Raw genomic sequence first — 57,671 nt, 5'->3', positions numbered from 1 at the left:
TCAAAGAACGAAGGAAATGACATACTCCCTACAATTTTTCCACCATTAAATGGAAATCTTCCTAAAGCAATATCTAAAACTGTTTGTCCACCGCGTTCACCTGGAGATGTCGCTAATAATAACATTGGTTTATCTCTCCAAACTTTACCATCAATTCTAGATAACCAATCAAACGCATTCTTAAAAGCTGCTGAATATGCTCCATTATGCTCTGCAAAAGAAATTATAAAACCATTTGCTTCATCTAACAGCTCATTCAATTGAATTGCCCCCTTTGGAAAACCATTTTCAGCTTCAACATCTAAAGAAAATAAAGGCATTTCATAATTATTTAAATCTACATTTATAATTTCTGCACCGTTTATTAGTCCGCCGGTATATTCTGCCAATACTTTGTTTATTGAATTTTTACTTGTACTTGCTCCAATTGTAATAATTTTTTTGTCCATTCTGTTTATTTTTAGATTGCAAATATAATAAAAATATTTTATATTTACCCGGGTATTTATTTTCTAGGTAAATATAAGATGAAAATTAACATTCATTTTGTACTTTAGCAGCTATTAAAATTATAGAAACCAATGGATATCAACTTCAATAAAAATGAAGATTTTAATAAACTTCAATTATCAGAACTTAAAAAAAAGCTATTAAAAGTTTATAAAGGTGGGGGTGATAAAGCGATTGAGAAACATAAATTAAAAGGCAAACTTACAGCTCGTGAACGAATCGAAAATCTGTTAGACAAAAACAGTGATACTTTAGAAATTGGAGCATTCGCCGGTGAAGATATGTATAAAGAGCACGGAGGTTGTCCTTCTGGAGGAGTTGTGGTGAAAATTGGATATATTAAAGGAAAGCAATGCATTGTTGTAGCCAATGATGCAACTGTAAAAGCGGGTGCTTGGTTTCCAATTACAGGAAAGAAGAATTTACGTGCCCAGGAAATTGCAATAGAAAACAAATTACCTATTATTTATTTGGTAGATAGTGCTGGTGTGTATTTACCAATGCAAGATGAAATTTTTCCTGACAAAGAGCATTTTGGACGTATATTTAGAAATAATGCAATTATGAGTAGTATGGGAATTACTCAAATTGCTGCCGTTATGGGAAGCTGTGTTGCAGGAGGCGCTTATTTACCAATTATGAGTGATGAGGCAATGATTGTAGATAAAACTGGAAGTATTTTTTTAGCTGGAAGTTATTTAGTAAAAGCTGCCATTGGTGAAAGCATCGATAATGAAACTTTAGGAGGAGCAACAACACATTGCGAAATAAGCGGAGTTACTGATTATAAAGCCAAAGATGATTATGACGCTTTAAATAAAATAAAAAATATAGTTGATAAAATTGGTGATTTTGATAAAGCAGGTTTTAACCGAGCGATTGCTAAAAATCCTATAGAAAATCCAGAGGGAATTTTTGGAATTTTACCATCATCAAGAAGTGAGCAATATGATATGCACGAAATCATAAAACGTATTGTAGATAATTCTGAAATTGAAGAATATAAAGAAGATTATGGTAAAACAATTATCTGCGGTTACGCCAGAATAGATGGTTGGGCAGTTGGTATTGTTGCTAATCAGCGTAAAGTTGTAAAAAATGCAAAAAAAGAAATGCAATTTGGAGGTGTGATTTATTCAGATTCTGCAGATAAAGCAACCCGATTTATAGCTAATTGCAATCAAAAAAAGATTCCGCTGGTATTTTTACAAGATGTAACTGGATTTATGGTTGGAAGTAAAAGTGAGCACGGTGGAATTATAAAAGACGGTGCTAAAATGGTCAATGCTGTAAGTAATTCAGTGGTACCAAAATTTACAATTATAATTGGTAATTCATATGGAGCCGGAAATTATGCTATGTGTGGAAAGGCCTATGATCCAAGACTAATTGTTGCATGGCCATCTGCTCGCCTAGCAGTTATGGGTGGTGAACAAGCAGCAAAAGTATTATTGCAAATTGAAACAGCTTCATTAAAAAAGAAAGGTGAAAAAATTACTTCAGAAAAAGAGCAAGAAATTTTAGAATCAATTCAACAACGTTATGATGAGCAAACATCTCCTTATTACGCTGCAGCTCGCATTTGGACTGATGCTGTAATTAATCCGTTAGATACTCGAAAATGGATAAGTATGGGAATTGAAGCTGCGAACCAGGCTCCTATTGAAAAGCAATTTAACTTAGGTGTTATTCAAGTATAAAATAATTGTAGAAATAATTACTAATAATTACATTTGCAACACAAAAAATTAATATTTACGTATGGGAAGAGCCTTTGAATTTAGAAAAGCTAGAAAAATGAAACGGTGGTCAGCAATGGCAAAAACTTTTACTAGAATTGGTAAAGATATTGTAATGGCTGTGAAGGAAGGTGGGGCAAATCCTGAAACCAATGCACGCTTAAGAGCTGTAATTCAAAATGCCAAGGCAGCAAATATGCCGAAAGACAATGTTGAAAGAGCCATTAAAAAAGCAAGTGATAAAGATACTGCAGACTATAAAGAAGTATTATTTGAGGGTTATGCCCCACATGGAATTGCTGTGGTTGTAGAAACGGCAACAGATAATAATAATCGCTCAGTTGCTAATGTTAGAGCAGCTTTTAATAAATGTGATGGAAATTTAGGCACATCAGGATCTGTAGTATTTATGTTCGATCATACGTGTAATTTCAGAATTAAATCTGAAGATTTAAAAATTGATTTAGAAGAATTCGAATTAGAACTTATTGACTTTGATGTTGAAGAAGTTTTTGAAGATGAAGATGGAATTCTAATATACGCGCCATTTGAACAATTTGGAGCTATTCAAAAGTATTTAGAAGAAAATAATTTAGAAATTCTTTCTTCTGGATTTGAGCGTATACCTACAACCACTGTAAAGTTAAATGAAGAACAGCAAGCGGATGTTGAAAAATTATTAGAACGTTTAGAGGAAGATGATGATGTTCAAAATGTTTACCATTCTATGGAGCTCTAATTTATGTTTATAGCTGGCAAAAAAACATTCGTTTTAAAAAGTAAAACTTCTAAGGAAGTTATTTGCCCAACTTGTAGTGCTAAAAATTCAACAAAAGTTTCTATTATAGGAGTTTATAAACATTTAATTCAAATTCCTTTTTTATCAGGAGGAAAGTATGGCATATCCAAATGTTTAAACTGTAATCAACACTTTGAACATCAATTAATGCCAGATTCAATTAAATTAGCATATTTTGAATTAAAAGAAACTGTTAAAACACCTATTTGGTTTTATAGTGGATTAATAATTATAAAAACTTTGGTGCTAATTAAAATTTTTAGCAAGTATATGTAATTATTATATTCAAACTTTCAAGTTTACCTCACAAATAATTTCAATTTAGTTTTTGTTATTATAATCATCCTTAAAAACACTTTAGTTTTCATAAAAACATAAAGCACATCGCTTTTAATAACTAATAAATTAACATTTATTTACTTTCAATTATATTAATTTTCAACACATCTAAATTATATGATTTCATCATATATTTACTTAACTTGCAAAACAAATAATTGGTTAACCAATTTAAATCATTTACCCAAATTAAGTAAAAATGAAAAAACAGTTAAAAAATCATATACACTTTTTTTTATTAAGCATACTACTCACAAGTTTTATACTTCCTATTACTGCGCAAGTAGTTCCATCTGATCTAATGAAGAATTGCAATCAATGGAAAATTACATACCCTACTGGAGAAGAAGATAAAACACTTTGTGACGAGCCAAATAACGAATTTTTTTATGTGAATGATACCAATAATGCTATCGTTTTTCGTGCCCCAATAAGAAGTGATAATGGAACAACACCAAACTCGAGTAATATTCGTTCTGAATTAAGAGAACGAGTAGCTGACGGAACTGTTGATATTTACTGGACCACTGAAGGTTCACATATGGTATATGTAAAACAAGCTATTACACATTTACCTATTAATAAACCACATTTAGTAGCCACACAAATACATGGAAATAAAGATGATGGTATTGATGACGCTATGGTAATGAGACTTGAAAACTCACATCTTTTCTTATCATTTAATGGTGGTCAATTAAGAGATGAAATAACTATTAAATCAAACTATAGCCTAGGAACAATTCATGAGGTTATTTTTCTTGTAGTTGATGGGAAACATTATTGTTACTATGCAGAAGATGGAAATCTTTTAAACGCGTATACAAGTGGAGACCCTACTTCCTATTTGATAAAAGCAGATGGTAATGACTTTGTCATGGATTTAAACTACGATCAATCCTATTTTAAAGTTGGTAATTACACTCAAAGTAATGCTGATGAAGAAGGGTCTGATACCGACAATCCAACTAATTATGGTGAAGTTTTAGTCTATGACTTTTATGTGGAACATGATGAAGATAATGTTTCAAGCGTAGAATTATCACCAACTACTATAGACCTTCTAACAAACAACACATATCAATTATCTACTTCCGTAAAACCTACAAACGCCGTTGATGTAGGAGTAAGTTATAGCTCTAGCAATATTAATGTGGCAACTGTAGATACAAACGGACTTGTTACAGCCGTTTCTGAAGGTAGTGCAACAATTACTGTAACAACTAATGATGGAGGATTTACAGATACAACTGAAATAAATGTGGTAGATCTTGCCATTGTTCCTAACCTTGCTTTAAACAAGTCTATAACAGGAACTGGAACAGCGGATGGAGACAATGTAGCAACCAACCTTGTAGATGGTTTAACAACTACAAGATGGTCGGTTTCAGGGTATCCTCAAACAGCAACAATAGATTTAGGTAGTATTTCCAAAATAGACAGAACAGAATTAGTTACGTATTCAGAAAGAGACTATCAATACACTATTGCTGTTTCAAACACCGAAAATGATACCTATACACAAATTGTTGATAGATCTCAAAATACGTCTCCAACTACTGAACAAAATCCAAATATTAATTTATTCTCTGAAATTGAAGCTCGTTTTGTAAAAATTACTGTAACAGGCTCTGAAACTTATACAGGTGACTGGATTAGTTTATCCGAATTAAGAGTTTTCGGTGTTGAAGGAGATATAGACGAAACTGATGGTGATGGTGATGGAATTTTAGACCAAAATGATAATTGTCCAAATACTCCATCAGGTGTTTCTGTCGATGCATTTGGTTGCGAGTTATTGAGCTCTAACAACTTCAATATAGAAATTATTGGTGAAACTTGTCCTGGAGAAAATAATGGACAACTTATAGTTTCTCCAAATGAAACACGAGATTATCAACTTACTTTTAACGGAGAAAATTATGGTTTCTCAACTGAAGGTATAACTATCGAAAATATTGCTACTGGAACATACGAAATTTGTATTGAAGTAGTTGGTGTTACTTCTCCTTATTGCTATGTAATTGAAATAGCTGAAGCAACCGAAATTTCAGGAAAATCGAATATAGAAAACAAACAATTGTATGTTCAAGTTTCCGAAGGCACATTACCTTATCGGGTTTTTGTGAATGGTTCTTTTAAGTTTGAAACTTTTCAAAACGATTTTAATTTTGAAGTAAATCAAGGAGATTTGATTGAAGTAAAAACTAAAAATGAATGTGAAGGTATCTTTTCAAAAGAAATTGAATTCTTTGAACTGGCTTCTATTTACCCAAATCCTTCTCAAGGAATGTTTTCAATACCGGTTTTAACTACCAATAAAAAAGTAGAAATTAGTGTCTATAACAGTACTTCACAGCTAGTACTATCAAACACTTTTAAAGTACAAAACTCAATAGTTCAGCTAGATTTAAGCCACATAAAAAAAGGAGTTTATTTTGTGAAAATTCACTTAGATAAAGAGTATCAATTTAAAATAATAAAAAATTAAAAAATTAAATTAGAGCAAAGAAATTGTAGCTTTTCTATTAATTTTTTGAGTTTCAGTTTCAATAAATTTAGGAAGGAAATAAACTTCTTTAGGGTTTTCAAATTTTGAAAGCGTTTTTAAAAATGCTATTTCTTTTAGTATGTCCTTTTTTATTTCACCTTCAACTATAAGCACTAACTTCTCACCTAATACTGCATCTGGTATTCCGGTGACAAAAAATCGATTAGAGAGTATTTCCGAAATATTCAATTCAATTTGTTCTGGAATTAATTTAATACCTCCTGAATTTATAATTGAATCAAACCTTCCCAACCATTTAAATTGATTTTCAGAGATTAAATCAACTAAATCGTTGGTCACAATTCTTTCTGATGAAATTTTTGGAGCATCAATTACCAAACAACCTCTTGAATCTTTGCTTAATTTTATATTTGGAAGTGTATTGTAATACGTTTCTGAACCAAGTTTTGATTGCGCTCTATTATTTAGCTTTTTAATAGCAATATGAGTCACGGTTTCAGTCATTCCGTAAGTTGCATAAACAGCTGTATCAATATTTTGAATTTTATTGAGTAACTCTTTTGAAACCACTCCACCTCCAACAATTAATTGTTTCACCTTGTAAACTTCAGTCAATGAATTATGCAATTGCAACGGAACCATTGCACAAAAATCATATATATTATTTATTCCTTCTAAAGGATTTGAAACTGCATTAACAATATCTAAGTTCCATCCTAATTCTAAGGCTCTTACCAACATCATCTTTCCGGCAATATAATTAGCAGACATACATAATAGCGCCTTTGTTCCTTCACGTAAATCAAAGAAATCACCAGTAGCTTTAGCACTGTTAACCATATACGCTTTTTGCAATTGAATTAATTTTGGTGTACCTGTAGAACCGGAAGTATTCACTTCTATAAATGAAGATGAATTAAACCATTCTATAAAAAAGTTGTAAACTTCTAAAGATATATTTTTAGAAAATGTAATTATTTCTTCGGTAGAATTAAATGATTCTCCTTGTAATTTAAATGCTTTATGAAATACAGTTTCACTCGTCACGTTTAATTAGCTATAAATTCGTCCTCGTTTAACTCAATAGGTTTATAAATATGCCCAAATAACTTCTCTTTCCAATTACTCCATCCATATTTTTTAGAAAAAATAAATAAAACTAACGGATACAAAATGAATACAGGCACAAACATTTCCCAACCAACTGATGGCTCTGAGGTGTCAATCAGTAATGCATCTGTTTGAAAAACGGTCCAATTTGCTGTAACTAAAACCGCAGCAATAATATTATTAGCCGCATGAAAACCTAAAGCCAACTCTGTTCCTTCATCCATTAAGGTGAAAATTCCTAAAACTAAACCTGTTCCAATATAATATACCATAGTAATCCAGCCTAGTTTTTCAACCTCAGGATTTAAACCATGTAACAAACCAAAAATTACAGATGTTAATAGTAATGCTACGAATGTTTTTTTAAACCAAGTACCAAAACCTTGCATTAAATAACCTCGAAACAATATTTCTTCCATACTCGTTTGAATTGGTAAAAACAAAAATGAAATAATAACTAATAAAAAAAATGGTAGAGGCTTAAAATTCCAAATAAAATCTTCAGGAGACATAAAATATCCCGCAGTAATCATAAGAACACCAATTACAGCCCAAATTAAAAAAGCAAAAAAAACACGATTCCAATCTACCCTATCTCTACTCGTAATTAAGGTTATAATTTTTCGTTTATGAATTTGTTTGATTCCAAAAAAAAGCGATAATAAGCCCGCTAAAAACGTGAATATTACTAATAATAAATATAAATTAGAATCAATTCCTAAAGTTGTAAAATTATCATTTGCAGATGTAATAAACTCACTAGTATCCTTAGCGTAAAAAAATGCAGTTCCAACCAAAGGAATTACACCTAAAAATTGCCACCCAAAAAATAAAATAAATATGGTTACTAAATAAGCCCACCATTCATTTTCTCCTTTATATGCTTGTTGTATAAATTTCATTCTTAAAATAAATTAAAGTTCCAACTTTTATTTTTGTTATAATGTAAATGTCCGTTTTTTACAGCTAACGGGCTCTCAAAATTATTGGTAAATAAGCTTCCAGTTCCTAATCCTTGCGGCATTTTCGAATTTAATTTATATGTCCATTGAGCAATTGCATTCAACCCAATATTACTTTCTAAAGCTGATGTAATCCACCAACCAATATATTGCTCATCTGCTAATTCAATCCATTCTTCGCTCCCATTAAATCCACCAACCAAACTTGGTTTTAAAATAATATACTGAGGATTTATTATGTGTAGCATTTCTTTCTTATTTGTTACATCAAAAACACCAATTAATTCTTCATCTAACGCAATTGGAATTGGAGTTTTAGAACACAATTCTGCCATTTCTTCAATTTGTCCCTGTTTTATTGGTTGTTCAATGGAGTGAATATCAAAATCTGATAATATTTTTAATTTCTCTTGTGCTTCTTTAGGCGAAAATGCACCATTCGCATCAACTCGTAATTCAATTTCTTCTGAAGAAAACTCATTTCTAATACTTTTTAATAACGCTATTTCAGTTTCAAAATCAATAGCTCCAATTTTCATTTTTATCACTGAAAAACCTACGGCCAATTTATCTTTAATTTGTTGCTTCATAAAAGACTCACTTCCCATCCAAATTAAACCATTAATATCAATAGCATCTTTATTTTGCGTAAATTTTGAGGGAAATAATTCAAATAAATTTGAACTTTGTAATGATAACATTGCTTGCTCCAAACCAAACTGTATGGAAGGAAATTCAATCAACTCATTTAATAAAAAATCAACTTTTAAGTGTATATGTTCGCATAACCAATGCAATTTATCTTCATAATCAGGTCTATCATCACTACTTAAACCTTTAAATACAGCGCACTCTCCAATACCAACTTTTTCACTATCAGTTATCTTTAAAAAATACGTTTCTTTTGTGTGTAAAACACCTCTTGAAGTTCCGCTGGCTTGTTTAAAGTTAAGAATGTACTTTTTAAATAGTGCTTTCATTGTTCTATTAAAAATCGAAAGGTACAACTATTTAATTTTTTTTAAATAGCTTATGATATTAAAAAATCTCAGGACCAAAAAGTGATTCTGAGATTTTTTAAAATTAAATATTTTATAATAAAATTCTTATTATTTCTTTGGATGTACGAGCGTCATCTCATCAATTAAATTTTGAGCGCCAGCATATTTGTCAATAATAAATAATACATAACGAATATCAACCATGATACTTCTTACAATATCTGCATCATAATATAAATCACTCATTGTACCTTCCCAAGTTGTGTCGAAAGCTAAACCAATCATATTTCCATAAGCATCAACAACAGGACTTCCAGAATTTCCACCTGTCATATGGTTAGTTGACATAATATTTACAGGCATTTTTCCATTTTCACCATATGGCCCATAATCCTTCGTCTCATATAAATCTTGTAATTTTTGAGGTACATCAAACTCATAATCTCCAGGAACATATTTTTCCATTACCCCTTTTAAATAGGTTTGAGTAGTGTAATAAATACCGTCTTTTGGCTCATATCCTTGCACTAAACCGTAATTTACTCTTAACGTACTATTTGCATCTGGGAAGAAACGTTTGTTTGGAAACACTTCCATAAGCGCTTTCATATACGTTTTTTGAACAGCTCCTAATTGTAAATTTAACTCTTGAAATTTAGGCTCAATTTTAGAATAAAAAATAGTATGCAGTTCTTTCCCAAAAGCATACGCCTTATCTTCATTCAGTTTTTTAATAACCTCTTCAGCTGAACCAGTCATTAGTTCATTTGCACCTGCTAATGATGCTAATTTTGTATTTGCATAAATATCGTTTGCTAAGGCTGTAAAATCTGCACCAACCATATTTGAAGAAATATATTCTTTTGGAGAATTATCAGCATATAATTTAACTAATTTCTCAAAAACAGGTTTATCAACTTCTGCACTATAGTTTTTAAATTTACCTTCTAAACTTCCTAAAACAGCATCTCTTCTTTGATTAAAGGCTTGTTCACCTCCTCTTAAAAAAGCTTGCTCCAATTGAAATGCACTAAACGTAATATTTAATAATTCTACATTTCTGTATGCTACTTCAATCCAATAATCACGTGCTAAAGAAACACCTTCTATTTCTTTATATAATCGTTCAAAATCAGCTAATAATGTTTGGTAACCTACTAAATCTTTTTCTTTTACAATTTTTGAAAATTCTTGTTCCAATGCTCTTTTTTTCTCAATAGCATTAGTTTGATTAATTCCTTGACTTTCACCAATCCACTTTTTCCAATAATTAGCTGTTGAAGCAAATTTAGATGCATATTTAATTTTTATATCTGCATCCTTACGCATATAAGAGTCAACTATTTTTAAAGCGTTATCTCTTATTTCAATTTTTGCAGGATTTAAAACATTCGCAATTTGATCTACACCAACAGCAGGCAAATATTCATTTGTTCTACCCGGAAAACCAAATACCAACGTAAAATCATTTTCTTCTACACCATCTAATGAAATTGGTAAATAATGATTTGGTTTATAAGGTACATTTTCTTTTGAGTAATTTGCGGGTCTGTTGTTTGCATCAGCGTACACTCTAAACATAGAAAAATCTCCAGTATGACGAGGCCACATCCAGTTATCTGTATCAGCTCCAAATTTTCCAATTGCTGATGGTGGAGCACCAACTAAACGCACATCTGTAAAAACTTCTGTTATAAACAATAAATATTGGTTTCCTTTAAAAAACTCTCTAACAGAAGCTTTTTGCCATTCTTCTTTTTGCGCAGCTGCTGTTACTTTATTTATATTTTGACTAATCAATCTCATTTTTGATGCTTCATCCATATCATTAGTAACACCTTTAAATACTTCAGCTGTAACATCGTCTATTCTTTTAATAAACGTTGCTGTTAGGCTTTCATTTATTTTTTCCTCTTCATAACTTTTCGCCCAAAATCCATCTTTTAAATAATCATTTTCAACTGAAGAATGTGATTGAATTACACCGAATCCACAATGATGGTTTGTAAGTAATAAACCATTTGGCGATATCATTTCAGATGTACAACCTCCACCAAAATGAGCAATAGCATCTTTTAAACTTGAATTATTTACAGAATAAATATCTTCAGCGGTCATTTTACTTCCTAACTGCTGCATTTCTTGCTCATTCATTCCTTTTAATAAGGAAGGAATCCACATTCCACCTTGTATATCACGTGTGTCTTGCGCACTTATACTAAGGGTTATAAATGCAATTATTACAAATACATATTGTTTTATAAATTTCATATTATTATTGTTTAATTATATTATTTCTTTTTTGAATGTACTAAAGTCATTTCATTAATTAAATTTTGCGCACCAGCATATTTATCAATTATAAATAGCACATAACGAACATCAACCATAATATTTCTACAAATATCTGGGTCATAATTCATATCACTCATAGTTCCTTCCCAAACTCTGTCAAAATTTAATCCAATTAAATTTCCGTGGGCATCAATTGCAGGACTACCAGAATTACCTCCTGTTGTGTGATTAGTACCAATAAAACATACTGGCATTTTTCCATTATCTCCATATTGACCAAAATCTTTGGCATTGTATAATTCTACTAGTTTCTTAGGAACATCAAATTCATAATCTCCTGGCACAAATTTTTCAATTACACCTTTCAAATAAGTAGTATTTGCATAACGCATTCCATCCTTTGGAGCGTAACCTTTTACTTGTCCGTAAGTTACACGTAACGTACTATTTGCATCTGGAAAAAATCGTTTGTTTGGAAATACTTCCATAAGCGCTTTCATATATTTTTTCTGAACTGCAGCTAACTGTAGATTTAACTCTTGATATTTTGGTTCAAGCTTCGCATAGAAAATTGTATGCAACTCTTTTCCAAACACATAAGCTTTATCTTCGTTTAACTTTTTAATTACTTCATCAGCTGTTCCACTCAATAATTCAGTTGCTCCTTCTAAACTTGTTAATTTAGAGTTTGCATAAATATCGTTTGATAAAGCTTTAAAGTCTACATTCATCATATTTGATGGCATAAACTCTTTTGGAGCTTTTTCAGCATATAGACTTACTAATTTTTCAAATACTGGTTGATCAACTTTTGCACTATAGTTTTTAAATTTCCCTTTAAAACTATTTAGAAGGGATTTTTTTCTACTTTCAAAAGCTTGTTCTCCTCCTCTTAAAAAAGCCTGCTCTAATTGAAATGCACTAAAAGTAATATTCAATAATTCAACATTTCTATAAGCTACTTCAACCCAATAATCACGGGCTAAAGAAACGCTTTCAATTTCTTTGTATAATCGCTCAAAATCTGATAACAATGTTTTGTACCCAACCAAATCTTTCTCTTCAACGATTTTAGAAAACTCCGTTTCTAAGTCACGCTTCTTTTGAATTGCATTTGACTTTTCAATTCCTTGATTTTCACCAATCCACTTTTTCCAATAATTTGCTATTGAGGCGTATTTAGATGCATATTTAATTTTAATCTCAGTATCATTACGCATAAACCCGTCAACAATTTTTAATGCATTTTCTCTCACTTCAATTTTTGCTGGGTTTAAAACATTTACAATTTGATCAACGCCAACAGCTGGTAAATATTCATTTGTTCTTCCTGGGAAACCAAAAACTAAGGTAAAGTCGTTTTCTTCAACACCATCCAATGAAACCGGTAAATGATGTGCTGGTTTATAAGGAACATTATCTTTAGAGTAAGCTGCCGGTTTATTATTTGCATCAGCATAGATTCTAAACATTGAGAAATCGCCTGTATGACGAGGCCACATCCAGTTATCAGTATCCGATCCAAATTTACCTATAGAAGTTGGTGGAGCACCAACTAAACGAACATCTTTAAATTCTTCAGTTACAAAAAGTAAGTACTGATTTCCATTATAGAAAGATTTTACATTGGCATCTTGCCAAGTTTCCTTTTGTGCGGCTTTACTAACTTTTAGAATATTCTGATTAATTAGTTTCATTTTAGCTGCTTCATCCATATCTGGAGTTACACCTTCAAAAACTGCTAAGGTTACATCATCAATTCTTTTAATAAAGGTTACAGAAAAATTTTCATTTGGCAATTCTTCGTCATAACTCATTGCCCAAAAACCATCTTTTAAATAATCGTTTTCAACAGATGAGTGAGATTGAATTACACCGTAACCACAGTGATGATTTGTTAATAACAATCCGTTAGGCGAAATAATTTCTGATGTACATCCACCATTAAAGTGAACAATGGCATCTTTTAAACTTGAATTATTTACCGAGTAAATGTCTTCAGCAGTCATTTTACTTCCCAATAATTGCATTTCATTTTCGTTCATTCCTTTCAATAATGAAGGAATCCACATCCCTCCTTGAATTTCACGAGTATCAACAATAGCGACTTCATTTTCAACAACTTGTGTTGTTTGTTTCACGGTATTACACGAAACGATTAACAGTGCTACTAAAAAATAGAGTTTTATATATTTCATTTGTTTATATTTTATGCACAAATATAACTAACCATTCTCACATGTATAAGTTCAATATTCATTAAAAAAAATAGTATTTTAGCCAAAACTCAAATAATATGGATACAACACCTTTAATTACCCAAGACACAATTGTCTTTGGAATACTTATGTTAACACTTGGATTTGTTTTTTACACATCATCAAGTGAAAATAGTGCTTGGAAAAAATTTTATAAATATATACCAGCTTTATTAATGGCCTATATGATGCCAGCTGTATTTACAACTCTTGGCGTTATTTCACCAGAATGGACAACCGTAAATGATACTGGTGAAATTACTGAACATGGATCGCAAGTATATTACATTGCTAGTAGATATCTGTTACCAGCTGCATTAGTATTGATGACGCTGAGTATAGACTTAAAAGCTGTATTTAATTTAGGACCAAAAGCACTAATTATGTTTTTAACAGGTACCGTAGGTATTATTATTGGAGGTCCGTTAGCGATTCTGTTGGTTTCTATTATATCTCCAGAAACTGTTGGCGGTGCTGGATTTGATGCCGTATGGAGAGGTCTATCTACCTTAGCCGGAAGTTGGATTGGCGGTGGTGCCAACCAAGCAGCAATGTTAGAAATTTACGAATTTAATACTGCCAACTATGCTAGTTATGTTATAGTAGATATTGTAGTTGCAAATATTTGGATGGCTATTTTATTATTAGGAATAGGAAAATCTGAAAAAATTGATAAATGGTTAAAAGCCGATACTTCAGCTATTGAAACTTTAAAAGAAAAGGTATCTAATTATGCCTCCCAAAATGTTAGAAACCCTTCCTTATCAGATTTTATGGTAATACTTTCTATTGGATTCGTAGTTGTAGGAATTTCACATTTAGGTGCCAATGCTATTTCATCTTTTTTAGTTGAAAATGTAGAAGCCGTGGCAGATAAAACTTCGGCAATGTCATCATTTGGATCGCAATTCTTTTGGATGATTACAATCGCAACTTTTCTTGGAATTATACTTTCTTTTACTAGCTTAAAAAAATATGAAGGAGCAGGAGCAAGTAAAATAGGTAGTGTTTTTATTTATATTTTAGTAGCTTCTATAGGTATGAAAATGGATTTGTCAAAAATTTTAGATAATCCAGGATTGCTAGTTGTAGGCCTAATTTGGATGATAATACACGTACTATTATTAATTATTATGGCTAAATTAATAAGAGCTCCATATTTCTTTTTAGCAGTTGGTAGTAAAGCAAATGTTGGTGGAGCTGCCTCTGCACCGGTTGTTGCTGCTGCTTTCCATCCGTCTTTAGCTACTGTTGGAGTATTACTTGCAGTATTTGGTTATGTTGTTGGTACTTACGGAGCTATGCTAACAGCAGAATTAATGCGAATTGTTGCACCACAATTATAGTGAAAAATGAAATTTAAATTAGATATTTGCGTGGTTAAAATTTTAGAAATGAAAAAAATAATTTACTCTTTTATTATTATCAGCCTTTTAATTTCATGTGGAAATGAGAAAAAAGGAACAATGACAGTCCATGGAACTATTAATGGATTGAAAAAAGGAACTGTATATCTTCAAAAATTTAATGATACTTTATTAGTTTCGGTTGATTCGGTCATGTTAAATAATGAAAATAGTTTTACATTAGTTGATAATATTGAAAGCCCTGAAATTTATCTTGTTCAACTTGACAAAAATGAAGATCAAAAAATAACTTTTTTTGGTGAAAAAAAAGAAATAAATATTACCTCTAAACTTGAAAAATTTGCGACATCAGCCAAAATTTCTGGATCTAAAAATCAAGAACTTTTAGAGGAACATAAAGCGATGGTTCAAAAATTTAGTGGAAAACAATTAGATTTGCTTAAAGAGAAATTTGAAGCCCAAAAAGCTGGTGATACTGAACTTCTTGTAAAATTAGAAAATGATGAAAAAAGCCTAATTAGAAGAAAATACTATTTCTCAACAAATTTTGCAATAAATCACGGAGAGTATGAAGTAGCTCCTTATATTGCATTAACTGAGTTATATTATGCAAATATTAAATTGTTAGATACGGTAAACAACTCATTATCCAAGAAAGTAAAAGAATCTAAATATGGATTAGAGCTTAATAAATTTATTAGTGAAATTAAAAAGACTGAAAATTAATTAATTGAATTTTCTATAAAAAAGCAACTCAATAGAGTTGCTTTTTTTATTTTTAATCTTGAATTTGTAACATTTCAAGAACAAAACATACTTATTAAAAGAACGAAACAAAACTTGTGACTAAAGAACTTGAACATAAATTTATTTCTGAATTTCAAGAAAATCAGAACATTATTCACAAAGTGTGTAGAATTTACACAAATAATCAAGAAGCTCATAATGATTTGTTTCAAGAAATCACCATTCAACTTTGGAAAGCATATCCCAAATTTAGAGGTGATTCTAAACTAAGTACTTGGATGTATAGAATTGGGCTAAACACTGCCATTACACTGTATAGAAAATCTAAAAGAACTATAAAAACACAAGATTTTGATACAGTACTACATAGAATTCAATCTACTAGTTATGATGATACAGAAGAGGAACAATTAAAACTAATGTATAAAGCAATTCATCAATTATCAGATATTGATAAAGCATTAATTTTTTTATACTTAGAAGATAAAAATTATAAAGAAATATCTGAAACTATTGGTATTTCAGAAGTGAATGCAAGAGTGAAAATGAACAGAATTAAAACTCGACTTAAAACAATATTAAATCCGTAAACTATGGATGAATTAGATTTACTGAAAAAAGACTGGAAGAAGCAAGATGCTGATTATCCAAAATTATCATATGAAGAAATTTATACGATAGTTCATAAAAAATCGTCTTCTGTTGTAAAGTGGATATTTATAATTTGCATTGCTGAATTAATATTTTGGAATGTAATTAATTTATTAATTCCTGATAGTTATTTTGAAATTTATGAAAAGTTACATTTAAAAACTGTACTATCTATATCATATGTGATTCATTATGCTGTTGTGATTGGTTTTATTTATTTATTTTATAAAAATTACAATTCCATTTGTGTTATAGACAGTACAAACTTATTAATGAAGAAAATTATAAGAACTAGAAGAACTGTTAATTATTACGTTTATTATAACATTATAGCTACTATTATTTTATCTTTCATTATCAATTTTATGATGTTTTCTGATGAAGAACTTTTAATGCAAGTTTTTAATCCTAAAAACTTAGATATTGGAGGTGATAAATTATTTAATATTTTATTGATTAGCCAAGTTATTGGCCTTGTAATAATAATTCTTTTCTTATGGATATATTACCGAATTATTTATGGTATTCTATTAAAAAAATTAAATAAAAACTATAAAGAATTGGCTACTTTAGAATAATAAAAAAAACCGGATTAAATCCGGTTTTTTTTATTACTAAATTCTGTTATCACCATCTATTAAGTCTCCTATTCCACCAAGTATACTACCTTCTCCTCTTGTTTTATTTCCTGTTTTAGGAGCTAATGCTAAAACTCTTCCTGCTAATCGACTAAACGGTAAAGATTGTACGTAAACTGTCCCGGGCCCTTTTAATGTAGCAAAAAACAAACCTTCACCTCCAAACACGGTGTTTTTAATTCCCCCAACAAATTCAATATCATAATTAACATCCTTGGTAAACCCAACAACACAACCAGTATCAACTTTTAAAACTTCACCTGCTTTTAATTCTTTTTTAGACATGTTACCTCCTGCGTGAACAAACGCCATTCCATCTCCTTCTAATTTTTGCATAATAAAACCTTCACCACCAAATAAACCTCTACCCAATTTTTTTGAGAACTCAATTCCTACCGAAACTCCTTTAGCTGCGCATAAAAATGCATCTTTTTGGCAAATAAACTTACCTCCCATTTCACTTAAATCAATTGGAAAAATTTGACCTGGGTATGGAGCTGCAAATGAAACCTTTTTTTTACCGCTTCCAACGTTTGAAAAAACAGTCATAAATAAGCTCTCTCCTGTTAATAATCTTTTCCCTGCTGAAAAGAGTTTCCCTAAAATACCTTCATCTTGGTTAGAACCATCTCCAAAAATAGTTTCCATTTGTATTCCCTCATGCATCATCATAAAACTACCAGATTCGGCAACAACGCCTTCTTGAGGATCTAATTCAATTTCGATAAATTGCATTTCTTCCCCTATTATTTCGTAATCAATTTCGTGTGCATTCATAGTTTAAATTTTTTATTTTTTACCTGTTTTTAATTTTATACTCCATTCAAATTCATAAGCAGAAACCTGTTCTCCATTTTCATTAACACCAATAGATTTCATAAGAATTGTTTGACCTTCTCCCGTTTTAATAGTTCTTTTCAAAGCATCATCAATTAAACTACCATCGTTACAAGTAAAGGTTATTAAACCTACAGCTTTTTTAGTAAATGTCCCGTTGTGGTTTGTTACTAGCATTGAAACGCGTTGACCACTTTCCTTAATTTTTTTTATAACAATGGCTCCTGTTGTAAGTTCTGCAGCCATTGATTGTACCGCAAAATACATGGAATTAAATGGATTCTGATTGATCCACCTATGCTTCACTTTAACCACAGATTTAGTATCATCAAGCTCTTTTAGTTTTACACCGCATAAAAACGCTGATGGCAATTTAAACATCAAAAACTTATTCATATTTTTTACAGTCACCTCCATATAAAATCTTTATTATTTTGAGGTCAAGTTACTCAAAATAAATGAGCGTTAAAAAATGTTTATTTGTTAAATAAATGTTAAATTAAGGTACTATGTGTTGCATACTACTGTTTATTATTTATATATTTGCATAAGAAATTACTATATACTTTTAATTATGATCACACAAAACGATAAAAACTACAGCTCAATTACACACTTAAGCGGTTTTGCGGGGTGGTTTTTCCCCTTTGGAAACATTATCGCTCCATTAGTTCTTTGGACTGCTAAAAAAAATGAAAGCGCTTATATAGATACTCACGGAAAATCTGCTGTGAATTTCCAGCTTAGTTTAATCGTATACGGATTTTTATTAGCAATCTTATTTGTTCCTATAGCAATATTCACTTTAGGACTTGGTATTATTGCAATTATTATAGGAATAATACCTGCAATATTATTAAAAATTGCACTTATTATTTTAGCAAGCATGAAAGCAAATAGTGGCGAATATTATACGTATCCTTTCACTATAGAATTTATTAAATAGCAATATGCTTTTAACTCTTAAATCTTAACTTATGAAGATAGAAAATACAAAAGCTCAAATGCGAAAAGGAGTTTTAGAATACTGTATACTTTCCATTTTACAACATGGAGATGCCTACACATCTGAGATCTTATCGCATTTAAAAGACGCAAAATTATTAGTTGTAGAGGGTACCGTTTATCCTTTACTAACTCGATTAAAAAACGCTGGTCTACTTAGCTATCGCTGGGAAGAATCAACTTCTGGACCACCACGAAAATATTATGCCTTAACAGAAACTGGTAAATTATTTTTAAAAGAATTGAATGGCACTTGGAGTGACCTTGTAGAAGCAGTAAATATAGTAACTACCAAAAAATCAACAAAAAATGAATAAGACAATAAATATTAATTTAGGAGGCATTTTCTTTCACATTGATGAAATAGCTTATCAAAAGCTAAAACTTTATTTAGATGCCATAAGACGATCTTTAAGTGATGATCCACAAGGTAGAGATGAAATATTAAATGATATTGAGCATCGAATTGGTGAATTACTTTCTGAAAGAGTAAAAGACGAACGTCAAGTTGTTAACGAAAATGACATTGATGAAATCACTAAAATTATGGGAAAACCAGAAGATTATTTAGTGGATGAGGAAATATTTGAAGACGAACCATCATACAGACCTAAAAGTTCTTCCAAAAAATTATTTAGAGATGGTGAAGATAAGTTTTTAGGTGGTGTTTCTTCTGGTTTAGCACATTATTTAGGTATCGACTCCTTATGGGTACGCCTAATCTGGATAGTATTAGTTGTTGCAGGATTTGGAACGGGAATTCCAATTTATATTTTACTTTGGATATTAATTCCTGAAGCGACAACAACAGCCGAAAAATTACAAATGAAAGGCGAGCCAGTAAATATTAGTAATATTGAAAAAAAAATTAGAGAAGAATTTCAAGATGTTTCATCTCGCGTAAAGGATGGGGTAAACGATGTTACTAGTAAAGTTAGAAACACTGAATTTCAGAATAAAGCAAAATCGGGTTTACAAGATGTCATTGAAACTTTAACTAAAATTTTTCTTGCAATATTTAATGTATTTGGGAAATTTATTGGAGCGCTACTCATTTTAGTTGCTTCCCTTACTTTAATAGGACTAATTATTGGTGCCTTTTCGTGGGGTGGAATTGAAATATTAGGGTTTGGTGAGGAATTCGTAACGTATCCTCCATTCGTATTCGATTCAATAATGCCTAGTTGGTTAATTATTATATTTGGATTTATTGCAATTGGAATTCCGTTTGTTGTTTTGTTTATGTTAGGTTTAAAAATAATATCAAGCAATGTTAAGTCTTTCAGCACAACTACAAAATTATCATTACTTGGTATTTGGATAATTTCACTACTAGGATTAGGTTTGGCAATAGCAGACTTTGCAACTAGAACAGCATATGATGGTGTACACAACCAAACTGAAGAATTACCATTAATTGCAAGTGATACGCTTAAAGTAAAGATGATTGGGAATGACAATTTATCAACTTATAAAGAATTAAGAAGACGTTATAACTCTGAAACAGTTATTGACAACGATATTCAAAAATTATATTCAACAAGAATAAATGTAGATGTAAAACCTACAGATAATACAATTGGATATGTTAAAATAAGAAAAGAATCAGAAGGAAAAAGTCGTTTAAGTGCTAATAATGATGCAGAATCTATAGAATATCAATTTAACTTAAATGATAAAAATTTAGAATTAAACGGATATTTCTTATCTGACTTTAAACATAAATTTAAAGATCAATTAATTGATGTAACGATTTATTTACCTGTTTATTCATTAATTTATTTAGACAATTCTACTCGTACGTTCTTAGATGATGTAGATAATATTCAAGAAATTCGCGATAGAGATATGCCAAAGCACTATTATAAAATGACAGAGAACGGACTAGAATGTTTAGATTGTGATCCAGATATTTTTGGAGATTCATTTAAAAGAGACAATGAACATTTTAATTTAAACATTGATAGAAATGGTTTGGAGATTAAAGTAAAAGATAACGACGGAGGAGATGCTGAAATTAAATTAGACGAAAACGGCTTAATCATTAAATAGTTACAATTCAAACAATAAATTCAACAACTTGGCCATAATATATTTTAACTAACCAAGTTTAAAAATATATTTGAACAAACAAAAACATTATATTATGAAAACTTTGACAAGGATAACGGCAATACTAGTGCTACTTATTACAACATCGTCTTGCTTTATGGAAAGTATTACGGGAATTAAAGGGAATGGAAATGTAGTTTCAGAAGATAGAAAAATTAGTTCAGATTTTGATGCCATTAAAGTACAACAAGGAATTAGTTTATATCTAACCCAAGGAAATTCAACAGAATTAAATGTAGAAGCTGATGAAAATATCTTAGAATTATTAATTACAGAAGTTAAAAATGGAGAATTAAAAGTATACTTTGAGAAAAATGTATATCGCGCAAAAAAGCGAAATGTGTATGTAACTACAAAAGAAATTTCCAAAATAAGTACGTCGAGCGGGGCTTCAGTAAAATCTGAAAATACCCTACAAACCACTAAATTAGAACTTGATTCAAGTAGCGGAAGCTCAATTAAAATTTATGTAAACGCTACAGATATAACCAGTGAATGTTCGAGCGGAGCAGACATTGATATTTATGGAAAAACAGAAACATTTTCAGCTAACGCTAGTAGCGGAAGTACAATTGATGCTGACGAACTAGAAGCAATAGATGTCCTTGCAAAAGCTAGTAGCGGAGCAAATATAGATGTGCAAGTAAAAGGTAATTTAACGGCCAAAGCTAGTAGCGGTGGAGATATTGATTATGAAGGTGGACCTACAAGTATCAACAAAGACACCTCTTCAGGTGGTAGTGTATCAGGAAGCTAATTCCAATTTATATATTTAAATTGTTAAGCCAGTTCAACTCGTGTGAACTGGCTTTTTTTAAAAGAATATTTATTCATAATAATATCACAATTTTATCAAAAGTATGACAATAGTCAACTAGTTTGAAAACAAGTTGTTTACTTTTACGTTTGATTTAAGAATAAAAGCTAAATTAAAACATAACTAATATGCGTAAAAAAAACAACCCTCACTCATTTCATATTCCTGTGATGGGGCTTGCTTTTACAATAGATAGTCCAATTAAAGTTGCAAAATATGGTATTTCATCAGTTGTTTCAATTGTAGATGATGTGTTAATTGAAAAGATGAATGAATATTATTCTTCAAAATTTGAAATTCCTTTTAAAGCAATTTCAACGAAAGTTGAAGATTATAGGGCGAAGAGAATTACATCGTATCTAAATACGGTTGATACTATTGTAAAACATAAATTTGAAACACTCAAAAAGAGTTTCGAAGAAAAAAGTAGTGAGTTTGAGAAATATATGGACATGCTTCCTGATTTTTCCGAAGTAAAACAAAACTTCTTAGAAACGATTCAAAATAATCATTTAAAAAAAGACATCTCTAATTGGATACAAAATAATTTGATGCCAGGTGCTATTGACGTAAATATTATGACTAAGCTTGACAAGGATAATTATAATAAAAATGAATTATTACCATCTGAATTTAATGATGCCCATGCGGCACTGAGAGGTTTTGCCAATAGTAATTTAGAATCATCTGTTGTGCTTTCTGCGGGTATGAATCCTAGATTATATAGCTATTTTGAGAAATTTAATGATTTCTATCCAGATGAAAATGGTTTTCAAAAAAAGAAAATTATTTTGAAAGTTAGCGATTATAGATCAGCCTTAATTCAAGGTAAATTTTTAGCTAAAAAAGGATTATGGGTTTCTGAATATAGAATTGAATCTGGTTTAAATTGTGGTGGTCATGCGTTTGCTTCTGATGGTTACTTAATGGGACCTATTTTAGAGGAATTTAAAAATCATAAAAACGATTTAATTTCTGATGTCCACAATATATTGATTGCTGCTTTAAACCATAAAGGGAAAAGCATACCAAATGTTCCTTTAGAATTAAAAATTACCGCTCAAGGTGGTGTTGGAACTTCAGAAGAACACGAATTTTTATTAGATAATTATAATATCGATTCTGTAGGATGGGGAACCCCTTTTTTATTAGTCCCTGAAGCTTCAACAGTTGATAAACAAACAATTGATACTTTAAAAGTAGCAAAAGAAAAGGATTTATTTTTAAGTAATATTTCTCCTTTAGGCGTTCCTTTTAATAGTTTAAGAGGAAACACAAACGAAATTCTTAAAAATGAAAGAATAGCAAACAACAAAGCCGGAAGTTCATGTCCTAAGAAATTTTTAGCATCGAATAAAGATTTTTCAGAAAAAGTAATTTGTACCGCGTCAAAAAAGTTTCAAACGATGAAGCTAAATGAATTAAAAGATGAGTGCTTAACTTCTGACGAATATTCTAAGAAATCAAGTCAAATTACTGATAAAGCTTGTTTATGCGAGGGTTTATCAAATGCTGCCTTAATTAATTATAATCTGGATCAAAAAGGAGAAGACCAAGGAGTTGCTATTTGTCCCGGCCCAAATATGGCATATTTTTCAAAAGAACTTTCTTTAAAAGAAATGATAAACCACATTTATGGTAAAGCAAATGTAATTGCAACAAATAATCGACCACATATGTTTATCAAAGAATTATCTATGTATGTTGATTATTTTTCTAATAAAGTAGATGAATTAAAAGATTCACTCAATAGTAAAAACGAAAAATATTTAACAACATTTCAAAGTAATTTAAATGATGGTATTGAATATTACCAAGATTTATTTTCCAATTTTGAAGTAAACAAAGAAAATTTATTAAACGATTTGCAGCATTTAAAAAACAAATTGTTTAATGTTCATATACCAATTTTAGTTAAAATATAGTTCTAAAAAAAGCCTTTCATTTGAAAGGCTTTTTTTATTTAATTTCTCACAACTTATTCTCCACAATGAAAATTTGCAAGTGTTTTATTTTCAAGTATTTTTAAAGTACTATCTCTAACTTCTGCCATTAAAATACTCAAACTACATTCTTCCTCATTTATACAATCATCACACTTTTCATAATAATTTAAGCTTACACAAGGTAACATTGCAATTGGACCTTCTAGAACTCTCATAATAGTTGAGATCTTGATCTCTTTTGGATTTTGAAGTAAGAAATAACCACCTCCTTTTCCTTTTTTTGAAGAAAGTATTCCGCTTTTTTTTAACGTTAATAAAATACTTTCTAAATATTTTTGAGATATATTTTCGGATTCAGAAATCTCAGAAATCAAAACCGGTTCATTTTTCTTCTTCTTTGCTAAATAGCTTAGTGCTTTAAGTCCATATTTTGTTTTTTTAGAAAGCATTCTTAAAATTAAGCTAGTTGTTTGTTCTTAGGTAAAAATACATCAGCCATCATACAACGTGCACTTCCACCACCACACGCTTCAATTGTATCTAAAGAACTATTTACTAAAGTACCGTGTTTTTTAAGTTGGTTTATTTGTTGCTTTGTTAAACTTTCATATGCTGATTTTGACATTACAATATAACGCTCATTGTTTTTCCCAATTACTTGTAACATATTTCCGGCAAAATTATTTACTTGATCTTCAGATATAATAATTACTTCTTTACGATCTTCCTTTAAATGTTTTAACACATTTTTACGATCTTTTTTATCGTCTATACTATCTAAACATATTACAGCAAAATTTTCACCTAGACACATCATCACATTGGTATGATATATTGGTAGTCGCTTACCATTCACTGTTTGGTATGATATAAATGGAACAGGAGTATATTCAAAATCTTCACAAAATTCAATAAATAAATCTTCATCAGCTCTTGGAGATAGAGAGCAATACGCTTTTCTGTTGACTCTATCTAAAAGCAAACTTCCGGTACCTTCTAAAAATATCTCTTCGGCTTCAGCAGAGGTATAGTCAATCATGTTTTCAATAACAAACCCTAAGCTTTCTAACGTTTGAAAAATATCATCTCTTCTTTCTAAACGTCTATTTTCGGCAAACATAGGATATATAGCTACATCACCATTTTGATGAAATGACATCCAATTATTTGGGAAAATCGAATCTGGTGTATCAAATTCTTTTGTATCGTCAATTACTATAACCTCAACCCCAATTTCTCGTAATTTATTAGCATGATTATCAAACTCTTGTAAAGCCTTAAATTGAATTGTTTCAGGAGTTAAACCATCTAATACTTTTTGATAATAATTATTTACTGCAGTTTGTTCATTTGTACGAAATGAAACTGGTCGAACCATTAATATGGTATTTGTAATTTGTCTCATAATTTAATCTCTTATTAATGGCATTGTTGAACATCTTAGTAAACCCTCTTGCTTTGCAATTTCAGCATATGGAATTTCTTCAACAATAAATCCTTGAGCTCTCAACCAGCTATTTAATCTGGTAAAATTTTGTTCAGATACGATAACTTTATCTGAAATTGAAAATACATTTGAAAACATTTGATACATTTCATCTTTTGAAATATGGAATAAATTATCTGCTCCAAATAAATCTAACAAATAATTATAATCATTCACATCTCTGAAACCTTCCTTATGTATAATTGCCTTACTTTTACCAACTGGCTGAAAACAGCAATCCAAATGTAATGCATTTTCTCTAGCATTTGTATTTGATTTCACCAAATCAAATTCTTTAACAATTTTATTCGGAAATATTTTTTTTATAAAATTAACTGCCTTCATATTTGTGCGGGCCGTAATGTAATTTTTATAATCATCTCCTTTGTAAGTTCCAATAAATATATGATTATTCCATAACATAACATCTCCACCTTCAAAATGAATATCATCTGTGGTTTCAATTATTTTAGAAGGTTCAATTTGATTTAATACGTGCTGAATAGCTTCAATTTCTTTTTCTCTATCAGGTAAAATGTTTGATTTAATCAATGTATCTCCAATAACAAAAGCAATATCCCTAGAAAATATTTGATTGTAATCTTCAATAACATTAGGTCTGTAAACCTTTACATTGTATTTTTCAAAAACTTTATTAAAAGCTTGCATTTCAAAAACCATATCTTTTTCTAAAGGATAGGTTCCTGCTTCTATATGTTCTCTTGATTTAGGATCATAAGCATCTTCTAATTTTGGAGTTGGTCCATTATTTTTTGCAATTCCCAAAACCACAGCCCTTAAGCGAGAAGTTTCATCTTGAACATTTAGTTTCATCATATACTATTTATTTAAGCGTAAAAATAAAAAAACCTCATAGATTAATATGAGGTTTTAAATATAATTTAAAAATATTTACCTTTTTTCAAATGGAAGAAAAGAACGTAGTGTTTCTCCAGTATATAATTGACGTGGTCTTCCAATTGGCTCACCATTTTCACGCATTTCTTTCCATTGAGCAATCCAGCCTGGTAATCTTCCAATTGCAAACATTACTGTAAACATTGAAACTGGAATTCCCAAAGCTCTGTAAATAATTCCTGAATAGAAATCTACATTTGGATATAATTTACGCTCTGCAAAATATTCATCTTTTAAAGCTACTTCTTCTAAATGCTTTGCTATATCTAAAATAGGATCATTTAAATTTAAATCTTCAAACAACTCATCAGCAGCATTTTTAATAATTCGTGCTCTTGGGTCAAAGTTTTTATATACTCTGTGCCCAAATCCCATTAAACGGAAAGGATCATTCTTATCTTTTGCTTTTGCAATATACTTAGCTACGTCACCTCCATCTTTTTGAATGGCTTCTAACATTTCTATTACCGCTTGGTTTGCTCCTCCATGAAGAGGTCCCCAAAGAGCAGAAACTCCAGCAGCAAGTGAAGCGAATAAACCAGCTCCTGATGAACCAACTATTCTCACCGTTGAAGTTGAACAATTTTGTTCGTGATCTTCGTGCAAGATTAATAATTCATCTAACGCTTTTACTGCTATTGGGTTTATTTTATAATCCTCAGTTGGAATTTTAAACATAAGCTGCATTAGGTTTTCAATATATCCTAAAGAATTGTCGGCATAATTAAGAGGTAATCCATGATTTCTTCTATGAGCCCAAGTTGCTAATACAGGAAATTTACCTAATATTTTAACGATAGCATTGTACATGTCTTCCTTAGAATTTATATCAACTACACCTGGATTAAACGATGTTAATGCACTTGTAAAAGAAGACAGCATACCCATAGGATGAGCTGATTTTGGAAAACCAACAACTATATCTTTCATCTCTTCATTAACTAAAGAATGTGATTTAATATCATCTTCAAACTTCTTGAGTTCAGCTTTAGTTGGTAATTCGCCAAAAATTACTAAAAATGCAACCTCTAAAAAACTTGCCTTTTTGGTTAACTCTTCAATTGCATAACCACGATGTCTTAAAATTCCTTTCTCACCATCTAAAAAGGTGATTTTACTTTCGCAAGATCCGGTGTTTTTAAAACCTGGATCTAATGTTATTACTCCATTTGTTGAACCTCTTAAAGTACTAATATCAATGGCAGTTTCATTTTCAGGCCCCTTAAAAACAGGAAATTCAAATTTTTTACCATCTAATTCTAAAATTGCTTTATCTGACATATTTCTTAATATATTTTAATGTAATTATACTATTATTTTCTGAGTAACGAATTTAAGGAATTTTAAGCAATTTAAGTTACAAATATTATTAATGATTTGTTAATTATACTTAAACTAAATTAAACAAAAAAAGTCGAGAAAATCTCGACTTTTTAAGCAAACAATTTGTTTAAATATTTAATAACAATTAATTTGAGTCAACCAATTATTTTTTAATTCCAACCATTTTTTCAAGCATATCGGTGGTAACCGATTTTGGTCTTTCTAAAGAATAACCTAATGCTCTATCCCAGATTATATTTGAAAGTACACCAAATGCCCGTCCTATTGAGAATAGAACTGTATAAAAATCATACTCACGCACACCATAATGCCATTGAACAACTCCAGATTGTGCATCTACATTAGGCCAAGGGTTTTTAGCTTTTCCTTGTTCTACTAAAATATCAGGCACAACTTTATATAAAGCATCTACATATTTAAATATTTTATCATCTGGTAAATGTTTTAAACAAAACTCACGCTGCACAGTATAACGAGGGTCTGTTTTTCTTAAAACTGCATGACCGTATCCAGGAATTACTTGTCCGCTATTTAAAGTATCCCACACATATTTTTTCATTTCTTCCTCAGTTGGTTCTTCTCCTCCCATTTGCTCAATTAACCCTTGTAACCAACGTAATACCTCTTGATTTGCTAAACCATGTAAAGGCCCCGCTAAACCATTAATCATTGCAGAAGTTGCATAATATACATCAGACAATGAACTAGCCACTAAATGTCCTGTGTGTGCACTTACATTTCCACTTTCGTGATCTGCATGAATAATAAAATACATACGAGATACATCATCATACGGTTTATCTTTTCCCATCATATATGCAAAATTTGCACCTAAATCTAGAGTAGGATCTGGATATCTGTGCCCTTTTTCAGGACTATATAATTTATTATAAATATAAGCGCCAATTAGAGGCATTTTAGCTAGCAAATTTGTTGAGTCTTCATAAGTTGAATCCCAGTAATCCATTTTACTCATTCCCTTTTTATATTTTATATTGAAATGAGATTCTCTTTCTAAGCTCATAACTGCAGCAGAAAGAATTGCCATCGGATGGCTATTGCTTGGAAATGCATCAATAACATCCCAAACGTAACGAGGTATCATTCTGCGATTATTAAAATCAACCATTAAATCTTCAACTTCAGTTTGAGTTGGAATATCACCTGTTAACAAAAGATGGTATAATCCTTCAACATAAGGCATTTCAGCTCCTTCTGGCTTTGGAAGTTTTTCCAAAACTTCAGGAAGCGTAAAACCTCTATAACGAATTCCTTCAAACGGATCTAGATAAGAAATATCAGTTACTAAACTTTTAATACCTCTCATACCTCCAATAGCCTGTGCTACAGTTACTTTATCTATAACCTTATCTCCGTGCTCTTTTAATAATTTAGTAGTTCTTAACCTGTGTAATTGAATTTTTTCGTGCAATTTATGTTTCAAAGTGTTCATAATATTTAACCTTTTAATAATTATTCCCATAAATTTACAACTGAAACCATTATTAAAACCTGATATTTATCATGTTGAAACTTAGATGTAACAATTATTACCTTGAAAAACAAGCACTTATAAACATCAGTTTTAATTGAATTGTAACCTGATAATATCTTTAAAAATAAAAACCAGTGAAGTCTATTTCACTGGTTTTTAAAATTTTATATGTATACTATCAATCTAATTGATTGACTTTTTAGAGCTATTTAAAATTATATTTTAAAAGCATTGTCCTGAGGATAATATGCTACAGCTCCTAATTCTTCTTCAATTCTTAATAACTGATTATATTTTGCCATTCTATCTGAACGTGAAGCTGAACCTGTTTTTATTTGACCAGTATTCAACGCAACAGCTAAATCCGCAATAGTATTATCTTCTGTTTCTCCAGAACGGTGAGACATTACAGATGTATAACCCGCATTATGAGCCATATTTACAGCAGCTATAGTTTCTGTTAACGTACCAATTTGGTTTACCTTTATTAAAATTGAATTTGCAATACCATTTTCAATACCTCTAGAAAGTCTTTCTACATTTGTAACAAATAAATCATCACCAACTAATTGAACTTTATCTCCAATTTGCTCTGTTAAATATTTCCAACCTTCCCAGTCATTCTCATCCATTCCATCTTCAATTGAAATAATTGGGTATTTTTCCGCTAATTCAGCTAAATAATCTGCTTGCTCTTCTGAAGTTCTTATAACTCCTTTATCACCTTCGAATTTAGTATAATCATACTTTCCATCAACATAAAATTCTGCCGCAGCACAATCTAATGCTAGCTTAACTTCATCTCCGGGTTTATATCCTGCATTTTCAATCGCTTTTAATACGGTTTCAATTGCATCTTCAGTTCCATCAAATGTAGGTGCAAATCCTCCTTCATCTCCAACTGCAGTACTTAAGCCTCTATCGTGGATTAATTTTTTAAGATTGTGAAATATTTCACTACCCATTTTAATTGCCTCAGTAAAGTTTTTAGCTTTTATAGGCATAATCATAAATTCTTGGAAGGCAATTGGTGCATCTGAATGAGAACCTCCATTTATAATATTCATCATTGGTACTGGAAGTGTATTTGCACTAACACCACCCACATAACGATATAATGGGATTTCTAATTCATTTGCTGCTGCTTTTGCTACCGCTAATGAAACTCCTAAAATTGCATTGGCTCCTAACTTAGATTTATTTTTTGTACCATCTAAATCAATCATTACTTGATCAATTAGATTTTGTTCAAAAACTGAAATTCCTAGCAACTCTTCTGCAATAATTTCATTTACATTTTTTACTGCTGTTAGGACTCCTTTACCCATATAATCTTTACCTCCATCACGAAGTTCCATTGCTTCATGTTCTCCTGTTGAAGCTCCAGATGGAACAGCCGCTCTACCTAAAATTCCATTTTCAGTTACTACATCTACTTCTACTGTTGGATTTCCTCTTGAATCAAATATTTGTCGTGCATGAACACTTATAATCATACTCATTTTATTGTAATTTTATTGGTTATTTTTTGTGTTTCAAAGTTACGCATTTCATACGTAATTATCTTTTTAATTTAATCCCTTATTGCGATAACGTTTTCGCTTTTTTAAAACGTGTAAAACATTTAATGAAAATTAATACTATTTTTTTGATTCCTTAATATTCTCGATAAACTGATCGAATAAATAAGATGAATCATGCGGCCCTGGACTAGCTTCAGGATGATATTGTACTGAAAAACAATTCTTATTTTTCATCTTCATTCCTGCAAGTGTTTCATCATTTAAATGGATATGAGTTACTTCAAAATCTTTATGATTTTCAACTTCTTCTCTCTTTACAACAAACCCATGATTTTGTGATGTAACTTCTCCTTTCCCTGTAATAATATTTTTAACAGGATGGTTAATTCCTCGATGACCATTATGCATTTTATATGTTGAAATTCCATTTGCTAAGGCAATGACTTGATGCCCTAAACATATCCCAAACAAAGGAATATCTCTTTTAATAATTTCTTTTGCTAATTCTTGAGCTTCTTTTAAAGGTTCTGGATCTCCAGGACCGTTAGACAAAAAGAAACCATCAGGTTGAAAAGCATTCATTTCTTCAAAACTAGCATTGTATGGAAATACTTTAATATAACATCCTCTACTCACTAAATTCTTTAATATATTCTTTTTGATACCTATGTCTAATGCCGAAATTTTATATGGTGCGTTAGCCTCTCCATAAAAATAAGATTCTTTAGTCGAAACTTTTGAGGCTAACTCTAACCCTTTCATATTTGGAATAGATTTTAGTTTCTCCTTTAACACCTTTAAATCTGTTTCAGTAGAAATTACCGCATTCATAGCTCCTTTATCTCTTATATAACGAACAACAGCTCTTGTATCTATATCAGAAATTGCTAAAACCTTTTCCTTTTCAAAATAATTTTCTAAAGATCCATCGGCGCCATATCTAGAATAATTAAAACTGAAATTCTTACAAACTAATCCTGCAATTTTAATTGAATCAGATTCAACTTCATTATTATTTACACCATAATTTCCAATATGAGCATTTGTTGCTAACATTAATTGACCAAAGTAAGAAGGGTCTGTAAATATTTCTTGATATCCAGTCATACCGGTATTATAACATATTTCACCAAAAGAAGTTCCGTCAATACCAATAGACTTTCCTTCAAATACAGTACCATCTGCTAATAATAATATTGCTTTTTTTCGCTGAGTATATTTCATTCTTTCATCATTTACTTTATTCGTTTTCAAATATAAAAAAAAGGATAAACTAAATTTAGCTTATCCTTTTAATGTTATTAACTAGTTTTCATTAGTTAGTTCGTTTCTTTGCTTTCTTCGGCAGATTCAACAGTTGTTTCAACTTTTTTTGATCTACCTCTACGCGTAGTTTTCTTTTTCTTGGCTCCATTCGGATTATAAGTAGTATTATAATCAACTAGTTCAACCATTGCCATTGGTGCATTATCACCTTGACGATTTCCTAATTTTATAATACGCACATATCCACCTGGTCTATCTGCCACTTTTACAGAAACTTCTTTAAATAATTCAGTAACTGCATACTTATTTCTTAAATAGCTAAATACAACTCTACGATTATGAGTAGTATCATCTTTAGATTTAGTAATTAAAGGCTCAACAAATTGACGTAAAGCTTTAGCTTTAGCAACAGTTGTATTAATACGTTTGTGCTCAATTAAAGAACATGCCATATTAGCAAACATAGCTTTTCTGTGCGCTGTTTGTCTTCCTAAGTGATTAAATTTCTTTCCGTGTCTCATCTCTTATCTTGTCTTAATTAAAACCAAAGTTTTAACTTAATCTTTATCTAATTTATATTTACCTAAATCCATACCAAAATTTAAACCTTTATTGTGAACTAATTCATCTAATTCAGTTAAAGATTTTTTTCCGAAGTTACGGAACTTCATTAAGTCATTTTTGTTAAATGATACTAAGTCTCCTAATGTATCAACTTCTGCCGCTTTTAAACAATTTAGTGCTCGTACGGATAAGTCCATATCAACTAATTTTGTTTTTAACAATTGACGCATATGTAATGATTCTTCATCATATGTTTCTGTTTGTGCAATTTCATCAGCTTCCAAAGTAATACGCTCATCCGAAAATAACATGAAATGGTGTATTAATATTTTAGCAGCCTCAGTTAAAGCGTCTTTTGGTGCAATTGATCCATCTGTAGTAATATCAAAAACTAATTTTTCATAATCTGTTTTTTGTTCTACACGGAAGTTTTCTACACCATATTTTACATTAATTATTGGTGTGAAAATTGAATCTGTAAAAATAGTTCCTAGTGCAACACCAGTCTTTTTATTTTCATCAGCAGGAACAAACCCTCTTCCCTTTTCAATAGAAATCTCAAAATCAAGTTTAACAGATTTTTCCATATTACAAATTACTAAATCATGATTTAACACTTGAAATCCTGAAATAAATTTTTGTAAATCTCCAGCTGTTAATTGCTCTTGATTAGAAATTGAGATGCTTACAGTTTCTCTTTCTGAGTCATCAATTTGTTTTTTAAAACGTACTTGTTTTAAGTTTAAAATGATTTCAGTAACATCCTCTACAACACCTTTAATTGTAGAAAATTCATGTTCGATACCTTCTATACGAAGTGATGTAATTGCAAAACCTTCTAAAGAAGATAATAGTACTCTTCTCAAAGCATTTCCTACAGTTAAACCAAATCCTGGTTCAAGAGGTCTAAACTCGAATCTACCACTATAATCAGTAGAATCAATCATTATTACTTTATCGGGCTTTTGAAAATTTAAAATTGCCATAATTGAATTGGTATCTTTAAGATTATTTAGAGTATAACTCTACTATTAATTGCTCCTTGATATTTTCTGGAATTTGCATTCTTTCTGGAACACTAACAAAATTACCTTGTTTTGTTTCAGAATTCCACGAAAGCCATTCATAAACATCATTTCTTGCTGCTAAAGAATCTTCAATTGCAGTTAATGATTTCGATTTTTCTCTTACAGCTACAACATCCCCTGCGTTTAAAGTATATGAAGGAATACTAACAATTTCACCATTTACAGTAATGTGACGGTGAGAAACTAATTGTCGAGCTGCACTACGACTAGGAGCAACACCCAATCTAAACACAACGTTATCTAAACGAGCTTCACAAAGTTGTAATAAGATTTCACCTGTTACTCCAGACGAAGCAGATGCTTTTTTAAATAAGTTTGAAAACTGTCTTTCTAAAATACCATACGTATATTTAGCTTTTTGCTTCTCAGACAACTGCATTGCGTATTCAGATTTTTTTCCTCTACGTCTGTTATTACCATGTTGTCCTGGAGGATAATTTCTTTTTTCAAAAGATTTATCTTCTCCAAATATTGCTTCTCCGAATTTACGTGCAATTTTTGTTTTTGGTCCTGTATATCTTGCCATTTTTTATTATTATATGATAGGGATTATGAATTAAGGCTAATCCTTCGATAATCTAATTCCTATCTGTTAAAAATTAATTAATTATACTCTTCTTCTCTTTGGTGGTCTACAACCATTATGCGGTGCAGGTGTAACATCGATAATTTCAGAAACTTCTATTCCTAAATTATGGATTGATCTAATTGCTGATTCTCTTCCGTTACCTGGCCCTTTTACATACACTTTTACTTTTCTCATACCAGCTTCATGCGCTATTTTTGCACAATCTTCAGCAGCCAATTGAGCTGCATATGGTGTGTTCTTTTTAGAACCTCTAAAACCCATTTTTCCAGCTGATGACCATGAAATTACGTCACCTTTCTTATTAGTTAATGAGATAATAATATTGTTGAATGAAGCAGTGATATGAGCTTCACCAACAGTCTCAACAATAACTTTACGTTTTTTAGTACTTGCTTTCGCCATAATCTTAGTTATTATTTAGTTGCTTTTTTCTTGTTAGCTACAGTTTTACGCTTACCTTTTCTGGTCCTAGAGTTATTCTTAGTTCTTTGACCTCTTAATGGCAATCCTGATCTGTGACGAATTCCTCTGTAACACCCAATGTCCATTAAACGCTTAATGTTTAACTGAGTTTCCGAACGCAATTCACCTTCAATAGTGTAATCACCTACTTGCTCTCTAATGTCGTGAATTTCTTCATCAGTCCAATCTTGAACTTTTGTACCTTCATCAACTTTTGCTGCAGCTAAAATTTCTTTAGCTCTGCTTTTTCCAATTCCAAAAATATAAGTTAATGCAATAACTCCTCTTTTATTTTTTGGAATATCAATACCTGCTATTCTTGCCATAATTATCCTTGTCTTTGTTTAAATCTAGGATTCTTTTTATTGATTACATATAATCTGCCTTTTCTACGCACAATCTTGCACTCGGCACTTCTCTTTTTTACTGATGTTCTAACTTTCATCGTTTATACTTTAATATCTGTAAGTAATTCTTGCTTTTGATAAATCGTATGGACTCATTTCTAACTTCACCTTATCACCTGGTAATAATTTAATATAATGCATACGCATTTTACCTGAAATATGTGCAGTTACAACATGTCCATTTTCCAACTCTACACGAAACATTGCATTTGACAATGCTTCCGTAATTGTCCCGTCTTGCTGTATTGCTGGTTGTTTTGCCATATTATGCTACTGATTTTCGTTTAGTTCCTTTTTTCATTAAGCCATCATAATGACGATTCAATAAATGTGAATTAATCTGCTGAATAGTATCTATAGCTACTCCAACCATAATTAATAATGAAGTACCACCATAAAATAATGCCCACGATTGTGTTAATCCAAACTTAACCACTATTGCTGGTAAAATAGCTACTAATGCTAAAAATATAGATCCCGGAAATGTAATTAACGACAATACTCGATCTAATAATTCACCCGTATCTTTTCCAGGTCTAATACCTGGTATAAATCCACCACTTCTTTTTAAATCATCAGCCATTTTGTTCGTAGGAATCGTAATTGCAGTATAAAAATAACTAAATACTATAATTAAGAATGCAAATAACAAATTATACCACAAACCAAACATATTTGAAAACTCAATTCCAATTGATTTAATTGTATTATTATCAGAGTTAGCCATTAATGCAGGCGCAAACATAATAGCTTGAGCAAATATAATAGGCATAACCCCTGATGAATTTAACTTTAAAGGTATGTAATCTCTTGAACCCGCAACATTTTTAATATTACCAGCAACCGTTTTACGAGCATATTGTACTGCAATTCTACGAACAGCCGTCACTAAATAAACACATACTAATATTACTAAAAACCATACGATAACTTCAAGTAGGATCATTATCAAACCACCATTAGATGCAGTAACTTTTGAAACCACTTCTTGTATAAAAGATGATGGGAAACGAGCAATAATACCAATCATTATCAATAATGAAATACCATTTCCAATTCCTTTATCTGTAATTTTTTCTCCTAACCACATTGCAAAAATAGTACCTGCTGTTAAAATCACCATAGATGACAACCAGAACATACTTCCGCTAATATAAAATGCTTCAGAAGGTATAAGTTGATAAATATTAGTAATATATGCAGGACCTTGAACCATTGTAATAGCAATAGTTAGCCAACGAGTTATTTGATTGATCTTCTTTCTACCACTTTCACCATCCTTTTGAAGCTTTTGTAAATAAGGAACAGCAATTCCCATTAACTGAACAACAATAGAGGCTGAGATATAAGGCATTATACCTAATGCAACAATAGAGGCTTGCGCAAACGCACCTCCTGTAAACATATCTAATAATCCAAGAATTCCTCCACCACTTGTTTGATTTTTAAGTGCTGCTTGAGCAACAGTAATATCAATTCCTGGCAGCGGCACTTGAGCAGCTAAACGATAAATTGCCATAAATCCAAGTGTCAAAAGAATCTTATTTCTAAGTTCCTCTATACTCCAAATGTCTTTAATGGTTTGAATAAATTTTTTCATTATAGCTAAGTATTATAACATTTCAGCTGAGCCTCCAGCTTTTTCAATTGCTGCTTTTGCAGTTGCAGTAAATTTATGAACTTTCACATTTAATTTTGCTGTTAGCTCACCACTTCCTAATATTTTCACTAGGTCATTTTTACGTGCTAATCTATTCTCAACTAATATATCAAATGTTACTGTATCCGAAATTTTCTTATTATCAACAAGTTCTTGTAATTTATGTAAGTTTACACCAACATATTCTTTACGATTAATATTTGTGAAACCAAATTTAGGAACACGACGTTGTAAAGGCATTTGACCACCTTCAAAACCAACTTTTCGTGAATATCCTGAACGAGATTTAGCACCTTTATGACCTCTTGTTGCTGTGCCACCTTTACCAGAACCTTGTCCTCTACCTACACGTTTTCCTTGTGTTTTAACCGATCCCTTTGCAGGTTGTAAGTTATTTAATGTCATCTCTTATAAAATATTATTTAATTTCCTCAACAGAAACTAAGTGTGAAACAGTATCTACCATTCCTAAAATAGCAGGAGTAGCATCATGTTCAACAACTTGATTAATCTTTCTTAAACCAAGAGCCTCAAGAGTTCTTTTCTGATTTTGAGGACGTCTAATTTTACTTTTTACTTGTGTTACTTTTATTTTTGCCATCGCCATCCCTTTTATCCGTTAAAAACTTTTTCTAAAGAAATACCTCTTTCCTTAGCAATCATACTTGCACTACGCAATTGTAATAAAGCATCAAAAGTAGCTTTTACAACATTGTGTGGGTTTGAAGATCCTTGAGATTTTGAAAGTACGTCATGTACACCAACAGACTCTAGTACGGCACGCACAGCACCACCAGCTATAACTCCGGTACCATGTGAAGCTGGCTTCAAGAATACTCTTGCTCCACCAAACTTACCCTTTTGTTCATGTGGTAATGTTTGTTTAATAATTGGTATTCTAACCAAATTTTTCTTTGCATCTTCGATTGCTTTTGCAATAGCAGATGCAACATCCTTAGACTTTCCTAGTCCTTGTCCAACAACACCATTTCCATCTCCAACTACAACAATAGCTGAAAAACCAAATGCTCTACCCCCTTTTGTTACTTTAGTAACTCTTTGTACACCAACTAAGTGATCCTGTAGTTCTAACCCGCTAGGCTTAACTCTTTCTACGTTTTTGTATTTGTGATACATAATATATTAAAATTTTAAACCTGCTTCTCTTGCAGCGTCTGCTAGAGCTTTAACTCTACCGTGATATAAAAATCCATTTCTATCAAAAGCAACTGTTTCAATACCAGCACTCTTTGCTTTTTCTGCGATAGTTTTACCTACTGCTTTTGCAACGTCTGATTTTGAACCTGCTGTTTCTATTTCTTTATTTCTAGATGAAACCGATACTAAAGTAGCACCAGAATTGTCATCTACTAATTGAGCATAAATTTCTTTGTTGCTTCTAAATACCGATAATCTCGGTTTAGTAGCGGTACCAAAAATAACCTTTCTGATTCTATGCTTAATTCTTTGCCTTCTTTGAAGCTTTGATAATGCCATAATACTTTACTTATTATGCAGATTTTCCTGCTTTTCTTCTTAATATTTCTCCTACAAATTTAACTCCTTTTCCTTTGTATGGTTCAGGTTTACGGAAAGAACGAATCTTAGCCGCAACAGCACCAACCAATTGTTTATCAAATGAAGTTAATTTTACTCTTGGATTTTTCCCTTTTTCTGATACAGCTTCTACTTTAACTTCAGGAGCAATATCTAAAACAATATTATGCGAAAAACCTAAAGCTAAATCTAAAACTTGCCCTTGGTTACTTGCTCTATATCCTACACCTACAAGTTCTAATTCTTTAGTCCATCCTTCAGCAACACCAAAAATCATATTGTTTAGTAAAGATCTGTACAAACCATGTTTTGCTCTGTGTGTTTTACTATCTGATGGGCGCTCTACAATAACTTTCCCTTCTTCAACTTTTACTGTAATACCGTCTGTTATTTCCTGAGTTAACTCTCCCAACTTACCTTTTACAGTTACAACATTCTCTTTAATATCGAGAGTAATACCTGCTGGTAAAGTAATTGGGTTATTTCCTATTCTTGACATCTCTACTTAGTTCTTTATTAATATACGTAACATAAAACCTCACCACCTACGTGCTCCTGAGTAGCTTTTTTACCAGTCATCACACCATGAGATGTTGAAACTATCGCTATTCCTAATCCGTTCAATACACGAGGCATTTCATTTGCACCAACATATCTACGAACACCAGGTGTACTTACACGTTGTAATTTTTTAATAACAGAAGCTTTCGTCGCTTTGTCATATTTCAAAGCTATCTTAATTGTACCTTGAAAACTTGTGTCTTCAAATTTGTAGCTTAGTATATAACCTTGATCAAATAAAATCTTGGTTATTTCTTTCTTTACCTTAGATGCTGGAACTTCAACAACTCTATGGCCCGCCATAATAGCGTTTCTAACTCGAGTTAGATAATCTGCAATTGGATCTGTAATCATTTTTATTAATTTGCGGTTAGGGTTTTCAATTTTACAAATGAACCTATAACCAATTTATAATTTTACCAGCTAGCTTTTCTAACTCCCGGTATTAAACCTTGATTTGCCATTTCACGAAATGTAACACGTGAGATTCCAAATTGTCTCATATAACCTTTTGGTCTACCAGTTAATTTACAACGGTTGTGTAAACGAATAGGTGATGCATTTTTTGGTAACTTTTGCAATGCTTCATAATCTCCAGCTTCTTTTAAAGCCTTTCTTTTCTCAGCATATTTAGCAACTACTTTTTGTCTCTTAACCTCACGGGCTTTCATTGATTCTTTAGCCATTCCTTAATTCTTTTTAAATGGTAAACCTAGTTCACTCAATAATGATTTTGCTTCTTTATCAGTGTTTGCAGATGTTACAAAAGTAATATCCATTCCACTAATTTTATTTACTTTATCAATATCTATTTCTGGATAGATTATTTGCTCAGTAATACCTAAATTATAATTTCCTCTACCATCAAAACCATTTGCTTTGATACCGTTAAAATCTCTTACACGAGGTAATGATGCAGTTACTAACCTATCTAAAAATTCATACATTTTAACCCCACGTAAAGTAACTTTCGCACCAATTGGCACACCTTTACGTAATTTAAATGCAGCAACATCCTTTTTTGATATTGTTGATACGGCTTTTTGACCTGAAATCATAGTCAATTCATCTACAGCATAATCAACTAATTTCTTATCAGCTACAGCAGCACCTACACCTTTACTAATTACAATTTTCTGTAATCTAGGAACTTGCATTACATTTTTGTAACTAAATTCTTCAGTAAGAGCCTTAATTACTCTAGTCTTATACTCTTCTTTAAGTCTTGGTATATAACTCATAACTAAATTGCTTTATCAGTTTTTTTAGAAACTCTAATTTTCTTATCAGCCTCCATTTTATAACCAACCTTTGTTACTTCTCCATTTTCAAGTAACATTAAGTTTGAAATATGTATAGAAGCTTCCTTTTTAACAATTCCTCCTTGAGGATTCTGTGCACTAGGTTTTGTATGTTTAGATATCATATTGACACCTTCAACAATAGCTCTATTTTTATTTGGAAAAATAGTGACTACCTTTCCTTCTTCACCCTTATGGTCTCCTGCCATAACTCGAACACTATCTCCTGATTTAATCTTTAACTTCATCGTATAAATAGTTTATTAAAGCACTTCAGGTGCTAATGATACAATTTTCATAAATTGTTTTTCACGAAGTTCTCTAGCAACAGGTCCAAATACACGTGTTCCTTTCATTTCACCAGAAGTAGCATCTAATAATACACAAGCATTATCATCAAATCTTATATAAGATCCGTCTTTTCTTCTGATTTCTTTCTTCGTTCTGACAACTACTGCTTTAGACACTTGTCCTTTTTTAACAGTTCCATTAGGTGTAGCATCTTTAATAGTTACTACAATTTTATCTCCAATAGAAGCATATCTCTTTTTGGTTCCTCCTAAAACTCGTATTACTAAAACTTCTTTAGCTCCAGTATTATCAGCTACTCGTAATCTTGATTCTGTTTGTAACATAATTATTTAGCTCTTTCTAGGATTTCTACTAACCTCCAACGTTTAGATTTACTCATTGGACGTGTTTCCATTATTCTAACAGTATCTCCAATATTGCAATCATTTGTCTCATCGTGTGCTACATACTTTTTTGTACTTAACACGAATTTTCCGTACATAGGGTGCTTCACCTTTTTAACTTCCGCAACAACAATAGACTTCTCCATTTTATTGCTAGAAACTACCCCTATTCTTTCTTTTCTAAGATTTCTTTTTTCCATCTTTACTGAATACAATTATTGTAAATCTCTTTTAGTTAATTCTGTAGCAACGCGTGCAACAGTTCTTCTAAGTGCTCTCAACTGCATTGGTGTTTCCAATGGTGAAATTGAATGAGCCAATTTTAGATCAGTATAACTCTTCTTTAAACTTCCAAGCTTCTCTTGCAACTCTTCTGTTGATAATCCTATAATTTCAGATTGTTTCATTTTCTTAATCGGTTATTAAGCGTTATCAAAATCTCTAGCTACAACAAGTTTAGTTTTAACAGGCAATTTTTGTGCTGCTAAACGCAAAGCTTCTTTTGCTACGTGAGCAGGAACTCCTCCTACCTCAAACATTATTCTACCAGGCTTAACTACGGCAACAAAATATTCTGGAGCACCTTTACCTTTACCCATACGTACTTCTAATGGTTTTTTGGTAATTGGTTTATCCGGAAATATTTTAATCCATAACTGGCCTTCTCTTTTCATATGACGAGTTGCTGCAATACGTGCCGCTTCGATTTGACGAGAAGTAAGTAAGTCTTGTTCTAAAGATTTTATCCCAAACATTCCATTTGAAAGCTGGTGTCCTCTTTGAGAATTCCCTGTCATGTTCCCTTTACCCTTCTGTACTTTACGATATTTAACTCTCTTTGGCTGTAACATTTTAAATTCTAAATTTTAAAAAATTATTTTCTTCTACGTGGCTGTGGTCTTTTTGAATTTCCACCTCTATCATTACCGCCTTTTCCTTGCTTTTTGGAAAGACCTACTAGTGGTGATAATTCTCTTTTACCATAAACCTCGCCTTTCATAATCCATACTTTTACGCCTAAACGTCCGTATGTAGTATGAGCTTCAACAAGTGCATAGTCAATATCAGCTCTAAAAGTAGATAGAGGAATTCTACCTTCTTTATAGTGTTCTGATCTTGCCATCTCAGCTCCATTTAATCTTCCTGAAATTTGAACTTTAATTCCTTCAGCATTCATTCGCATTGTAGCAGCAATAGCCATTTTTATTGCTCTACGGTATGAGATTCTATTCTCAATTTGACGAGCGATGCTAGCACCAACTAAACGTGCGTCTAATTCTGGACGTTTAATTTCAAAAATATTAATTTGCACTTCTTTACCTGTAATTTTCTTAAGCTCTTCTTTTAACTTGTCTACCTCTTGACCACCTTTCCCGATAATAATTCCAGGTCTAGCAGTAGTGATAGTAACGGTTACAAGTTTAAGTGTACGCTCTATAATTACAGTTGAAACACTTGCTTTTGATAATCGGGCATGAACATACCTTCTTATTTTATCATCTTCAGCAATTTTATCGCCGTAGTTTCTTCCTCCATACCAGTTAGAATCCCATCCTCTGATAATTCCTAAACGATTTCCTATTGGATTTGTTTTTTGTCCCATTTCTACTTATGATTGTTTGCTAACGTTTTTACTTCCTAAGATTAAAGTTACATGATTAGAACGTTTTCTAATACGATGTGCGCGCCCTTGAGGTGCTGGTCTTAATCTTTTTAACATTCCTGCGCTATCTACAAATATAGATTTAACAAATAAACCTGCATCTTCAATACTTGCGTCTTCATTTTTTGCTTGCCAATTTGCAATGGCACTCAATAATAATTTCTCAAGATTAATTGATGCTTCTTTAGAGTTAAACTTTAAGATTTGAAGTGCTTTTTCAACTTCAACACCTCTTACTAAATCTGCAACTAACCGCATTTTTCTCGGTGATGTAGGACAACCTGTAAGCTTAGCAAAAGCTATTTGCTTTTTCTCCTCTTTTATCTGCTGTGCTCTTAATTTTTTACGAACTCCCATGATTACCTACTATTTTTTTCCTTTGTTTTTTGCACCTGCGTGTCCTCTATAAGAACGCGTTGGCGAAAATTCTCCTAATTTATGCCCTACCATGTTTTCAGTTACATAAACTGGTACAAACTGACGACCATTGTGAACAGCAATTGTTTGACCAACAAAGTCAGGTGTAATCATAGAGGCTCTTGACCACGTTTTGATTACTGCCTTTTTACCTGAGTCTAAATTTGACTGAACTTTCTTATCTAGTTTACGAAAAACGTAAGGTCCTTTTTTTAATGAACGTGCCATATATCAATTATTTTTTTCTACGTTCTATAATATATTTATTACTCGCCTTAGTCTTAGATCTAGTTTTGAACCCTTTTGCAGGAATTCCATTCTTAGATCTTGGATGACCACCTGAAGATTTTCCTTCTCCACCACCCATTGGATGATCAACAGGATTCATTACTACAGGTCGTACTCTAGGTCTTCTTCCTAACCATCTAGATCTACCCGCTTTTCCTGAAACTAGTAATTGATGATCTGAATTAGATACAACTCCAATTACAGCACTGCATGTAACAAGAACTAATCTTGTTTCTCCAGATGGTAATTTTATTGTTGCGTATTTCCCCTCTCTTGCCATTAACTGAGCGAATGCACCAGCACTTCGAGCTAAAACAGCTCCTTGACCTGGGTGTAACTCAATACAAGAGATTGTAGTTCCTAAAGGTATTTCACTTAACAGCATCATATTTCCAACATCTGGAGTAGCTCCTTCACCTGAAATTAATTTCTGCCCTACCTTTAATCCATTTTGAGCAATTATATAACGCTTCTCACCATCTACATAAGATAATAAAGCGATAAACGCTGTACGATTTGGATCGTACTCTATAGATTTTACTGTTGCAGGAACACCACTTTTATCTCTTTTAAAATCGATAATACGGTATTTCTTTTTATGACCACCACCTAAATGGCGCATTGTCATTTTTCCACTGTTGTTTCGACCTCCAGACCTTTTTTTCGAAGCTAATAAACTTTTCTCCGGCTTATCAGTAGTAATGGTGTCGAACCCATTCACTACTCTAAAACGCTGACCTGGTGTTACTGGTTTTAATTTTCTAACTGACATTTTTTATTATATATTGCTATAAAAATCAATACTCTCTCCTTCTGCTAACTGAACTATTGCTTTTTTATAAGCTCCTTTCATTGCTTGCACCATTCCACTTTTAGTGAATTTAGTATTGCGCTGAACTGGATAATTCATAGTTCTAACACTTTCAATTTCAACACCATAAGCCTTGGCTACAGCATTTTTAATCTCAAGCTTGTTAGCTTTTTTATTCACAACAAAGGCATAACGATTAAATAATTCGCTATCGTTTGTTGCTTTTTCCGTAATAATAGGTTTAATTAAAATATTCATTACTCTGATACCTATTTACTTAAGTTAGACTCAATTCCTTCCAAAGATCCTTCCGAAAGAAATATTTTATTTACATTCAACAACTCGTAAGTGCTTAATCCAGTGTTAGTTACGATTTTAGCTCTTTTTAAATTGCGCGATGACAAATATACATTATTATTTGACTCAGCCAACACAAATAACGATTTTTTGTTTTCGATACCAAAGGCCTCTAAAACAGCTGTAAAGTTTTTTGTTTTTGGAGATTCAAAATTAAAGTCTTCAACAACTATAATATTTTCATCTTTTGCTTGAATACTTAATGCAGATTTACGTGCTAATCTTTTTAAATTTTTATTTAATTTAAAAGAGTGATCTTGTGGTCTAGGGCCAAAAATACGTCCTCCACCTCTGAATACACCAGATTTGATACTACCAGCACGTGCAGTACCAGTACCTTTTTGCTTCTTAATTTTTCTAGTACTACCAGAAATTTCAGCACGTTCTTTAGCTTTGCTAGTTCCCTGTCTCTTATTAGCCAAAAACTGTTTTACATCTAAGTAAACAGCATGATTATTTGGCTCAATTCCAAATACAGCATCAGAAAGTTCAACTGTTCTCCCTGTATCTTTTCCTTGTATGTCTAAAACTGATACTTTCATTATTTCTGAATAATTACATAAGCGTTTTTATGGCCAGGAACTGCTCCCTTAACCACAAGTAGATTCTTTTCAGCAACCACTTTTAAAACTCTTAAATTTTGAACTGTTACTTTTTTTCCTCCCATTCTTCCAGCCATTCGCATTCCTTTGAATACTCTAGCAGGATAAGATGCGGCTCCAATTGACCCCGGTGCTCTTAAACGATTATGTTGACCGTGAGTAGCTTGACCTACACCCGCAAAACCATGACGTTTTACAACACCCTGAAATCCTTTACCTTTTGAAGTTGCTGATACATCAACAAATTCACCTTCCGCAAACAACTCAACTGTAAGTTGATCACCTAAATTGTACTCCTCATCAAAACTTTGAAACTCAACGACTTTTCTTTTGGCAGTTGTTCCGGCCTTTTTAAAGTGACCATCTAAAGCTTTATTAGAGCTTTTTGCCTTTTTGTCATCGAAACCAAGTTGAAGGGCTTTATACCCATCTACCTCTTCGGTTCTGACTTGGGTAACAACGCATGGACCTGCTTCGATTACTGTACAAGGAATATTCTTCCCGTTTTCATCAAATAAGCTGGTCATTCCGATTTTTCTTCCTATTAACCCAGACATTTAAATTAATTATTAATTGTTATTATTCTATTTTTATTACAAAAAAACAGGGTTGAAAATAATTCAACCCTGAATTTATTTTCTTTTCGTTTTTCCTTCGTCAACCGCTCCGGACATGTTATTGAAAGCCTCCTTTCAACATTTAAAGTACTTATACTTTAATTTCTACCTCAACTCCACTTGGTAATTCTAACTTCATTAAAGCATCAATAGTTTTTGATGATGAACTATAGATATCTAATAATCTTTTGTAAGAACTCAATTGGAATTGCTCTCTAGATTTTTTGTTTACGTGTGGTGAACGTAAAACTGTGAAAATCTTTTTATGAGTAGGTAAAGGAATTGGTCCGTTTACAACTGCTCCCGTGTTTTTTACCGTTTTAACTATTTTTTCAGCAGATTTATCTACTAAATTGTAATCGTACGATTTTAATTTTATTCTAATTTTTTGACTCATCGTTTATAATTTAGAGATTAACCCTTTACTTTTTCTATTACTTCTTCAGCAACGTTATTAGGACATTGAGCATAGTGTGCAAACTCCATAGATGAAGTAGCTCTACCAGATGACAATGTTCTTAACGTTGTAACATAACCAAACATTTCAGATAACGGAACAGTTGCTTTTACAACTTTAGCTCCAGATCTATCATCCATCGCATTTACTTGTCCTCTTCTACGATTTAAATCACCAACAATATCACCCATATTTTCTTCAGGAGTAACAACTTCTAGCTTCATAATTGGTTCTAGAATCACAGCTTTTGCAGCTTTTGCAGCAGCTTTATAACCCATTTTTGCAGCTAACTCAAAAGATAGTTGATCAGAATCCACTGCGTGGAAAGAACCATCGTATAAAGTGATTTTCATACTATCCATTTCGTAACCAGCTAAAGGTCCATTTTTCATTGCGGATACAAAGCCTTTTTCAATAGAAGGAATAAATTCCTTAGGTACATTACCACCTTTAATTTCATTCACAAAAGTTAATCCTGCTTTTCCTTCTTCAGCTGGCTCCATAATAAACTTGATATCAGCAAATTTACCACGTCCACCTGATTGCTTCTTATAAACTTCACGATGATCAGCTTTCGCAGTAATCGCTTCTTTATATTCAACTTGTGGCTGACCTTCGTTAACCTCTACTTTAAATTCACGCTTTAAACGATCAACTAAAATCTCAAGGTGCAATTCACCCATTCCTGAAATAATAGTTTGACCAGAAGCCTCATCTGTTTTAACCACAAATGTTGGATCTTCTTCAGCTAATTTTGATAATGCCATTCCTAACTTGTCAACATCAGCTTTCGTTTTAGGCTCTACAGCTATACCAATTACTGGATCAGGGAAAGACATTGATTCTAAAATAATTGGGCTTTTAAGATCAGACATTGTATCTCCGGTTTTAATATCTTTAAAACCTACTGCCGCTCCAATATCACCAGCCTCAATTCTTGAAATTGGCTCTTGTTTATTAGAGTGCATTTGATATATTCTTGAAATACGCTCTTTTTTACCCGAACGAACATTTAACACATATGAACCTGCATCTAAAAATCCAGAATAAACTCTAAAAAATGCTAACCTACCTACAAAAGGATCAGTTGCAATTTTAAAAGCTAATGCTGAGAAAGGCTCAGATACATTCGGCTTTCTAAAGGCTGGTTCTCCAGAATCTGGATCAGTTCCTTCAATTGCTTCAATATCTAATGGAGATGGTAAATATCTCATTACCGCATCTAACATTGTTTGAACACCTTTATTTTTAAAAGCTGAACCACACATCATTGGGATAATAGACATATCAATAGTTGCAGCACGTAATGCAGCAATTATTTCATCTTCAGTAATTGAATCCTCATCCTCAAAGAATTTTTCTAACAATTCTTCATCATATTCAGCAACTGCTTCTACTAATTCAGCACGACGAGTATTCACTTCATCAGCTAATTCTGCAGGAATTTCAATTTCTTCATAAGTCATCCCTTTATCTTCTTCATTCCAAATAATTGCTTTCTTTGAAATTAAGTCAACAACTCCTCTAAATTCATCTTCATCTCCAATTGGAACTTGCAAAGGAACTGGGTTTCCTCCTAACATTTCTTTAACCTGAGTACACACATTAAAGAAATCTGAACCTTGACGGTCCATTTTATTTACAAAACCAAGTCTTGGTACTTTGTACTTATCAGCTTGTCTCCAAACAGTTTCTGATTGAGGCTCAACACCATCAACAGCACTAAATAAAGCAACCATACCATCTAATACACGTAGAGAACGCTCTACCTCAACGGTAAAATCAACGTGACCTGGAGTATCAATAATATTAACTACATACTTTTGCCCTCTGTAAGGCCATTCACAATGAGTAGCGGCAGAAGTAATTGTAATACCTCTTTCTTGCTCTTGCTCCATCCAGTCCATTGTTGCGGCACCATCGTGCACCTCACCAATTTTATGTGAAACACCTGTATAATAAAGGATACGCTCTGTACATGTTGTCTTACCAGCATCAATATGAGCAGCAATTCCTATGTTTCTTGTATATTTTAAATCTCTTGCCATTTCTAACTATAATTAAAATCTTAGGTGAGAGAATGCTTTATTAGCATCAGCCATTTTATGAACATCAATTCTTTTCTTAACTGCAGCTCCTTCTTCTTTAGCAGCAGCTAACACCTCAGCAGCTAAACGCTGAGCCATTGATTTTTCGTTTCTTTTTCTTGAATAAGAAATTAACCATTTAATTGCAATAGACACCTTACGGTCTGGTCTAATTTGTGATGGAATTTGAAATGTTGCTCCTCCAACTCTTCGGCTACGAACCTCAACCTGTGGCATTACATTACTCAATGCATCTTTCCAAATTTCTAATGCTGATTTTTCTTCATCTTGTTTTTTCTGATCTACAATGTCTAACGCATCGTAAAATACTTTAAAAGCTACTGATTTCTTACCCGCCCACATTAAGTTGTTCACAAAACGCGTAACTAACTGATCGTTAAATTTTGGATCTGGTAAAAGCACTCTTTTTTTCGCTGCTCTTTTTCTCATGTCTTTACATTAAAGTTTTTAAAATTACTTTTTAGGTGCTTTTGTACCATATTTAGAGCGGCGTTGTGTTCTTCCATCAACACCTGCAGTATCTAATGCTCCACGAACAATATGATACCTAACTCCTGGTAAATCTTTAACCCTTCCACCTCTAACTAATACTATCGAGTGCTCTTGTAAATTATGTCCTTCTCCAGGAATGTATGCATTTACTTCATTACCATTTGTTAATCTTACCCTTGCAACTTTACGCATTGCAGAGTTAGGTTTTTTAGGTGTTGTAGTATAAACACGTGTACATACCCCTCTTCTTTGAGGACATGAATTTAAAGCAGCCGATTTACTCTTCTTAGTTATTTTGGTTCTTCCTTTTCGTACTAATTGCGAAATTGTTGGCATACTAAAATCTTCTTATTTATTACTTTTTAATTGTTTAGCTCTTTTCAAAGAGTTTGCAAATGTACAAATATTTTTCTCTTTTTCAAATATGATTATATTTTATTTTTTAAATGATTTTTACAACATATATATCTCGTATATTGACAACCGAAATTAGAGCGTTTTGAAAACAGTTTTTAAGCACATTTTCTTTCTGTTATTATCTATAACTTCTTTGACATCAATCTATGCTCAAAGTTATACCTTGAATATACGTGCAAATGATTCAATCAATTCTAGTATTCTTGAATCTTTAAACTATGTGGAAAAGCATCATGCAAAGGAAAATATTATAAACGAGATTGATATATTTTCAAAAAAACTAGCACTTAAAGGATATATTAATAACAGTTATTCATTATCTCAAAATGACACCATTTTTAATTGTGAATTTCATTTAAACAATAAGATTGATAACGTATTAATTTATTACCAACGCAATTCTATAAAGGATAAACTTTTAAAGAAGATAAGCACAACTTATAATGATACTGTTTTTGAAATACAAACAGATAGAATTGAATTCGTACTAAATACCTTAGTCAATCATTTCGAAAATACTGGAGCGTCATTTTCAAATGCCTCATTGGTTCATTTAAAACAACACGATAATAACATAATTGCCGAGTTAGACTTGAATATCTCACCTAAAAGAATAATCAACCAAATAGTTATTAAAGGCTATGATCAATTTCCTAAAAAATACATCAAACACCATCTTGGCTTAAAAAGAAAATCGATATTTAATTTGAACACGATTAAAGCAGTACATGCATCTTTAAATACTATTCCTTTCATATCGCAACTAAAGAAACCTGAAGTATTATTTACAAAGGATTCAACATCACTATATATATATGTAGAAAAAAAAGCACTAAGCTCATTTGATGGGATTATTGGTTTTTCAAATCAACAAAATACAAATAAACTTGTTTTTAATGGTTTTTTAAATTTAAACTTAAACAACTTATTTGACAAAGGAGAATCTTTTGGTTTAAATTGGAAAAATAATGGTGATGATACAGAAACTTTACATCTAAAAATTGAAAATCCATATTTGTTTAATACAAAGTTTAGCACATTAGGCGAATTCTCAATTTTAAAACAAGACTCCTCCTTTGTAAATACCAAATCACTTTTACAAGTTAATTTCAATCTAAATAAGAGCAATAGTATCAATACAATTTACAGTAATGAAAAATCAAATACAACTTCAAATGCTAACACACTTTTAAATATTTCTGAGTTTAAAAGCACTTTTATTGGACTTTCATTCAATCATAAATTGTTGAGCAGTTCCAAAAACACAGATCAACACCTAAATTTTGAATACCTGCGAGGAGAAAGAATAAATAACTCAACTAAAAACAATCAAGAAAAAATAAAGCTTTCTGCCGAGTACCTTTTTGAATTAAATCAAAAACAATCTATTCTATTGAAAAACAAAAGCGAATTGCTTATGGGTAAAAACTTATTTCAAAATGAACTCTATAGAATTGGCGGAGTAAATACAATAAGAGGTTTTGATGAGCAAAGTATTTTCACTTCAAAATATTCAATTACTAATATTGAATATCAGTACTATACTAATAAAGAAACCTTTCTTTATTCCATAACCGATATGGCAGTGATTCAAGATGAAATATTTAATAAAACATCATTGCTATTCGGTGTTGGACTTGGCTATTCAATTGCATCAACAAATAGTGTTTTAAATATAAGCTATGCCATTGGAAAAAATGAAGGCACCTCTTTCAATGTTAAAAATTCAAGAATACATGTTAAAATAACTTTTCCGTTTTAAGTACCCAAAACGATTTAAAACCCTAAAAGCAGCTACTAAGAGTGTAAAATCTATCTATTTATACAAAATATAAAATATGCTATTTTAACATATTTTAACATAAGTTAACTATTTTTTAACAAAATATTTGGATTATAGCAAATAATACCAGATTTTTACCGCAATTAATTCAAATAATTATATAATGAGAACAAAATTTGATGGTTTTTTAACGCTACTATTAGCGTTAGTCGTGCAAATTACATTTGCACAAGAAAAAACTGTTACAGGGAAAATTTCCGATGCAAGCGGACCTTTACCTGGAGTAACAGTTGTAGTAAAGGGTACTAGTGTAGGTACTCAATCAGATTTCGATGGAAATTATTCAATTAAAGCAAATACAGGAGCTGTGCTTCAGTATAGTTTTATGGGTATGCAATCCGTTGAAAAAACAGTAGGAGCTTCTAGCGTAATAGATGTTGTTATGACAGAAGACGCACAAGCCCTAGAAGAAGTTGTAGTAACTGGGCTTGGTATTAAAAGAGAAAAGCAGGCCTTAGGTTATGCTGTTTCAAATGTAAGCTCTGAAGATATTCAAGAAAAATCTGAAGGAGATATTGCTCGTGTATTAAACGGGAAAGCATCTGGTGTGAAAATCCAGCAACAAAGTGGTATGTCAGGATCTGGTACAAGTATCATTATTCGTGGTATGAACTCTTTTAGTGGTAGTAACCAACCGTTATTTATTGTTGATGGTGTGCCATTTAGTAGTGATACAAATGCTCAAGGTGATTTCGTAGATGGTAACAATGGTTCTAGTCGTTTCTTAGATCTTGATCCAAACAACATTGAAAGTGTAAACGTATTAAAAGGTCTTGCTGCAGCAACACTTTATGGAACACAAGGAAGAAATGGTGTGGTTTTAATCACAACTAAATCTGGTTCTGCAAAAGGTGGTGGTGCTAAAAAGACCGAAATAACTGTACAAAGTTCACTGTTTGCGAACGAAATAGCTTCAATGCCAAACTACCAAGATGAATTTGGTGGTGGTTTTGACCAAGCTTTTGGTTGGTTCTTTAGTAACTGGGGGCCTTCTTTTGAGCAAGGTGGTCCTGCAGGTTGGGGTAATGATGCTTCATTTGATGAAAATGGTACATTAGCACATCCATTCTCTACAGCAGGAGCAGCTACAGGAATTCCTGCAGCATTTCCAGAATTTGCTGGTGCACGTTATGACTGGAAACCTTATAATAGTGTTCAAGATTTCTTTAGAACAGGGGTTATTAAAAGTAATAGTGTAAACGTTCGTGGCGCATCATCTGATGGTGATATTGCTTATAACGTAAACTATGGTAGTTTAGATGACCAAGGTTTTACGCCTGGTAACCATTTATCTCGTAACACGTTTAGTGTTGGGGGAAACGCAAAACTTTCTAACAAGTTTACGGTAAATGGAACCATGAATTATACCAATACTAACTTCAAAACACCTCCTGTAGCTGCAAGTTACGGTAGTAATGTTAGTGGGGAAAACGCTTCTATTTTTGGAAACTTATTTTACACACCTCGAAGTGTTGATTTAATGGGCTTACCTTACCAAAATCCAGTAACTGGAGAATCTGTTTACTACAGACAAGACAACAGTATTCAGCACCCACTATGGACAGTAAATAATGCTGGTAACGAACAAAGAACTCACAGAGTATTTGGTGGTTTATCTTTATTATATGAATTGAACGACAATCTTAACTTAACGTATAGATATGGATTTGACGTTTATAGTGAGAACAACGTAAACTACTCTCAAAAAGGTGGTAAAACAGGTAGTGTTGCCAACCAATCTGGTGTATACCAAACTTGGAATAACACTAATACTATTGATGACCACAACTTTACCATTAATGGTAACTATGATATCAATGATGATTTAGATATTTCATTCTCTGTTGGAGCAACTTCAAGACGTGATGTATATGATAGAAATGGTGTAGGAAGTACAGGACAACAAGTTTTTGGCGTATTAAGACATTTTAACTTCGCGGTACAAGATGAAATTCAATATTTTGAAGAAAGAAATATTCTTGGAGCTTATGCACAAGCAGAAGTTGGTTACCAAGACTACTTATATTTAACGTTAGCGGGTCGTAATGACTGGGTATCAAATCTATCTGCTGAGAACAGATCTATTGGGTATCCATCAGCAAGTGTCTCTTTCTTACCTTCTAAAATCATAGAAGCCCTTAGAGAAAACAACACGGTAAACTACTTAAAACTTAGAGCAGGTTACGGTACTTCTGCAAACTTCCCAACGGGATATCCTATTGCAGCCACGTTAAACCTAGATACTCAAGATTTTCAAGATGCTGAAGGTGTGGATGTAGTAACAAATACAACCGGTAGCTTATTAGGAAATCCTGATCTAAAACCAGAACGTATTGATGAAATTGAATTTGGTATTGAAACAAGAATGTTCAATAACAGATTAACGCTTGATGCATCATTGTATTCAAGAAAAACAAAAGACTTAATTGTTGCTAGACCTTTGGATCCATCAACAGGATTTACTTCAACTCAAACAAATGTTGGGGAAGTTAAAAATGATGGTATTGAAATTGATGCAACCTACGATTGGTTTAAAAATGATAGTGATGGATTCAATTGGAGTACAAATTTAAACTGGACTACCAATGAAGCAATTGTTACAGATTTAGGTTTAGATACAGATATTGTTGTGTATGCTGGTTTTTCCAACTTAGGGAATGCTGCCATTAAAGGTGAATCATTAAATACTATTATTGGTACTGCTATACAACGTGATGATAATGGAAACTTATTGGTGAACGCTGCTGGTAACTATGTATTTGAAAATGGAAATAATATTATTGGAGATGCAAATCCCGATTTTATGTTAAACGTTGCGAACTCATTATCTTACAAAAATTTCTCACTAAGTTTCTTATTTAGCTGGACTGAAGGAGGAGATATGTATTCAATGACCCCTGCTACTTTATTAGGTAGAGGTGTTATTAATGGTGAAGGTGTTGATAGAACTAATTCATTTATCCTGCCAGGTATTCAACAATCAACTGGAGAAGCAAACACTGTACAAATTTCAAATGCAGGTTATTATTTTGATAACGTGCTTTACGGACCAGATGAAATGTTAATTTACGATGCTACTGTATATCGTTTACAAGAATTATCTTTAAGCTATAGACTTCCATCATCTGCTTTAGACAAAACTCCTTTCGGTTCTTTAAGCATTACCTTTACAGGAAATAACTTATGGTTCCTTGCTCCTAACATGCCTAAAAATTCAAACTTCGATCCAAACGTAGCTGGATTAGGTGTAGGTAATGGTTCAGGTTTTGAATATTTAAATGGACCAAGTGCAAGAAGATATGGTGTAAGTATCAAAGCTTCTTTCTAAATTAATTAAATAAAGAATTTATATTATGAAAAAAATATCAAAATTATTAAAGCTTATGTTATTTTGCGGAGTCCTAGTTTTAGGCTCGTGTGAAACAACTGAGTTGGATATTACTCAAAATCCAAATGCACTTTCGCCAGAGCAAGCTAATCCGGATTTCTTCATGAATTCAATTCAAGAAGACTTTGCGAGGTTTGTTGAAACCTTTGGTAGAAGAGGTGCAGAATTGACACGTATTGACTATATGGCTGGTAGAGATTATACTAGTGCCTATTCACCTGCCGGTTTTGACGGCGTATGGACAACTGCTTATCAAAGTATGATGCAGGATATTAAAGTTATGAACACGTTATCTGTAGACTCTGGATTAAACTACCACGTTGGTATGGGGCAAGTTTTTCAAGCTTATACTATGATGACCTTAGTAGACTTTTTTGGTGATGTACCTTATACCGAAGCTTTAGCAGGTGCTGACAACTTAAATCCAACTGCCGATTCAGGAGCTAGTATTTATGCTGCAGCAATTGCATTACTTGATGAAGCAATTGCTAATTTTAGTGCAGATGCCTTAGCAGAACCTGAAATAGATTTCTATTATGATGGAGACTGGGATAAATGGATAAAAGTAGCAAATACGCTTAAAATGAAAGCATATATGACTACAAGACTAGTTGATGGAAGTGCAGTTAGCAGTTTCAATGCTATTGTTGCTTCAGGTGACTATATTAGCTCAAATTCTGACAACTTCGAGTTTACTTGGGGAAAGAATGAAGTGCAACCAGATACACGTCATCCTAGATATTCTGGAAGTTATACGCCAACAGGTGGAGACGACTATATGTCAAACTCTCTAATGGATTATATGACTGGAAAAAATGAAGGAGCATACTCTGACCCTTTAAACTTTGACATTCGTACATTATACTATTTCTATAGACAAGTAAGTGCAACACCGGGACAAGGTGGTGCTCCAACAAACCAAGAAGCATTAGATTGTAGTGCAGCTTTTGCTCCTGTACATTATGTTCAAGGTGATTTCACTTATTGTGGTGTTGCTAAAGGATGGTGGGGTAGAGACCATGGAAACAACTCAGGTATTCCACCAGATGGATTCTTAAGAGCCTTAGCCGGAGTATATCCTGCTGGAGGTGCCTTAGATGATTTAACATATGAAGGTCAGGTTAACGGTGATGGTAATGGTGGTAATGGAATTACTCCTGTGATGCAGGCATCTTGGGTGAAATTTATGATTGCTGAAACTCAAATGATAAGTGGTGCTACTGGTGATGCAAAAACCTCCATATTTGAAGGAATTGATTTATCAATTGATAAAGTAACAAATTTTACAGCTAAATCAGAACGATTCAACTGGATATTTGGAACATTTGATGGTGGACCAGCTTTAGCTTTAGAATCTGATTATATCGACTGGTTTAAAATGGACCTTGAAGCTGATTGGGATAGCGGAAGCAATGAAGACAAAATGAACATTATGGCGATGCAGTATTTTGTAGCTACGTATGGTAACGGTATTGATGCTTACAACTTCTACAGAAGAACTGGGTATCCTACTACATTACAACCAAACTTAGAACCAAATCCAGGAACATTTATAAGATCATTCTTCTATCCTGCTAATTACGCCAATACAAATTCAAATGCGACACAAAAAAGCGGAATAGATGTTCAAGTATTTTGGGATACGAATCCTGCATCACCTGGATTCCCTGTTTCTAACTAAATAACACAAGAAAAATGAAAAAAATAATAAATAAACTTTTAATCTTTACATTAGTACTGTCGGCAACATTTAGTTGTTCAGACCCTGATAATGTAATATATACGGTTGAAGATGGCTACACATATGGAGCCTTCTTAAGAACACTATCTGTAGGTGCAAATTACAATTCGGCGAATATGAACAGTTCATTCAATGTATCTGTTGAAGCTCAAGATGAAAATTATGGGGGACTTCTAGAATCAATGGATGTATATGTATCTTTTATAGATAGACAAAATGACGGCGTTGACAATAACAAGGCAGATGCTCTTGTAAAATCAATAGGTGCTAGTGAATTTTCACCAAGTGCAGTTAACCAATTACCATCTATTTCAGTAACTGTTACTTTAGGTGAAGCTTTATCTACTTTAGGACTTCAAGAAGGTGAATTTACTGGTGGTGACATCATTACAATGAGACTGGAATTAAAAACAACTGATGGTAGAACATTTACCAATACACAATCTAGTGTGGGTGTACAATCAGCATATTATGCATCGCCTTATGCGTATAGTACGGTGATTCAATGCGCTCCATATCCAGGTGTTTGGACCATTAACATGAGAGATTCTTACGGTGATGGATGGCAAACCACAAACGGTGATGCTGGAGATCCAGTTGAAGTACAACTTAATGATGGTACTGTAATTGAATTTGGATTATGTAGTCCATATGATAGTAGTGCTTTCAATTGTACACCAAATGATGGTTCTTCTGGTTCTACAACAATTACAATTCCTGAAGGAACTCTTGAGGCACTATGGTACTTCCCTGGTGACTATTGGGGTGAAATAGAAATGGATATTATTGCTCCTGACGGAACATTAGTATATTCTATGGGCTCTGGTACTGCTGCTGGTTATTTACCAGTTGCACTTTGTGCTCCTTAAAATAACTAATTTAAAATTTATAAAGAGGTTACCTTTTTAGGTAACCTTTTTGTTTTTTAAATAAAATTGTGAATTCAACGCAACCATGTTGCAATCTATTCATCTAAGAGTGTAAGTCTTTTAAGAATATTTTAAGAGTTTAATGTAAATAATTAAGAAAATTTTAAGACTTTAACGAAATAAATTTGGAAATCTTACAAATAGGTGAGATTTTAGCAAAAAATTAATTCAAATAATTATATAATGAAAACAAAGTTTAATGGTTTATTAACGCTACTTTTAGCGTTATTAGTGCAAATATCCTTTGCACAGGAAAAAACGATTTCAGGTACTGTTTCTGATGAAACAGGTCCATTACCTGGAGTAAATGTTATTGTTAAAGGTACTTCGAATGGTACACAAACAGATTTCGACGGTAAATTTACCATAAGTGCGAGCAATGGAGATATAGTTGTCTTTAGCTACGTTGGTATGACTACTCAAGAAGTTACGGTTGGTGCTTCCAGTACTATGAATGTAACAATGGTAGGCTCCAACCTACTTGAAGAAGTTGTTGTTGTAGGATATGGAACAACAACTAAAAAATCATTCACTGGAACAGCAAGTGTTGTTAATAGTGAAAACATCGATGCAAAGGCAGTTTCAAACGTTGCGCAAGCATTAATCGGTGAATCATCAGGTGTTTCAGTTACGAGAACAGATGGTAGACCTGGATCAGGTGCTACGATACGAATTAGAGGTTTTAGTTCAATTGAAGGTAATAGTGCTCCTTTATATGTGGTTGATGGAGTTCCTTTTTCTGGAGATATAAATGCTATTAACCCTAATGACATCGCATCAACAACAATCTTAAAAGATGCATCTGCAACAGCTATTTATGGTTCTAGAGGTGCGAATGGTGTAGTGTTAATAACAACAAAAAGAGGTAAAGCAGGTAAAAGTACTGTAGAATTTGATTTTCAAACTTCTGTTAACAGTAGAACCTTACCAAATTACGATCTTATAAACAATGAAGAAGAGTATATGAGCCTCGTATACGA

The 57,671-nt window shown here is 32.0% G+C and carries 65 protein-coding genes (1 of these 65 running past the window's edge); 18 read left to right on the top strand and 47 right to left on the bottom strand.

What is annotated here, in order from left to right; genetic code table 11:
* Positions 1 to 449 carry the 5' portion of an NADPH-dependent FMN reductase gene (locus HKP59_RS01675; protein ID WP_291802912.1) on the bottom strand. It extends 85 nt beyond the left edge of the window, so the window shows 449 of its 534 coding nt (coding positions 1-449); it begins with the start codon at positions 447 to 449; its stop codon lies beyond the left edge, outside the window.
* Between the two features lie 132 nt (positions 450 to 581).
* On the opposite strand from HKP59_RS01675, the gene HKP59_RS01670 reads away from it, so the two are divergent.
* The 4 genes from HKP59_RS01670 (at position 582) to HKP59_RS01655 (ending at position 5,878) form a co-directional block, all read left to right on the top strand.
* Positions 582 to 2,210 carry a carboxyl transferase domain-containing protein gene (locus HKP59_RS01670; RefSeq protein ID WP_291802910.1) on the top strand — a complete coding sequence of 543 codons (1,629 nt, stop codon included), beginning with the start codon at positions 582 to 584 and terminating at the stop codon, positions 2,208 to 2,210.
* 61 nt (positions 2,211 to 2,271) lie between these two features.
* Positions 2,272 to 2,988 carry a YebC/PmpR family DNA-binding transcriptional regulator gene (locus HKP59_RS01665; protein ID WP_291802908.1) on the top strand — a complete coding sequence of 239 codons (717 nt, stop codon included), beginning with the start codon at positions 2,272 to 2,274 and terminating at the stop codon, positions 2,986 to 2,988.
* A 3-nt stretch (positions 2,989 to 2,991) separates the two neighbouring features.
* The gene (locus tag HKP59_RS01660; protein WP_291802907.1) at positions 2,992 to 3,324 is read left to right on the top strand and encodes a hypothetical protein; all 333 of its coding nucleotides are present in this window, start codon (positions 2,992 to 2,994) and stop codon (positions 3,322 to 3,324) included.
* Positions 3,325 to 3,586: 262 nt separating this feature from the next.
* Positions 3,587 to 5,878 (top strand): polysaccharide lyase family 7 protein, encoded by a 2,292-nt coding sequence (locus HKP59_RS01655; RefSeq protein ID WP_291802906.1) that lies wholly within the window; start codon positions 3,587 to 3,589, stop codon positions 5,876 to 5,878.
* A gap of 9 nt (positions 5,879 to 5,887) precedes the next feature.
* On the opposite strand, the gene HKP59_RS01650 is transcribed toward HKP59_RS01655, so the two are convergent.
* From HKP59_RS01650 to HKP59_RS01630, 5 genes are all read right to left on the bottom strand, one after another.
* Complete coding sequence (locus HKP59_RS01650; RefSeq protein ID WP_291802905.1) at positions 5,888 to 6,946, bottom strand: AMP-binding protein; 1,059 nt, start codon at positions 6,944 to 6,946, stop codon at positions 5,888 to 5,890.
* A 2-nt stretch (positions 6,947 to 6,948) separates the two neighbouring features.
* Positions 6,949 to 7,911 carry a CPBP family intramembrane glutamic endopeptidase gene (locus HKP59_RS01645; protein WP_291802903.1) on the bottom strand — a complete coding sequence of 321 codons (963 nt, stop codon included), beginning with the start codon at positions 7,909 to 7,911 and terminating at the stop codon, positions 6,949 to 6,951.
* 2 nt (positions 7,912 to 7,913) lie between these two features.
* Positions 7,914 to 8,951, bottom strand: a complete 1,038-nt coding sequence (locus tag HKP59_RS01640; protein ID WP_291802900.1) for an o-succinylbenzoate synthase — start codon at positions 8,949 to 8,951, stop codon at positions 7,914 to 7,916.
* Positions 8,952 to 9,080: 129 nt separating this feature from the next.
* On the bottom strand, positions 9,081 to 11,243 hold the full coding sequence (locus HKP59_RS01635; protein ID WP_291802898.1) for a S46 family peptidase: 2,163 nt from the start codon (positions 11,241 to 11,243) through the stop codon (positions 9,081 to 9,083).
* Between the two features lie 20 nt (positions 11,244 to 11,263).
* Positions 11,264 to 13,465, bottom strand: a complete 2,202-nt coding sequence (locus tag HKP59_RS01630) for a S46 family peptidase (RefSeq protein ID WP_291802895.1) — start codon at positions 13,463 to 13,465, stop codon at positions 11,264 to 11,266.
* Positions 13,466 to 13,563: 98 nt separating this feature from the next.
* On the opposite strand from HKP59_RS01630, the gene HKP59_RS01625 reads away from it, so the two are divergent.
* The 4 genes from HKP59_RS01625 to HKP59_RS01610 all read left to right on the top strand — a co-directional run bounded on the left by HKP59_RS01625 (position 13,564) and on the right by HKP59_RS01610 (position 16,868).
* Positions 13,564 to 14,871: a DUF819 family protein gene (locus HKP59_RS01625; protein ID WP_291802892.1), complete on the top strand. Its 1,308-nt coding sequence runs from the start codon at positions 13,564 to 13,566 to the stop codon at positions 14,869 to 14,871.
* A gap of 48 nt (positions 14,872 to 14,919) precedes the next feature.
* The gene (locus tag HKP59_RS01620) at positions 14,920 to 15,618 is read left to right on the top strand and encodes a DUF4369 domain-containing protein (protein ID WP_291802889.1); all 699 of its coding nucleotides are present in this window, start codon (positions 14,920 to 14,922) and stop codon (positions 15,616 to 15,618) included.
* Between the two features lie 116 nt (positions 15,619 to 15,734).
* Entirely contained in the window at positions 15,735 to 16,229 is a 495-nt protein-coding gene (locus tag HKP59_RS01615) for a sigma-70 family RNA polymerase sigma factor (protein WP_291802887.1), read from the top strand.
* 3 nt (positions 16,230 to 16,232) lie between these two features.
* Positions 16,233 to 16,868 (top strand): hypothetical protein, encoded by a 636-nt coding sequence (locus HKP59_RS01610; protein ID WP_291802885.1) that lies wholly within the window; start codon positions 16,233 to 16,235, stop codon positions 16,866 to 16,868.
* Between the two features lie 36 nt (positions 16,869 to 16,904).
* Here the strand turns inward: HKP59_RS01610 and HKP59_RS01605 are convergent, their stop codons facing one another.
* The gene (locus HKP59_RS01605) at positions 16,905 to 17,705 is read right to left on the bottom strand and encodes a TIGR00266 family protein (RefSeq protein WP_291802883.1); all 801 of its coding nucleotides are present in this window, start codon (positions 17,703 to 17,705) and stop codon (positions 16,905 to 16,907) included.
* A 12-nt stretch (positions 17,706 to 17,717) separates the two neighbouring features.
* Positions 17,718 to 18,182 (bottom strand): DUF4442 domain-containing protein, encoded by a 465-nt coding sequence (locus HKP59_RS01600; protein ID WP_291802881.1) that lies wholly within the window; start codon positions 18,180 to 18,182, stop codon positions 17,718 to 17,720.
* 157 nt (positions 18,183 to 18,339) lie between these two features.
* Between HKP59_RS01600 and HKP59_RS01595 the strand changes: the two genes are divergently transcribed.
* The 5 genes from HKP59_RS01595 (at position 18,340) to HKP59_RS01575 (ending at position 23,624) form a co-directional block, all read left to right on the top strand.
* The gene (locus HKP59_RS01595) at positions 18,340 to 18,711 is read left to right on the top strand and encodes a DUF4870 domain-containing protein (RefSeq protein WP_291802879.1); all 372 of its coding nucleotides are present in this window, start codon (positions 18,340 to 18,342) and stop codon (positions 18,709 to 18,711) included.
* Between the two features lie 31 nt (positions 18,712 to 18,742).
* Complete coding sequence (locus tag HKP59_RS01590) at positions 18,743 to 19,087, top strand: PadR family transcriptional regulator (RefSeq protein WP_291802876.1); 345 nt, start codon at positions 18,743 to 18,745, stop codon at positions 19,085 to 19,087.
* Entirely contained in the window at positions 19,080 to 20,822 is a 1,743-nt protein-coding gene (locus HKP59_RS01585; RefSeq protein WP_291802873.1) for a PspC domain-containing protein, read from the top strand. The genes HKP59_RS01590 and HKP59_RS01585 overlap by 8 nt, the downstream gene beginning before the upstream one ends.
* A gap of 94 nt (positions 20,823 to 20,916) precedes the next feature.
* The gene (locus HKP59_RS01580) at positions 20,917 to 21,639 is read left to right on the top strand and encodes a head GIN domain-containing protein (protein WP_291802871.1); all 723 of its coding nucleotides are present in this window, start codon (positions 20,917 to 20,919) and stop codon (positions 21,637 to 21,639) included.
* Positions 21,640 to 21,827: 188 nt separating this feature from the next.
* Positions 21,828 to 23,624, top strand: coding sequence for a hypothetical protein (locus HKP59_RS01575; protein ID WP_291802869.1), 1,797 nt, complete (start codon positions 21,828 to 21,830; stop codon positions 23,622 to 23,624).
* Between the two features lie 53 nt (positions 23,625 to 23,677).
* Here HKP59_RS01575 and HKP59_RS01570 read toward each other — a convergent pair whose 3' ends face one another.
* From HKP59_RS01570 to rpsL, 39 genes are all read right to left on the bottom strand, one after another.
* Positions 23,678 to 24,094 (bottom strand): Rrf2 family transcriptional regulator, encoded by a 417-nt coding sequence (locus HKP59_RS01570; protein ID WP_291802867.1) that lies wholly within the window; start codon positions 24,092 to 24,094, stop codon positions 23,678 to 23,680.
* An 8-nt stretch (positions 24,095 to 24,102) separates the two neighbouring features.
* The gene (gene ctlX / locus HKP59_RS01565; protein WP_291802865.1) at positions 24,103 to 25,050 is read right to left on the bottom strand and encodes a citrulline utilization hydrolase CtlX; all 948 of its coding nucleotides are present in this window, start codon (positions 25,048 to 25,050) and stop codon (positions 24,103 to 24,105) included.
* A gap of 3 nt (positions 25,051 to 25,053) precedes the next feature.
* A complete protein-coding gene (locus HKP59_RS01560; RefSeq protein ID WP_291802863.1) occupies positions 25,054 to 25,968 on the bottom strand; it encodes an arginine deiminase family protein in 915 nt (304 codons plus the stop codon).
* Positions 25,969 to 26,043: 75 nt separating this feature from the next.
* A complete protein-coding gene (locus HKP59_RS01555) occupies positions 26,044 to 27,330 on the bottom strand; it encodes a citrate synthase (protein ID WP_291802860.1) in 1,287 nt (428 codons plus the stop codon).
* A 205-nt stretch (positions 27,331 to 27,535) separates the two neighbouring features.
* The gene (locus tag HKP59_RS01550; protein WP_291802858.1) at positions 27,536 to 28,846 is read right to left on the bottom strand and encodes a citrate (Si)-synthase; all 1,311 of its coding nucleotides are present in this window, start codon (positions 28,844 to 28,846) and stop codon (positions 27,536 to 27,538) included.
* A gap of 257 nt (positions 28,847 to 29,103) precedes the next feature.
* Complete coding sequence (eno, locus tag HKP59_RS01545; RefSeq protein ID WP_291802855.1) at positions 29,104 to 30,390, bottom strand: phosphopyruvate hydratase; 1,287 nt, start codon at positions 30,388 to 30,390, stop codon at positions 29,104 to 29,106.
* Between the two features lie 138 nt (positions 30,391 to 30,528).
* Positions 30,529 to 31,635 (bottom strand): glutamine-hydrolyzing carbamoyl-phosphate synthase small subunit, encoded by a 1,107-nt coding sequence (carA, locus tag HKP59_RS01540; protein WP_291802853.1) that lies wholly within the window; start codon positions 31,633 to 31,635, stop codon positions 30,529 to 30,531.
* 95 nt (positions 31,636 to 31,730) lie between these two features.
* On the bottom strand, positions 31,731 to 32,198 hold the full coding sequence (rplQ, locus tag HKP59_RS01535) for a 50S ribosomal protein L17 (protein WP_291802850.1): 468 nt from the start codon (positions 32,196 to 32,198) through the stop codon (positions 31,731 to 31,733).
* 36 nt (positions 32,199 to 32,234) lie between these two features.
* A complete protein-coding gene (locus tag HKP59_RS01530; RefSeq protein ID WP_291802847.1) occupies positions 32,235 to 33,227 on the bottom strand; it encodes a DNA-directed RNA polymerase subunit alpha in 993 nt (330 codons plus the stop codon).
* A 22-nt stretch (positions 33,228 to 33,249) separates the two neighbouring features.
* Positions 33,250 to 33,855: a 30S ribosomal protein S4 gene (rpsD, locus tag HKP59_RS01525; RefSeq protein ID WP_291802844.1), complete on the bottom strand. Its 606-nt coding sequence runs from the start codon at positions 33,853 to 33,855 to the stop codon at positions 33,250 to 33,252.
* 81 nt (positions 33,856 to 33,936) lie between these two features.
* The gene (gene rpsK / locus HKP59_RS01520) at positions 33,937 to 34,320 is read right to left on the bottom strand and encodes a 30S ribosomal protein S11 (RefSeq protein WP_291802841.1); all 384 of its coding nucleotides are present in this window, start codon (positions 34,318 to 34,320) and stop codon (positions 33,937 to 33,939) included.
* Positions 34,321 to 34,331: 11 nt separating this feature from the next.
* Complete coding sequence (rpsM, locus tag HKP59_RS01515; RefSeq protein WP_291802838.1) at positions 34,332 to 34,706, bottom strand: 30S ribosomal protein S13; 375 nt, start codon at positions 34,704 to 34,706, stop codon at positions 34,332 to 34,334.
* A gap of 2 nt (positions 34,707 to 34,708) precedes the next feature.
* Positions 34,709 to 34,825: a type B 50S ribosomal protein L36 gene (ykgO, locus tag HKP59_RS01510; protein ID WP_081932050.1), complete on the bottom strand. Its 117-nt coding sequence runs from the start codon at positions 34,823 to 34,825 to the stop codon at positions 34,709 to 34,711.
* 10 nt (positions 34,826 to 34,835) lie between these two features.
* On the bottom strand, positions 34,836 to 35,051 hold the full coding sequence (infA, locus tag HKP59_RS01505; protein ID WP_028887454.1) for a translation initiation factor IF-1: 216 nt from the start codon (positions 35,049 to 35,051) through the stop codon (positions 34,836 to 34,838).
* A 1-nt stretch (position 35,052) separates the two neighbouring features.
* On the bottom strand, positions 35,053 to 36,387 hold the full coding sequence (gene secY, locus HKP59_RS01500) for a preprotein translocase subunit SecY (protein WP_291802832.1): 1,335 nt from the start codon (positions 36,385 to 36,387) through the stop codon (positions 35,053 to 35,055).
* A 12-nt stretch (positions 36,388 to 36,399) separates the two neighbouring features.
* Positions 36,400 to 36,852 (bottom strand): 50S ribosomal protein L15, encoded by a 453-nt coding sequence (gene rplO, locus HKP59_RS01495; RefSeq protein WP_291802831.1) that lies wholly within the window; start codon positions 36,850 to 36,852, stop codon positions 36,400 to 36,402.
* Positions 36,853 to 36,865: 13 nt separating this feature from the next.
* Complete coding sequence (rpmD, locus tag HKP59_RS01490; protein WP_291802830.1) at positions 36,866 to 37,048, bottom strand: 50S ribosomal protein L30; 183 nt, start codon at positions 37,046 to 37,048, stop codon at positions 36,866 to 36,868.
* A gap of 11 nt (positions 37,049 to 37,059) precedes the next feature.
* Positions 37,060 to 37,584 carry a 30S ribosomal protein S5 gene (gene rpsE, locus HKP59_RS01485; protein WP_291802829.1) on the bottom strand — a complete coding sequence of 175 codons (525 nt, stop codon included), beginning with the start codon at positions 37,582 to 37,584 and terminating at the stop codon, positions 37,060 to 37,062.
* Positions 37,585 to 37,590: 6 nt separating this feature from the next.
* A complete protein-coding gene (rplR, locus tag HKP59_RS01480; protein WP_291802827.1) occupies positions 37,591 to 37,944 on the bottom strand; it encodes a 50S ribosomal protein L18 in 354 nt (117 codons plus the stop codon).
* A 13-nt stretch (positions 37,945 to 37,957) separates the two neighbouring features.
* A complete protein-coding gene (rplF, locus tag HKP59_RS01475; protein ID WP_291802825.1) occupies positions 37,958 to 38,503 on the bottom strand; it encodes a 50S ribosomal protein L6 in 546 nt (181 codons plus the stop codon).
* Positions 38,504 to 38,520: 17 nt separating this feature from the next.
* On the bottom strand, positions 38,521 to 38,919 hold the full coding sequence (gene rpsH / locus HKP59_RS01470) for a 30S ribosomal protein S8 (protein WP_291802823.1): 399 nt from the start codon (positions 38,917 to 38,919) through the stop codon (positions 38,521 to 38,523).
* 62 nt (positions 38,920 to 38,981) lie between these two features.
* The gene (rpsN, locus tag HKP59_RS01465) at positions 38,982 to 39,251 is read right to left on the bottom strand and encodes a 30S ribosomal protein S14 (RefSeq protein WP_291802821.1); all 270 of its coding nucleotides are present in this window, start codon (positions 39,249 to 39,251) and stop codon (positions 38,982 to 38,984) included.
* A 3-nt stretch (positions 39,252 to 39,254) separates the two neighbouring features.
* Complete coding sequence (rplE, locus tag HKP59_RS01460; RefSeq protein ID WP_291802819.1) at positions 39,255 to 39,806, bottom strand: 50S ribosomal protein L5; 552 nt, start codon at positions 39,804 to 39,806, stop codon at positions 39,255 to 39,257.
* Between the two features lie 2 nt (positions 39,807 to 39,808).
* Positions 39,809 to 40,114, bottom strand: a complete 306-nt coding sequence (gene rplX, locus HKP59_RS01455; RefSeq protein ID WP_291802817.1) for a 50S ribosomal protein L24 — start codon at positions 40,112 to 40,114, stop codon at positions 39,809 to 39,811.
* 15 nt (positions 40,115 to 40,129) lie between these two features.
* Entirely contained in the window at positions 40,130 to 40,501 is a 372-nt protein-coding gene (gene rplN, locus HKP59_RS01450) for a 50S ribosomal protein L14 (RefSeq protein ID WP_291802815.1), read from the bottom strand.
* 2 nt (positions 40,502 to 40,503) lie between these two features.
* On the bottom strand, positions 40,504 to 40,761 hold the full coding sequence (gene rpsQ, locus HKP59_RS01445) for a 30S ribosomal protein S17 (protein ID WP_089378507.1): 258 nt from the start codon (positions 40,759 to 40,761) through the stop codon (positions 40,504 to 40,506).
* 15 nt (positions 40,762 to 40,776) lie between these two features.
* Positions 40,777 to 40,968, bottom strand: a complete 192-nt coding sequence (rpmC, locus tag HKP59_RS01440) for a 50S ribosomal protein L29 (RefSeq protein WP_291802809.1) — start codon at positions 40,966 to 40,968, stop codon at positions 40,777 to 40,779.
* Between the two features lie 15 nt (positions 40,969 to 40,983).
* Positions 40,984 to 41,412 carry a 50S ribosomal protein L16 gene (rplP, locus tag HKP59_RS01435; protein WP_291802807.1) on the bottom strand — a complete coding sequence of 143 codons (429 nt, stop codon included), beginning with the start codon at positions 41,410 to 41,412 and terminating at the stop codon, positions 40,984 to 40,986.
* Between the two features lie 23 nt (positions 41,413 to 41,435).
* Positions 41,436 to 42,164, bottom strand: coding sequence for a 30S ribosomal protein S3 (gene rpsC / locus HKP59_RS01430; RefSeq protein ID WP_291802805.1), 729 nt, complete (start codon positions 42,162 to 42,164; stop codon positions 41,436 to 41,438).
* Positions 42,165 to 42,170: 6 nt separating this feature from the next.
* Positions 42,171 to 42,581: a 50S ribosomal protein L22 gene (gene rplV, locus HKP59_RS01425; RefSeq protein WP_291802804.1), complete on the bottom strand. Its 411-nt coding sequence runs from the start codon at positions 42,579 to 42,581 to the stop codon at positions 42,171 to 42,173.
* 9 nt (positions 42,582 to 42,590) lie between these two features.
* Positions 42,591 to 42,869 (bottom strand): 30S ribosomal protein S19, encoded by a 279-nt coding sequence (rpsS, locus tag HKP59_RS01420; RefSeq protein ID WP_291802803.1) that lies wholly within the window; start codon positions 42,867 to 42,869, stop codon positions 42,591 to 42,593.
* 7 nt (positions 42,870 to 42,876) lie between these two features.
* Positions 42,877 to 43,701, bottom strand: coding sequence for a 50S ribosomal protein L2 (rplB, locus tag HKP59_RS01415; RefSeq protein WP_291802801.1), 825 nt, complete (start codon positions 43,699 to 43,701; stop codon positions 42,877 to 42,879).
* 6 nt (positions 43,702 to 43,707) lie between these two features.
* The gene (gene rplW, locus HKP59_RS01410) at positions 43,708 to 43,998 is read right to left on the bottom strand and encodes a 50S ribosomal protein L23 (RefSeq protein WP_291802800.1); all 291 of its coding nucleotides are present in this window, start codon (positions 43,996 to 43,998) and stop codon (positions 43,708 to 43,710) included.
* A gap of 11 nt (positions 43,999 to 44,009) precedes the next feature.
* Positions 44,010 to 44,639 (bottom strand): 50S ribosomal protein L4, encoded by a 630-nt coding sequence (gene rplD / locus HKP59_RS01405; RefSeq protein ID WP_291802798.1) that lies wholly within the window; start codon positions 44,637 to 44,639, stop codon positions 44,010 to 44,012.
* On the bottom strand, positions 44,639 to 45,256 hold the full coding sequence (rplC, locus tag HKP59_RS01400) for a 50S ribosomal protein L3 (protein ID WP_291802797.1): 618 nt from the start codon (positions 45,254 to 45,256) through the stop codon (positions 44,639 to 44,641). The genes rplD and rplC overlap by 1 nt, the downstream gene beginning before the upstream one ends.
* 151 nt (positions 45,257 to 45,407) lie before the next feature.
* The gene (gene rpsJ, locus HKP59_RS01395) at positions 45,408 to 45,713 is read right to left on the bottom strand and encodes a 30S ribosomal protein S10 (RefSeq protein ID WP_070237956.1); all 306 of its coding nucleotides are present in this window, start codon (positions 45,711 to 45,713) and stop codon (positions 45,408 to 45,410) included.
* Between the two features lie 17 nt (positions 45,714 to 45,730).
* A complete protein-coding gene (fusA, locus tag HKP59_RS01390) occupies positions 45,731 to 47,821 on the bottom strand; it encodes an elongation factor G (RefSeq protein ID WP_291802794.1) in 2,091 nt (696 codons plus the stop codon).
* Positions 47,822 to 47,833: 12 nt separating this feature from the next.
* On the bottom strand, positions 47,834 to 48,310 hold the full coding sequence (gene rpsG, locus HKP59_RS01385) for a 30S ribosomal protein S7 (RefSeq protein WP_291802792.1): 477 nt from the start codon (positions 48,308 to 48,310) through the stop codon (positions 47,834 to 47,836).
* Between the two features lie 24 nt (positions 48,311 to 48,334).
* Positions 48,335 to 48,709, bottom strand: coding sequence for a 30S ribosomal protein S12 (gene rpsL / locus HKP59_RS01380; RefSeq protein ID WP_068206887.1), 375 nt, complete (start codon positions 48,707 to 48,709; stop codon positions 48,335 to 48,337).
* 163 nt (positions 48,710 to 48,872) lie between these two features.
* Here rpsL and HKP59_RS01375 point away from each other — a divergent pair, with 163 nt between their 5' ends.
* The 5 genes from HKP59_RS01375 to HKP59_RS01355 all read left to right on the top strand — a co-directional run.
* Entirely contained in the window at positions 48,873 to 50,552 is a 1,680-nt protein-coding gene (locus HKP59_RS01375; RefSeq protein WP_291802791.1) for a hypothetical protein, read from the top strand.
* Positions 50,553 to 50,736: 184 nt separating this feature from the next.
* Positions 50,737 to 53,961 (top strand): SusC/RagA family TonB-linked outer membrane protein, encoded by a 3,225-nt coding sequence (locus HKP59_RS01370; protein WP_291802790.1) that lies wholly within the window; start codon positions 50,737 to 50,739, stop codon positions 53,959 to 53,961.
* 25 nt (positions 53,962 to 53,986) lie between these two features.
* Positions 53,987 to 55,702, top strand: a complete 1,716-nt coding sequence (locus HKP59_RS01365) for a SusD/RagB family nutrient-binding outer membrane lipoprotein (RefSeq protein WP_291802789.1) — start codon at positions 53,987 to 53,989, stop codon at positions 55,700 to 55,702.
* Positions 55,703 to 55,716: 14 nt separating this feature from the next.
* Positions 55,717 to 56,631, top strand: coding sequence for a hypothetical protein (locus HKP59_RS01360; RefSeq protein ID WP_291802788.1), 915 nt, complete (start codon positions 55,717 to 55,719; stop codon positions 56,629 to 56,631).
* A 243-nt stretch (positions 56,632 to 56,874) separates the two neighbouring features.
* Positions 56,875 to 57,671 (top strand): TonB-dependent receptor plug domain-containing protein (locus HKP59_RS01355; RefSeq protein WP_291802786.1); only part of this gene is annotated, 797 nt, incomplete at its 3' end.

The sequence above is a fragment of the Lutibacter sp. genome, from assembly GCF_013041805.1.
Taxonomy (GTDB): Bacteria; Bacteroidota; Bacteroidia; order Flavobacteriales; family Flavobacteriaceae; genus Lutibacter.
This window is presented reverse-complemented; position numbering and strand designations above follow the sequence as displayed.

What these genes read in the sequence shown, in the direction of transcription:
- HKP59_RS01670 (WP_291802910.1), top strand. Translation starts at nt 582, where the DNA reads ATGGATATCAACTTCAATAAAAATGAAGATTTTAATAAACTTCAATTA.
- HKP59_RS01665 (WP_291802908.1), top strand. Translation starts at nt 2,272, where the DNA reads ATGGGAAGAGCCTTTGAATTTAGAAAAGCTAGAAAAATGAAACGGTGG.
- HKP59_RS01660 (WP_291802907.1), top strand. Translation starts at nt 2,992, where the DNA reads ATGTTTATAGCTGGCAAAAAAACATTCGTTTTAAAAAGTAAAACTTCT.
- HKP59_RS01655 (WP_291802906.1), top strand. Translation starts at nt 3,587, where the DNA reads ATGAAAAAACAGTTAAAAAATCATATACACTTTTTTTTATTAAGCATA.
- HKP59_RS01645 (WP_291802903.1), bottom strand. Translation starts at nt 7,911, where the DNA reads ATGAAATTTATACAACAAGCATATAAAGGAGAAAATGAATGGTGGGCT.
- HKP59_RS01640 (WP_291802900.1), bottom strand. Translation starts at nt 8,951, where the DNA reads ATGAAAGCACTATTTAAAAAGTACATTCTTAACTTTAAACAAGCCAGC.
- HKP59_RS01635 (WP_291802898.1), bottom strand. Translation starts at nt 11,243, where the DNA reads ATGAAATTTATAAAACAATATGTATTTGTAATAATTGCATTTATAACC.
- HKP59_RS01630 (WP_291802895.1), bottom strand. Translation starts at nt 13,465, where the DNA reads ATGAAATATATAAAACTCTATTTTTTAGTAGCACTGTTAATCGTTTCG.
- HKP59_RS01625 (WP_291802892.1), top strand. Translation starts at nt 13,564, where the DNA reads ATGGATACAACACCTTTAATTACCCAAGACACAATTGTCTTTGGAATA.
- HKP59_RS01620 (WP_291802889.1), top strand. Translation starts at nt 14,920, where the DNA reads ATGAAAAAAATAATTTACTCTTTTATTATTATCAGCCTTTTAATTTCA.
- HKP59_RS01610 (WP_291802885.1), top strand. Translation starts at nt 16,233, where the DNA reads ATGGATGAATTAGATTTACTGAAAAAAGACTGGAAGAAGCAAGATGCT.
- HKP59_RS01605 (WP_291802883.1), bottom strand. Translation starts at nt 17,705, where the DNA reads ATGAATGCACACGAAATTGATTACGAAATAATAGGGGAAGAAATGCAA.
- HKP59_RS01600 (WP_291802881.1), bottom strand. Translation starts at nt 18,182, where the DNA reads ATGGAGGTGACTGTAAAAAATATGAATAAGTTTTTGATGTTTAAATTG.
- HKP59_RS01595 (WP_291802879.1), top strand. Translation starts at nt 18,340, where the DNA reads ATGATCACACAAAACGATAAAAACTACAGCTCAATTACACACTTAAGC.
- HKP59_RS01590 (WP_291802876.1), top strand. Translation starts at nt 18,743, where the DNA reads ATGAAGATAGAAAATACAAAAGCTCAAATGCGAAAAGGAGTTTTAGAA.
- HKP59_RS01585 (WP_291802873.1), top strand. Translation starts at nt 19,080, where the DNA reads ATGAATAAGACAATAAATATTAATTTAGGAGGCATTTTCTTTCACATT.
- HKP59_RS01580 (WP_291802871.1), top strand. Translation starts at nt 20,917, where the DNA reads ATGAAAACTTTGACAAGGATAACGGCAATACTAGTGCTACTTATTACA.
- HKP59_RS01575 (WP_291802869.1), top strand. Translation starts at nt 21,828, where the DNA reads ATGCGTAAAAAAAACAACCCTCACTCATTTCATATTCCTGTGATGGGG.
- HKP59_RS01570 (WP_291802867.1), bottom strand. Translation starts at nt 24,094, where the DNA reads ATGCTTTCTAAAAAAACAAAATATGGACTTAAAGCACTAAGCTATTTA.
- ctlX (WP_291802865.1), bottom strand. Translation starts at nt 25,050, where the DNA reads ATGAGACAAATTACAAATACCATATTAATGGTTCGACCAGTTTCATTT.
- HKP59_RS01560 (WP_291802863.1), bottom strand. Translation starts at nt 25,968, where the DNA reads ATGATGAAACTAAATGTTCAAGATGAAACTTCTCGCTTAAGGGCTGTG.
- HKP59_RS01555 (WP_291802860.1), bottom strand. Translation starts at nt 27,330, where the DNA reads ATGTCAGATAAAGCAATTTTAGAATTAGATGGTAAAAAATTTGAATTT.
- HKP59_RS01550 (WP_291802858.1), bottom strand. Translation starts at nt 28,846, where the DNA reads ATGAACACTTTGAAACATAAATTGCACGAAAAAATTCAATTACACAGG.
- eno (WP_291802855.1), bottom strand. Translation starts at nt 30,390, where the DNA reads ATGAGTATGATTATAAGTGTTCATGCACGACAAATATTTGATTCAAGA.
- carA (WP_291802853.1), bottom strand. Translation starts at nt 31,635, where the DNA reads ATGAAATATACTCAGCGAAAAAAAGCAATATTATTATTAGCAGATGGT.
- rplQ (WP_291802850.1), bottom strand. Translation starts at nt 32,198, where the DNA reads ATGAGACACGGAAAGAAATTTAATCACTTAGGAAGACAAACAGCGCAC.
- HKP59_RS01530 (WP_291802847.1), bottom strand. Translation starts at nt 33,227, where the DNA reads ATGGCAATTTTAAATTTTCAAAAGCCCGATAAAGTAATAATGATTGAT.
- rpsD (WP_291802844.1), bottom strand. Translation starts at nt 33,855, where the DNA reads ATGGCAAGATATACAGGACCAAAAACAAAAATTGCACGTAAATTCGGA.
- rpsK (WP_291802841.1), bottom strand. Translation starts at nt 34,320, where the DNA reads ATGGCGAAAGCAAGTACTAAAAAACGTAAAGTTATTGTTGAGACTGTT.
- rpsM (WP_291802838.1), bottom strand. Translation starts at nt 34,706, where the DNA reads ATGGCAAGAATAGCAGGTATTGATATTCCAAAAAATAAAAGAGGAGTT.
- ykgO (WP_081932050.1), bottom strand. Translation starts at nt 34,825, where the DNA reads ATGAAAGTTAGAACATCAGTAAAAAAGAGAAGTGCCGAGTGCAAGATT.
- infA (WP_028887454.1), bottom strand. Translation starts at nt 35,051, where the DNA reads ATGGCAAAACAACCAGCAATACAGCAAGACGGGACAATTACGGAAGCA.
- secY (WP_291802832.1), bottom strand. Translation starts at nt 36,387, where the DNA reads ATGAAAAAATTTATTCAAACCATTAAAGACATTTGGAGTATAGAGGAA.
- rplO (WP_291802831.1), bottom strand. Translation starts at nt 36,852, where the DNA reads ATGACATTAAATAACTTACAACCTGCAAAGGGATCGGTTAAAACACAA.
- rpmD (WP_291802830.1), bottom strand. Translation starts at nt 37,048, where the DNA reads ATGGCAAAAATAAAAGTAACACAAGTAAAAAGTAAAATTAGACGTCCT.
- rpsE (WP_291802829.1), bottom strand. Translation starts at nt 37,584, where the DNA reads ATGTATCACAAATACAAAAACGTAGAAAGAGTTAAGCCTAGCGGGTTA.
- rplR (WP_291802827.1), bottom strand. Translation starts at nt 37,944, where the DNA reads ATGGCATTATCAAAGCTTCAAAGAAGGCAAAGAATTAAGCATAGAATC.
- rplF (WP_291802825.1), bottom strand. Translation starts at nt 38,503, where the DNA reads ATGTCAAGAATAGGAAATAACCCAATTACTTTACCAGCAGGTATTACT.
- rpsH (WP_291802823.1), bottom strand. Translation starts at nt 38,919, where the DNA reads ATGATTACAGATCCAATTGCAGATTATCTAACTCGAGTTAGAAACGCT.
- rpsN (WP_291802821.1), bottom strand. Translation starts at nt 39,251, where the DNA reads ATGGCTAAAGAATCAATGAAAGCCCGTGAGGTTAAGAGACAAAAAGTA.
- rplE (WP_291802819.1), bottom strand. Translation starts at nt 39,806, where the DNA reads ATGAGTTATATACCAAGACTTAAAGAAGAGTATAAGACTAGAGTAATT.
- rplX (WP_291802817.1), bottom strand. Translation starts at nt 40,114, where the DNA reads ATGAAGTTAAAGATTAAATCAGGAGATAGTGTTCGAGTTATGGCAGGA.
- rplN (WP_291802815.1), bottom strand. Translation starts at nt 40,501, where the DNA reads ATGTTACAAACAGAATCAAGATTACGAGTAGCTGATAATACTGGAGCT.
- rpsQ (WP_089378507.1), bottom strand. Translation starts at nt 40,761, where the DNA reads ATGGAAAAAAGAAATCTTAGAAAAGAAAGAATAGGGGTAGTTTCTAGC.
- rpmC (WP_291802809.1), bottom strand. Translation starts at nt 40,968, where the DNA reads ATGAAACAATCTGAAATTATAGGATTATCAACAGAAGAGTTGCAAGAG.
- rplP (WP_291802807.1), bottom strand. Translation starts at nt 41,412, where the DNA reads ATGTTACAGCCAAAGAGAGTTAAATATCGTAAAGTACAGAAGGGTAAA.
- rpsC (WP_291802805.1), bottom strand. Translation starts at nt 42,164, where the DNA reads ATGGGACAAAAAACAAATCCAATAGGAAATCGTTTAGGAATTATCAGA.
- rplV (WP_291802804.1), bottom strand. Translation starts at nt 42,581, where the DNA reads ATGGGAGTTCGTAAAAAATTAAGAGCACAGCAGATAAAAGAGGAGAAA.
- rpsS (WP_291802803.1), bottom strand. Translation starts at nt 42,869, where the DNA reads ATGGCACGTTCATTAAAAAAAGGACCTTACGTTTTTCGTAAACTAGAT.
- rplB (WP_291802801.1), bottom strand. Translation starts at nt 43,701, where the DNA reads ATGTCAGTTAGAAAATTAAAACCAGTAACACCAGGTCAGCGTTTTAGA.
- rplW (WP_291802800.1), bottom strand. Translation starts at nt 43,998, where the DNA reads ATGAATATTTTAATTAAACCTATTATTACGGAAAAAGCAACAAACGAT.
- rplD (WP_291802798.1), bottom strand. Translation starts at nt 44,639, where the DNA reads ATGAAAGTATCAGTTTTAGACATACAAGGAAAAGATACAGGGAGAACA.
- rplC (WP_291802797.1), bottom strand. Translation starts at nt 45,256, where the DNA reads ATGTCTGGGTTAATAGGAAGAAAAATCGGAATGACCAGCTTATTTGAT.
- rpsJ (WP_070237956.1), bottom strand. Translation starts at nt 45,713, where the DNA reads ATGAGTCAAAAAATTAGAATAAAATTAAAATCGTACGATTACAATTTA.
- fusA (WP_291802794.1), bottom strand. Translation starts at nt 47,821, where the DNA reads ATGGCAAGAGATTTAAAATATACAAGAAACATAGGAATTGCTGCTCAT.
- rpsG (WP_291802792.1), bottom strand. Translation starts at nt 48,310, where the DNA reads ATGAGAAAAAGAGCAGCGAAAAAAAGAGTGCTTTTACCAGATCCAAAA.
- rpsL (WP_068206887.1), bottom strand. Translation starts at nt 48,709, where the DNA reads ATGCCAACAATTTCGCAATTAGTACGAAAAGGAAGAACCAAAATAACT.
- HKP59_RS01370 (WP_291802790.1), top strand. Translation starts at nt 50,737, where the DNA reads ATGAGAACAAAATTTGATGGTTTTTTAACGCTACTATTAGCGTTAGTC.
- HKP59_RS01365 (WP_291802789.1), top strand. Translation starts at nt 53,987, where the DNA reads ATGAAAAAAATATCAAAATTATTAAAGCTTATGTTATTTTGCGGAGTC.
- HKP59_RS01360 (WP_291802788.1), top strand. Translation starts at nt 55,717, where the DNA reads ATGAAAAAAATAATAAATAAACTTTTAATCTTTACATTAGTACTGTCG.